Origin of the sequence: Flavitalea sp. (genome assembly GCF_035489435.1) — a bacterium.
Taxonomy (GTDB): Bacteria; Bacteroidota; Bacteroidia; order Chitinophagales; family Chitinophagaceae; genus DATHKG01.
Genome location: NZ_DATHKG010000024.1, coordinates 1 through 57671 on the forward strand (window position 1 = coordinate 1; position 57671 = coordinate 57671).

The 57671-nt window shown below is 42.0% G+C and carries 49 protein-coding genes; 29 read left to right on the top strand and 20 right to left on the bottom strand.

What is annotated here, in order from left to right; genetic code table 11:
* A partial coding sequence (locus tag VK664_RS04025) for an amidohydrolase family protein (RefSeq protein ID WP_461397325.1) occupies nt 1-2346 on the bottom strand: 2346 nt, incomplete at its 3' end.
* Between the two features lie 228 nt (nt 2347-2574).
* Nucleotides 2575-3672, bottom strand: a complete 1098-nt coding sequence (locus tag VK664_RS04030) for an anhydro-N-acetylmuramic acid kinase (protein WP_461397326.1) — start codon at nt 3670-3672, stop codon at nt 2575-2577.
* A gap of 87 nt (nt 3673-3759) precedes the next feature.
* Here VK664_RS04030 and upp point away from each other — a divergent pair, with 87 nt between their 5' ends.
* Both upp and VK664_RS04040 read left to right on the top strand, forming a co-directional pair.
* The gene (gene upp / locus VK664_RS04035) at nt 3760-4410 is read left to right on the top strand and encodes a uracil phosphoribosyltransferase (protein ID WP_461397327.1); all 651 of its coding nucleotides are present in this window, start codon (nt 3760-3762) and stop codon (nt 4408-4410) included.
* 96 nt (nt 4411-4506) lie between these two features.
* Entirely contained in the window at nt 4507-5538 is a 1032-nt protein-coding gene (locus tag VK664_RS04040; protein WP_461397328.1) for a PorP/SprF family type IX secretion system membrane protein, read from the top strand.
* Here VK664_RS04040 and VK664_RS04045 read toward each other — a convergent pair.
* Nucleotides 5535-6143, bottom strand: coding sequence for a DNA-3-methyladenine glycosylase (locus tag VK664_RS04045; RefSeq protein WP_461397329.1), 609 nt, complete (start codon nt 6141-6143; stop codon nt 5535-5537). The genes VK664_RS04040 and VK664_RS04045 overlap by 4 nt on opposite strands.
* A gap of 42 nt (nt 6144-6185) precedes the next feature.
* Here VK664_RS04045 and VK664_RS04050 point away from each other — a divergent pair, with 42 nt between their 5' ends.
* Nucleotides 6186-6968: an EI24 domain-containing protein gene (locus VK664_RS04050; protein WP_461397330.1), complete on the top strand. Its 783-nt coding sequence runs from the start codon at nt 6186-6188 to the stop codon at nt 6966-6968.
* A 54-nt stretch (nt 6969-7022) separates the two neighbouring features.
* Nucleotides 7023-7742: an SAM-dependent methyltransferase gene (locus VK664_RS04055; protein ID WP_461397331.1), complete on the top strand. Its 720-nt coding sequence runs from the start codon at nt 7023-7025 to the stop codon at nt 7740-7742.
* A gap of 13 nt (nt 7743-7755) precedes the next feature.
* Here the strand turns inward: VK664_RS04055 and VK664_RS04060 are convergent, their stop codons facing one another.
* Nucleotides 7756-8133: a hypothetical protein gene (locus tag VK664_RS04060; RefSeq protein WP_461397332.1), complete on the bottom strand. Its 378-nt coding sequence runs from the start codon at nt 8131-8133 to the stop codon at nt 7756-7758.
* A 188-nt stretch (nt 8134-8321) separates the two neighbouring features.
* Between VK664_RS04060 and bshA the strand changes: the two genes are divergently transcribed.
* Nucleotides 8322-9455, top strand: coding sequence for an N-acetyl-alpha-D-glucosaminyl L-malate synthase BshA (gene bshA / locus VK664_RS04065; protein ID WP_461397333.1), 1134 nt, complete (start codon nt 8322-8324; stop codon nt 9453-9455).
* Nucleotides 9456-9481: 26 nt separating this feature from the next.
* Here bshA and VK664_RS04070 read toward each other — a convergent pair whose 3' ends face one another.
* The 6 genes from VK664_RS04070 to porU all read right to left on the bottom strand — a co-directional run bounded on the left by VK664_RS04070 (nt 9482) and on the right by porU (nt 17645).
* Nucleotides 9482-10798 (bottom strand): murein hydrolase activator EnvC family protein, encoded by a 1317-nt coding sequence (locus VK664_RS04070; protein ID WP_461397334.1) that lies wholly within the window; start codon nt 10796-10798, stop codon nt 9482-9484.
* 96 nt (nt 10799-10894) lie between these two features.
* Nucleotides 10895-11722, bottom strand: coding sequence for a DUF4292 domain-containing protein (locus VK664_RS04075; RefSeq protein ID WP_461397335.1), 828 nt, complete (start codon nt 11720-11722; stop codon nt 10895-10897).
* Nucleotides 11723-11732: 10 nt separating this feature from the next.
* Nucleotides 11733-12173: a dUTP diphosphatase gene (dut, locus tag VK664_RS04080; RefSeq protein WP_461397336.1), complete on the bottom strand. Its 441-nt coding sequence runs from the start codon at nt 12171-12173 to the stop codon at nt 11733-11735.
* Nucleotides 12174-12204: 31 nt separating this feature from the next.
* Nucleotides 12205-12684, bottom strand: coding sequence for a 2-C-methyl-D-erythritol 2,4-cyclodiphosphate synthase (ispF, locus tag VK664_RS04085; protein WP_461397337.1), 480 nt, complete (start codon nt 12682-12684; stop codon nt 12205-12207).
* A 66-nt stretch (nt 12685-12750) separates the two neighbouring features.
* On the bottom strand, nt 12751-13938 hold the full coding sequence (gene porV, locus VK664_RS04090; RefSeq protein WP_461397338.1) for a type IX secretion system outer membrane channel protein PorV: 1188 nt from the start codon (nt 13936-13938) through the stop codon (nt 12751-12753).
* Nucleotides 13939-14210: 272 nt separating this feature from the next.
* Nucleotides 14211-17645 carry a type IX secretion system sortase PorU gene (porU, locus tag VK664_RS04095; RefSeq protein ID WP_461397407.1) on the bottom strand — a complete coding sequence of 1145 codons (3435 nt, stop codon included), beginning with the start codon at nt 17643-17645 and terminating at the stop codon, nt 14211-14213.
* Nucleotides 17646-17822: 177 nt separating this feature from the next.
* On the opposite strand from porU, the gene VK664_RS04100 reads away from it, so the two are divergent.
* From VK664_RS04100 to VK664_RS04110, 3 genes are all read left to right on the top strand, one after another.
* A complete protein-coding gene (locus VK664_RS04100) occupies nt 17823-19403 on the top strand; it encodes an SUMF1/EgtB/PvdO family nonheme iron enzyme (protein ID WP_461397339.1) in 1581 nt (526 codons plus the stop codon).
* A 194-nt stretch (nt 19404-19597) separates the two neighbouring features.
* Nucleotides 19598-20875 (top strand): UDP-N-acetylmuramoyl-tripeptide--D-alanyl-D-alanine ligase, encoded by a 1278-nt coding sequence (locus VK664_RS04105; RefSeq protein ID WP_461397340.1) that lies wholly within the window; start codon nt 19598-19600, stop codon nt 20873-20875.
* A 206-nt stretch (nt 20876-21081) separates the two neighbouring features.
* On the top strand, nt 21082-21855 hold the full coding sequence (locus VK664_RS04110; RefSeq protein WP_461397341.1) for an acyl-CoA desaturase: 774 nt from the start codon (nt 21082-21084) through the stop codon (nt 21853-21855).
* 10 nt (nt 21856-21865) lie between these two features.
* Here VK664_RS04110 and VK664_RS04115 read toward each other — a convergent pair whose 3' ends face one another.
* Nucleotides 21866-22276, bottom strand: a complete 411-nt coding sequence (locus tag VK664_RS04115; RefSeq protein ID WP_461397342.1) for a DUF6157 family protein — start codon at nt 22274-22276, stop codon at nt 21866-21868.
* Nucleotides 22277-22334: 58 nt separating this feature from the next.
* On the opposite strand from VK664_RS04115, the gene VK664_RS04120 reads away from it, so the two are divergent.
* From VK664_RS04120 to VK664_RS04140, 5 genes are all read left to right on the top strand, one after another.
* Nucleotides 22335-23537, top strand: coding sequence for a DmpA family aminopeptidase (locus tag VK664_RS04120; RefSeq protein WP_461397343.1), 1203 nt, complete (start codon nt 22335-22337; stop codon nt 23535-23537).
* A 1-nt stretch (nt 23538) separates the two neighbouring features.
* Entirely contained in the window at nt 23539-24372 is an 834-nt protein-coding gene (locus tag VK664_RS04125) for an aminotransferase class IV (protein WP_461397344.1), read from the top strand.
* Nucleotides 24373-24468: 96 nt separating this feature from the next.
* Entirely contained in the window at nt 24469-25950 is a 1482-nt protein-coding gene (locus VK664_RS04130; protein ID WP_461397345.1) for a serine hydrolase, read from the top strand.
* 228 nt (nt 25951-26178) lie between these two features.
* A complete protein-coding gene (locus VK664_RS04135) occupies nt 26179-26928 on the top strand; it encodes an acyl-CoA desaturase (RefSeq protein WP_461397346.1) in 750 nt (249 codons plus the stop codon).
* Nucleotides 26929-26992: 64 nt separating this feature from the next.
* Complete coding sequence (locus VK664_RS04140) at nt 26993-27994, top strand: 4-hydroxyproline epimerase (protein WP_461397347.1); 1002 nt, start codon at nt 26993-26995, stop codon at nt 27992-27994.
* A gap of 232 nt (nt 27995-28226) precedes the next feature.
* Here VK664_RS04140 and VK664_RS04145 read toward each other — a convergent pair whose 3' ends face one another.
* Nucleotides 28227-28430: a helix-hairpin-helix domain-containing protein gene (locus tag VK664_RS04145; RefSeq protein WP_461397348.1), complete on the bottom strand. Its 204-nt coding sequence runs from the start codon at nt 28428-28430 to the stop codon at nt 28227-28229.
* Between the two features lie 31 nt (nt 28431-28461).
* Here VK664_RS04145 and VK664_RS04150 point away from each other — a divergent pair, with 31 nt between their 5' ends.
* The 6 genes from VK664_RS04150 (at nt 28462) to VK664_RS04175 (ending at nt 35818) form a co-directional block, all read left to right on the top strand.
* A complete protein-coding gene (locus VK664_RS04150; RefSeq protein ID WP_461397349.1) occupies nt 28462-29376 on the top strand; it encodes a sugar phosphate isomerase/epimerase family protein in 915 nt (304 codons plus the stop codon).
* 110 nt (nt 29377-29486) lie between these two features.
* The gene (locus tag VK664_RS04155; RefSeq protein ID WP_461397350.1) at nt 29487-29912 is read left to right on the top strand and encodes an SRPBCC family protein; all 426 of its coding nucleotides are present in this window, start codon (nt 29487-29489) and stop codon (nt 29910-29912) included.
* Nucleotides 29913-29987: 75 nt separating this feature from the next.
* The gene (locus tag VK664_RS04160; protein WP_461397351.1) at nt 29988-30938 is read left to right on the top strand and encodes a nitrilase family protein; all 951 of its coding nucleotides are present in this window, start codon (nt 29988-29990) and stop codon (nt 30936-30938) included.
* 336 nt (nt 30939-31274) lie between these two features.
* Nucleotides 31275-33320, top strand: coding sequence for a transketolase (tkt, locus tag VK664_RS04165; protein ID WP_461397352.1), 2046 nt, complete (start codon nt 31275-31277; stop codon nt 33318-33320).
* Nucleotides 33321-33324: 4 nt separating this feature from the next.
* Nucleotides 33325-33954 (top strand): PAQR family membrane homeostasis protein TrhA, encoded by a 630-nt coding sequence (trhA, locus tag VK664_RS04170; protein WP_461397353.1) that lies wholly within the window; start codon nt 33325-33327, stop codon nt 33952-33954.
* A gap of 106 nt (nt 33955-34060) precedes the next feature.
* Entirely contained in the window at nt 34061-35818 is a 1758-nt protein-coding gene (locus VK664_RS04175; protein WP_461397354.1) for an ABC transporter ATP-binding protein, read from the top strand.
* 105 nt (nt 35819-35923) lie between these two features.
* On the opposite strand, the gene VK664_RS04180 is transcribed toward VK664_RS04175, so the two are convergent.
* Complete coding sequence (locus VK664_RS04180; protein WP_461397355.1) at nt 35924-36637, bottom strand: LytR/AlgR family response regulator transcription factor; 714 nt, start codon at nt 36635-36637, stop codon at nt 35924-35926.
* Nucleotides 36638-36639: 2 nt separating this feature from the next.
* A complete protein-coding gene (locus tag VK664_RS04185; RefSeq protein WP_461397356.1) occupies nt 36640-37662 on the bottom strand; it encodes a sensor histidine kinase in 1023 nt (340 codons plus the stop codon).
* Between the two features lie 210 nt (nt 37663-37872).
* Here VK664_RS04185 and VK664_RS04190 point away from each other — a divergent pair, with 210 nt between their 5' ends.
* Nucleotides 37873-38343, top strand: a complete 471-nt coding sequence (locus tag VK664_RS04190) for a hypothetical protein (protein WP_461397357.1) — start codon at nt 37873-37875, stop codon at nt 38341-38343.
* A gap of 176 nt (nt 38344-38519) precedes the next feature.
* Here the strand turns inward: VK664_RS04190 and VK664_RS04195 are convergent, their stop codons facing one another.
* Nucleotides 38520-39446, bottom strand: a complete 927-nt coding sequence (locus tag VK664_RS04195; RefSeq protein WP_461397358.1) for a sugar phosphate isomerase/epimerase family protein — start codon at nt 39444-39446, stop codon at nt 38520-38522.
* A 192-nt stretch (nt 39447-39638) separates the two neighbouring features.
* Between VK664_RS04195 and VK664_RS04200 the strand changes: the two genes are divergently transcribed.
* A complete protein-coding gene (locus VK664_RS04200) occupies nt 39639-42947 on the top strand; it encodes a S41 family peptidase (protein ID WP_461397359.1) in 3309 nt (1102 codons plus the stop codon).
* Between the two features lie 32 nt (nt 42948-42979).
* Here VK664_RS04200 and VK664_RS04205 read toward each other — a convergent pair whose 3' ends face one another.
* On the bottom strand, nt 42980-43711 hold the full coding sequence (locus tag VK664_RS04205) for a hypothetical protein (RefSeq protein ID WP_461397360.1): 732 nt from the start codon (nt 43709-43711) through the stop codon (nt 42980-42982).
* Between the two features lie 312 nt (nt 43712-44023).
* Between VK664_RS04205 and VK664_RS04210 the strand changes: the two genes are divergently transcribed.
* The 8 genes from VK664_RS04210 (at nt 44024) to VK664_RS04245 (ending at nt 55465) form a co-directional block, all read left to right on the top strand.
* Complete coding sequence (locus VK664_RS04210) at nt 44024-44398, top strand: winged helix-turn-helix domain-containing protein (RefSeq protein WP_461397361.1); 375 nt, start codon at nt 44024-44026, stop codon at nt 44396-44398.
* Between the two features lie 137 nt (nt 44399-44535).
* On the top strand, nt 44536-46548 hold the full coding sequence (locus tag VK664_RS04215; RefSeq protein WP_461397362.1) for a TonB-dependent receptor plug domain-containing protein: 2013 nt from the start codon (nt 44536-44538) through the stop codon (nt 46546-46548).
* A 6-nt stretch (nt 46549-46554) separates the two neighbouring features.
* The gene (locus VK664_RS04220; protein ID WP_461397363.1) at nt 46555-47634 is read left to right on the top strand and encodes a cytochrome-c peroxidase; all 1080 of its coding nucleotides are present in this window, start codon (nt 46555-46557) and stop codon (nt 47632-47634) included.
* 107 nt (nt 47635-47741) lie between these two features.
* Nucleotides 47742-48248 (top strand): molybdopterin-dependent oxidoreductase, encoded by a 507-nt coding sequence (locus VK664_RS04225; RefSeq protein WP_461397364.1) that lies wholly within the window; start codon nt 47742-47744, stop codon nt 48246-48248.
* A gap of 224 nt (nt 48249-48472) precedes the next feature.
* On the top strand, nt 48473-51256 hold the full coding sequence (locus VK664_RS04230; RefSeq protein WP_461397365.1) for a family 78 glycoside hydrolase catalytic domain: 2784 nt from the start codon (nt 48473-48475) through the stop codon (nt 51254-51256).
* Between the two features lie 183 nt (nt 51257-51439).
* A complete protein-coding gene (locus tag VK664_RS04235) occupies nt 51440-53755 on the top strand; it encodes a DUF7133 domain-containing protein (protein ID WP_461397366.1) in 2316 nt (771 codons plus the stop codon).
* A 130-nt stretch (nt 53756-53885) separates the two neighbouring features.
* Nucleotides 53886-54710 carry a formylglycine-generating enzyme family protein gene (locus tag VK664_RS04240; RefSeq protein ID WP_461397367.1) on the top strand — a complete coding sequence of 275 codons (825 nt, stop codon included), beginning with the start codon at nt 53886-53888 and terminating at the stop codon, nt 54708-54710.
* A 26-nt stretch (nt 54711-54736) separates the two neighbouring features.
* On the top strand, nt 54737-55465 hold the full coding sequence (locus VK664_RS04245) for a 3-keto-disaccharide hydrolase (protein WP_461397368.1): 729 nt from the start codon (nt 54737-54739) through the stop codon (nt 55463-55465).
* Between the two features lie 29 nt (nt 55466-55494).
* On the opposite strand, the gene VK664_RS04250 is transcribed toward VK664_RS04245, so the two are convergent.
* Genes VK664_RS04250 through VK664_RS04265 form a run of 4 tightly spaced genes read right to left on the bottom strand, consistent with a single transcriptional unit; the run spans nt 55495 to nt 57518 of the window.
* A complete protein-coding gene (locus tag VK664_RS04250; protein ID WP_461397369.1) occupies nt 55495-55800 on the bottom strand; it encodes a phosphoribosylpyrophosphate synthetase in 306 nt (101 codons plus the stop codon).
* Nucleotides 55801-55843: 43 nt separating this feature from the next.
* The gene (locus VK664_RS04255) at nt 55844-56236 is read right to left on the bottom strand and encodes a hypothetical protein (RefSeq protein WP_461397370.1); all 393 of its coding nucleotides are present in this window, start codon (nt 56234-56236) and stop codon (nt 55844-55846) included.
* Nucleotides 56197-57039, bottom strand: coding sequence for a hypothetical protein (locus VK664_RS04260; RefSeq protein WP_461397371.1), 843 nt, complete (start codon nt 57037-57039; stop codon nt 56197-56199). Before VK664_RS04260 ends, VK664_RS04255 begins: the two co-directional genes overlap by 40 nt.
* Before the next feature lie 11 nt (nt 57040-57050).
* On the bottom strand, nt 57051-57518 hold the full coding sequence (locus tag VK664_RS04265; RefSeq protein WP_461397372.1) for a hypothetical protein: 468 nt from the start codon (nt 57516-57518) through the stop codon (nt 57051-57053).
* Nucleotides 57519-57671: the final 153 nt, after the last annotated feature.

Here is a 57671-nt window from a genome sequence, read left to right on the forward strand (position 1 = left end):
GGCTTTTGTAGAACCATCGGCCCCATATAATACTGTGCCTGTCGAAAACACACGCGGACCAACCATATGACCCGCCCTGATCATTTCGCTTTGAGTAAACACCATCTCCGAATTCGCTGATGGATCATGCATCGTTGTTACCCCATAAGCAAGATTGGCAAAATAAGGCCAGTGTTTCTGAGGAGTGAGACCATCCCTGAAATGACTGCCATGGGCATGACCATCTACAAGACCGGGCATAATCGTTTTTCCTTTGCAATCGATAGCCAGTGCTCCTGCAGGAACCTTTAAATCTGCGGATGAACCGATGGCTTTTATGATGTTGTTTTCGATGATTACCGTTCCGTTTTCGATTACTTCATTGCCCTTCATAGTAATGATACGGGCATTGAGGAATGCAGTAACACCAGTAGGTTTATCGCTTTTCACTTCAAGACCGACGCTAAGTCCATTTTCAGGTATTTTGAATGTTGAATCGGCTTTACCAGCCACAAATTCAAAACGGTCCTCAACATTGATGGTATAATACTGATCGCCGAGTGTATAATGAAGTTGTTTGCCATCGCCGCTCCAGTGAAGATTTATTCCTGCGTCACGGGCGACCTGTTTCACCGGAAAATCGGTGGTAGTTGCACCCAGGTCTACAGTCTTACCTGCATGTACAAACGAAGCTATATATACTTTATGAAGGTCCACAAATGCGACCCATTTCTGATCAGGCGATGGTATGAACTGAGAACCATATGTACTTCTGAATATCGTGCGGTCATCAGAACCGTCTGTTTTATATGAACCATAACTGCGTACTGATTCGTAGGCTATGCGTTTATCATTATCAACAAAAACCGGATTTCGTCCTTTTGCATTGATAAATTCAGGAACTCCTCCTTGTGCCGGCATGATATAAACACCAGGTTGTACCGAAAACCCGTTACCAAGCGCATTGTTGCCACCTTCTTTTACAAAAACAATACGTTTGTCGTCGGATGAAAATGATGGGTTTCGATAAATTCCTTTTTCAGGTGTAAGCTTTACAGGTTTGGATTTAGCAGGGAAAGTCACTTTCAATATTGCCCCTGTTGCCGTATCATTCCAGGTAGTATAGATGATCGACTTCCCATCTTTCGAAAATGCAGGTTCAAATTCGAAATCAGTGCCGCTTGTTATTCTTTCAGGTTTACCATTGGGCAAAGCTTTTTTCCAAAGGTAGCCAACTGCATTAAACACCAGCCAATTTCCATCAGGAGAAGTCTTTGCATGACGAATTACATTCACGTTAAAATTATCCTGGTTGAAGTTTTGCTTGTATCTAACGGCATCGGTTACCCGCTGTTTGACGTTACAGGTGAAGGGTATTTCGGTAGAAGTGTTTGACCCATCTGCATTTATCTTATTTATTTTGCCATTTGCCCATACAACCAGTTGTTTGTTGCCGGGGAGCCATGCATAGCCGGTGTAAACACCAAAGATTGACCATGCTTCTTCCTGGTCCTTTGATAATTTATCATAAACCGGTCTTTCTTCTCCGGTTACCAGGTCGCGCAGGTAAAGCACCGTTTTTACCCGCACACGTTTTATAAAAGCCAGTGTTTTACCATCAGGCGAAACCTGTGGTCTGAAGGCACCGCCGGGACCACCTGTAATATTTTCAATGATGCCTTTTTCCCGGTCAAATCTCCGTATCACAAAAATCTCATTGTTGGGATCCTTGTTATATTGAAACATGCCACCAGGATACATGTCTTCGCTGAAATAAACATAACGACCATCGGGCGAAACGGCAGGTTCATTCACATCCTGCTGATCATTTTTGCGGGCTGTCAACTGGATACCATTCCCACCGGTGATATGATACATCCAGATTTCACCTGCTCCCAAAGAACGGGTTGCCGTAAAATGTTTGCGTGCAATTATATATTGACCATCAGGCGACCAGACTGCATTATTCAACAGGCGGAACGTTTCTTTGGTTACCTGCCTGGCTTTGGAACCATCTTTTTCCATGATCCAGATATTATCCCCACCACCTGCATCGGAAGTGAACAGGATTTGTTTGCCATCGGGACTGAACCTCGGCTGCACTTCCATGGCAAGCCCTTGTCTCAATACTTTTGCTTCCCCACCTGCAATTGGTAAAATATAAATATCACCCAGCAGGTCAAAAACAATTTCTTTTCCATCCGGCGAAACGTCAAGATTCATCCATGTCCCCTCATTCACTGTAAATGAAACCTCCTTATAAGGTGCAGCGGTATTATTTACATCCCACTTCTTATTTCCCTGCGAATAACAGGTATATGTAACCGAAATAAAAATCGCAAAAAAAAGCAGAACTTCTTTCATCATGTCAGTAAATAATTATTTTATTGAAATTGTTTATTTATCTTTTAGTGGTGAGTGGTAAGTGGTAAGTGGTAAGTGGTAAGTTAGTGATGAGTGTGTGAGTGGTAAGTTAGTGATGAGTGTGTGAGTTATGAGTTATAGGTGTTAAGTAAGTTATGAAATTATCAAATAAAGGCACTCATAACTCATTCACTCCTTTCATAATTCATAACTCATAATTCATAATTCTCTTCAGGCCTCCTGACCAATCCATACGTTTCCGCCTATACTATCGCGTTTTGCCCCGGTAATATATTTAAAGACGTTATTTTCTTCGCGCCAGCGCAATACACCAATTAAGGCCATGGCAAGTGGTTCCTTAAAATCTACCACCAGTTTATCCGGAACAATCAAACTGATTCCTGACTCGCCCACCAGTGTGCGAATTCTTTCAACAAGAAAGTTATTATTTGCACCTCCGCCTGTCATAAATAATTCGTTTTTAGCGGCCGGCTCATCAGACATGAAAAGTTTTACTCCGTTTGTAACCTGGATGGCGATATGTTCAACAGCAGTGCGCAGTGCATCCTTAACATTCAGCCGGAGCTCGTCGAAAAGCGGGTAAACCACGTCTGTGGCAAAATCAATAGAAAGAGATTTCGGAAGCGGCAACTCGTAATATTCCAGCTCATTCAGGATGTCAAGCAGCTTTTCATCCACCTTGCCTTCGGCTGCCATCATTCCACCTGGATCTAAATCCAGGTTGTCCCGGGCCGCCAGCTTATCAAGCAACCTGTTTGCGGGGCAAACATCGAAATTTTTGTATTGACCCGGTAAATGCCGGGAAAGATTAGCATTGGATCCGAGGTGTAAGAACAGTTGTTGCGCGGAAAACAACAGTTTTTCTGCGATAGGGTAAACCGGGGCGCCCTTACCATCCAAACCGAGATCCATGTTTCGCACATTTCCAACAACATTAATTCCGGTAATCGCAGCAACCTGGGAAAGATCACCTAATTGGGAGCAAATTTTAAGTTCCGGTTTGTAGAAGATTGTGTGCCCGTCGCAGGCTATAAGCTGAACCTTATAGTGGAGTTCGTTGCGATCAATGAAATCACGGATTAATTCAGCCAGGTATTGACCAAAGGTCACATGAAGTTCGTGGTACTCGGACAAGCCAAGTGAATCCAGGTTTTCCAGCTTTCTCCTGATTTCCGGTTCGTAAGGAATTCGTTCGCCCGCAAGGATCTGAGCCGTCCATTTACCGGTGGTTTCATGAAGCTCCGCAAACATAATATCAAGGCCATTTAAAGATTCACCGCTTACAACTCCGATAGCCCTGTATACCATTAAACAAATTTTAGATTGTAGATTGTAGAAATTAGATTTGCTCGTCAAAGGTGAAGATTCGCGTTTCAAAATCCAAAACTGTATTCTATGGTTATTAATCTGAGTGATCAATATTCCCTCCTGAGCAATTGGGTAAGTGAACTGAGAAGCGTTCAGGTTCAAACGGATCGCATGCGATTTCGCCGTAACCTGGAACGGATCGGAGAAGTTGCAGCCTTTGAAATCAGTAAGGTTTTGGAATTTGAAGAAAAGGAGATTCAGACTCCTCTTGGCATTTCAGTCTGTAAATTATTGAAGGAACAGCCTGTCCTGGCGACGATTTTGAGAGCAGGACTCCCCCTCCACCAGGGTCTCCTCAATTATTATGACCGGGCAGACAACGCTTTCATTTCCGCTTATCGAAAACATAACCGCGACGGGACCTTTGAAATCAGCCTTGATTATGTATCCTGCCCCGAACTTGAAAACCGGGTGGTTATCATTGCAGACCCGATGCTTGCGACCGGGTCATCCATGGTAAAAACCATCCAGTTTCTTCGTGAAGAGGGGCATCCCAGGGAAATTCATATTGTAGTAGCAATTGCCTGCACAGTCGGGATTGAATTTGTTCAGCGAACCGAGCCAAATGTAAAAATCTGGTGTGGCGCCATCGATGAAGAGCTTACCGCCAAAGGCTTTATTGTCCCGGGACTTGGGGATGCGGGGGATCTGGCTTACGGGACAAAGGTCCAGTTTTAAACGGGGTTCCGGGAACCTGTAATTCCTGTTACCAATCCTAAAATAATCACAAAAAATTTCAACGTTTTTTGTACTTTGGTTGTCAATACGGCGTTAATGTCTCCAATGAGGAAATATGTCCTGGTAATTTTTGTGCTGATGCAGGCTGGAATGGCTCTTGCGCAGGATCCGAACTTCTCACAGTTCTTCGTATCGCCGCTTACTTTGAACCCTGCATTGACGGGGAAATTTAATGGTGATTTCAGGGCCGCGGGAAACTACCGGGATCAGTGGCCTGCAATCAGCAAGGCTTTTATCACCTCTACCTTATCGTTGGATATGCCTATAATGCGTGGAAGGTTATCTGAACTTGATACCTGGGGTGTAGGTCTGCTCGCAATGACCGATAAAACGGCAAATGGAATTCTTTCTACAAATATGATCTCATTGTCTACTGCCTACCATAAAGGCATAGACGAAGACGGTCTTAATACTATCGGATTAGGTTTCCAGGGAACTTACAATACCAAAAGACTTGATGGCACTAAACTGAATTTCGAAGATGAACTTGATCAGTTCGGTGGCTGGAGTATTCCGAGTGGTGAGACTATTGACAACCAGCAGGTGAACCTGAGCTATTTTGATGTTAGCGTCGGAGCACTTTTCAATGGTTCAACCGATGGTTATAATAATTATTATGTCGGCGCTTCAGTTTACCATATCAACAAACCAAAGGAGTCATTCACAGGGGATATCTTTTACACGTTGAATCCGCGGATGACTCTGAATGCAGGCGGTGCAATACCAATTGGAGATCGCACACGTACTGTTTATCTTAGCTCCATTTATAGTCGCCAGGCAGGTGCAACGAATATTGTTGCTGGTGGTGCCGTCGGTTTTCTATTAAACGGAGATGAAGAAAAACCAAATAGCTTCTACGCAGGTCTCTGGACCAGGTTCAATAATGTTAATGATGCGTTGATACCTTATATAGGCCTTGAATTTGGTGATTTCCGTTTAGGTGCATCATACGATGTAAATATCTCCAGTCTTAAAACCGCCTCACAAAGCCGCGGCGGTCTTGAAATTTCCCTGATTTATATTAAGCGTCCGCCAGGCAGCAGGGGAGTTCCTTGTCCGAGGTTCTAAACCTTTTTGGATTTTGTAACGTAGGGATTGCCTTTGACGTGAAAGCGGTAAAGCAACAATGCATCTTCAGCTGCATAATCGACCCCGATCCTTGTTGAGCTTACGATGTCATTTGCCGATAGTTGATAACCATCTTCTACAACATAAATTTCATCACTTAAAAGATCGGCACCGGTATGATGACGATAAAGTCCGAGTGCTTTGGAAACATTACCGGGGCCTCGGGTCAGTGTATGATCGGCTTTGTATTTTTTTGTACGAATAAGCATTTGATCAATTCCATCTATCGGTTCGAGTGCCCGGATCAACACTGCGTGCGGAACATCTTTAGCATTGGTCACAATATTAAACAGGTGATGAATGCCATAGCATAAATATACATAAGCTTTACCGGCATCACCGAACATGATCTCGGTACGATTAGTTCTTCTGCCATTATATGCATGTGAAGCCTTGTCGGTAACTCCTGCATAAGCTTCCGTTTCAACGATCCTGCCGCTGGTTTTAACTCCATCGATAACAGATACCAGTATTTTGCCTAACAATTCTTTTGCGATCTTTACTACATCATGCCTGTTGTAAAAATCATATTCAAGCCTTTTCATCAATAAAATCGTTAAGTTTGAATGAGCCAAATATAGATAACATTGTTCAAGGAAATCATCATCGCGCTTCAGTCTTATTCGAAAGCACATGCATTTATCAAGTCGAATAATCTATGGCGCTGGATCATTATTCCCGGCACTATTTATTCCATACTTTTCCTGGTCGGCATGTATTTTTTCTGGACATCTACTGATGATGCTGTTTCTTTTCTTACAAAAAAGATAGGTCTCGACCAATGGCTCAGTGCTCAAAAAAGCGGATTGCTCAACTTTCTTTTCCTGATGGGTGGAATCATGCTTAAACTGATTCTTGGTTTCTTCTATTTTTCCCTGTTTAAATATATTTTCCTCATCCTGGGCTCACCTGTGTTCGCTTATCTCAGTGAAAAAACGGAGGCAATCATGGAAGGAAAAGACTTTCCGTTCAGTTTTTCACAACTGTTAAAAGACATCTTACGTGGTGTGAAACTTGCCATTAGAAATTCGCTTTGGCAAACCGTATATGCTGTCTCTTTATTGATTTTGTCTTTTTTCCCGGTTATCGGATGGATTACACCGGTAATTGCATTATCCATTGAATGTTATTATTATGGCTTTTCGATGCTTGACTACAGCTGTGAACGCAACAAACTGTCACCTTCAGAAAGTATTGCTTTTATAGGCCGTCATAAAGGACTTGCTGTTGGCAACGGGATGGTATTTTATCTTATGCATTTCGTACCCTTCATTGGTTGGGTTCTTGCCCCGGCCTATGCTGTAATCGCTGCAACGATCAGTATTTATCATCAAAAGGAGAATTTTCAGACCTTACAGGTCACGGATTAGCCAGCTTCCTGGTTTTGGTTGATCCCCTTCATCTAATTACACTAAATTTCACCTATGTCAGATCAGAGTACCGTTTATCTAATTCCCTGTTTTCTTGATGAAAATGCAATCCAGACAATACCTTCTTATGTTAAGGAAGCAGTTATGCAATGCCAGGTATTTTTTGTCGAGAATGAAAGAAGTGCCCGCCGATACCTCAAAATGTTATGGAAAGAAATAGTGATCGATGACTACGAATGGATAGTTATTCATAAGGCTGAAAAAGATGTAAGGGTTCGTTTGATGGTTGCAATGAAAGAAGGAAAGAATATTGGGATAATCTCTGAAGCAGGTTGTCCGGGTATTGCGGATCCCGGGCAATTACTTGTTGAAACTGCCCATAAGGGTGGCGCAGTTGTTAAACCATTGGTAGGACCCAGTTCGATACTCCTGGCATTGATGGCCAGCGGTATGAATGGTCAACAGTTTCGTTTTGCAGGTTATATCCCGATAGATTCCGGAGAAAGAGCAAAATTCGTTCGCGAACTGGAGAGTGAGTCGGTCAGAAGAAATTCCACGCAGGTTTTTATCGAGACGCCTTACCGGAATAACCATGTAACAGAAATGTTGATCAAAACCTGCAGGCCGGACACACGTCTATGTATAGCCGCAGACCTTACCGGTCCCGGCGAATTTATCAAAACGCTTAGTATTGCAGAATGGAAAACGCAGGTTCCTGACTTACACAAGAGACCCGTTATCTATTGCCTGATGGCTGCTGAATCTATTGCCTGATGGCTTCGGAAGGTTAACGCCTGATCTCCCGCATAGAAAGTATACTGTCTACCACATACACCGTGTTGCCACGCCACCAGATTTTACCGAGGTACTCTTTATAATGCAGGTCTACTTCTTTTCCGGAATTTTTCATCAGTTCCTCGGCGATCCGCTTGTTTTGCACCGAGAACTCAAATTCATATGACTGAATGGAACCCGGAGTCCGGGATCGTATGCCTGATTGGATCAGTTTCCCCTCATAGGTTTTGAATATATATCCTTTTTTTACGAGGTAGTTCAATTCGCCGGATTTCACCCCTTCACCAAAAACCCAAAAATATCTGATCGCGATAATCACGGCAAATACAACTATAACGATCCCAACTGCTATCAATAAAATTCTTTTCATGAAAATCTTTTTAAGACTTGCTCATAACTTGGATTCAGTAAGCCCGGGAATATTTTGAATGCATTCAACAATCCGGGAAGCTAAATGTTAATTCTTTCTAAAGTTAGGCCAAAGGCGGTTAGCTTAAGCACACGGTCTGTTGTATCACCAAAAAACATTTACCTTCGGGCGGTTTAATTATAAAGTTTATGAGGATTGGAATTGTTTGTTATCCTACTTTCGGAGGGAGCGGAGTACTTGCAACGGAATTAGGAAAAGCCCTGGCAAATAAAGGACATCAGGTTCATTTCATTACATATCAGCAGCCGGTCCGGCTAAGCGAATTCAACGCGAACATCTTTTACCATGAAGTTCGGGTTCCTACTTATCCATTGTTTGATTATCCTCCTTATGAAACGGCTCTTTCAAGTACGATGGTGGATGTGATCGTGAACAACCAGATTGACCTGCTTCATGTGCACTATGCAATCCCGCATGCTTCCGCCGCTTATATGGCAAAAAAGATACTTGAAAAACAAGGACTAAACATTCCCGTCATAACCACCTTGCACGGTACGGACATAACACTTGTCGGACGTGATAAAACATTTGCCCCGGTAGTTACATTTTCAATAAATGAGAGTGATGCAATCACAGCAGTTTCTCAGAATCTTCGTGATGAAACTTATAAGCACTTCAAAATAGAAAAAGATATCGAGGTCATATATAATTTTGTTGACTGCGAAAGGTTTGCAAAAAAGCCAATTGATGCTTTCCGTCGTGTGATTGCCCCACATGGCGAAAAAATATTGCTTCATGCTTCCAATTTCCGGAAACTGAAACGCGTAGGTGATGTGGTACAAATTTTTGCCGAGGTTATTAAAAAGGTTCCGGCAAAATTATTGTTCGTAGGTGATGGTCCGGAAAGACCCGCGGCAGAAAGGTTGAGCCGGGAACTTGGTATATTTGATGAGATCAGGTTTGTTGGAAAACAGGAACAGATTGAAGAGATACTTGCCATTTCAGATGCTTTCCTGCTGACTTCAGATTATGAAAGCTTTGGCCTTGCTGCTCTTGAAGCTATGGCAGCCGGTGTACCGGTAATCTCAACAAATGCAGGAGGATTACCGGAAATCAATATTCATGGTGTTACAGGTTTCATGAGTGAAGTTGGTGATGTAGCTGATATGAGCCGGAATACAATGTTGTTATTAACTGACGAAACCAAACTAAAACAGTTCCGCGAAAATGCGACTGCCCAGGCAAAGAAGTTTGATATCCATAATATCATTCCGCAATACGAAGATCTCTACAACAGGTTTCTTAATAATAAACATATTTAATCGTTACCAAACACGCCGAATTGTTATTAACGACGCTGAATCCAGGCTTCGGGATTGATGTTGTCTCTTTCAAGCATCAGCAAAAATTCAATCTCTCCAACTCCCTCATCGTTGACATTTGCTTTACCAAGTGCCTGTGAACGTTTGATCTGCTCACCTTTGCTGACACTCACAGAAGACAGGTTATAATAAGCAGTGAAATATTTACCATGGCTAACTACCACACCGGACATGCCTTCAATATTAAAAACTGAAACCACTTCACCATCAAACACTGCTTTAACCGTTGCTCCAACTTCTGTTTCAATAGTCAATCCTGGATTGTTACCATTGATCTTTGAGCCTGGCACCTGGAAAATTCCAAAATGAAGCTTGATAGATCCACGGTCAACAGGCCATGGCAATTTGCCTTTATTTCCCTCGAACTTATCTGAGATAATTTTGCCTTCAGGTGTAGATTCCAAAACACTTCTGGGTCTTTCAGCAGCTTTCTTAACAGGCTCTTTTGCTATTGTTGCAGCGTTACCTGATGGAGCATTATTCTTGGCTACATCATTTTTTGGAGCAGAAGCCGCGGCAGCTTTTATTCTTTTTTCTTCTTCAAGAGCTTTTTGCTGGGCCAAACGGATCTCACGGTTAATAGCAGCCTTTACAGCAGACCTGATCTTCGCATCAGCTTTCTTTTTGGTCGACAGTTCCTTATTCAACTCGTTTTCCCTGGCTTTTAATTTGGAAACAATCTCATCTTTTTCCTTCTTCTCAGATACAAGAACTAGTTTTTCCTTTTCCTGTTTCTGTAAGACCTCATCTTTTTGTTTACGGGTCATTTCCAGCCCGTTTATTTTTTGCAACAAAACTTTCTGTGTATTCAGAATATTCTCTGCCTGTTCTTCACGATAAGTACGGTATGATTTAAGGTATTGAACCCTTTTTAAAGCATCATTGAAATTGCTTGCAGAAAATATAAAATTGAGGAAGTCATAGTTGCTGCGGTTTTTATAAGCATAAACAACGCTTTTTTCATACTGGATCTTCAAGGTGTCCAGTTCCGCTTTCAACCGGGTGATCTCATTACGAGATTTACTGATATTTCCCTGGATCATATCTATCTGCTCACTGATATTACCAATCGCCTGTTCACGCAACCTGATCTTTTTCTGGATCATGGACAGTTGTCCAAGTCCGGCCTTTTTATTCTTTTTGGTCGCATCCAATGTTCGTCTGAGATCATCAATTTCTCTTTGTATCTCAGCCTGCTTTTTCTTTAGTTCATCACTACCCTGCCCCAGCAAGGTGCCTGTAAGAAGGATTGCAACAAAAAAAACAAAAAAGGATCTTAGCATGATGTACAGGTTTTATTAATAACAGGAAAACTTCAGGATGGTTCTGATGATGATCTGTAAATTCATTAGCCGATCAAAACCAGGTATTGATAACGCCTATTCCTTCTTATAATTTTTCGGGATCGAAAAAGGAATATTTAAATCTACGTTAAAATCGATTTGCTTGAACTGGAGTTCGATGTCGAGCTTAGAAGATTCAACTACGGTTATCTTCCTGAACGCAGAAAAATGCTTATTATTTTTCATCTGGTAATCTCCGTAACCAATATAACAGGTCCGGGTCCTGGTGGGGTTTATATCATCCAGTTTAGATTGGCTGGGCAGGTAACCATTCGTGCTAACCATTAAAAAATGTTTGAATACTTCACCAACACTTACCAGCGTAATGCCATTGGGATCACGGCGGTAAGAAACAATATTGCTATCGAGATAAATAGGATTGCCTATCAGGAGTTCCTGCAGGTCATGAAAAGTAAAAGGAATTTTGGCTACTTCTTTCAGGTAACTTACAGATCGCAACTGCACAACTTTATCCACCTTGTTCATCACTTTAACGCTGTCCGGTGTAATCAAAACCCGGAAGGCTTCTATACCGAGCAGGGCATTTATAGAGATCCACATCACGCTGTCTTTATAGAGCCTGATGTTTGCGTTAAAATCACTTTTCTTGCCATCCTTTCCTTCGAAATCAACTTTCACTTTAGCTGAAAATGTTTTGAAATCAATCCGGTTAGATTCAACTGTCCTGTAAATTTCCCTGATAAAACGAATGGAATCTGCTTTCCTGTCAACCGAAGCTTCAACTACCGGAACCTGCAGTGAGTCTCGCTTACTGATTGCAGTCTGTAATTTTTTCGTGGAACGGCAGCTGCTGAAAGCAACAATCAATAAGAAACTGCCAAGAATGCAAAAAAGATTTCTCATCCGTTCATTTTTATTTTCCCGTATGACCAAAGCCACCTTCGTTTCGTTTAGTAGATTCTATCTCCGCCACCAGTTTTAATTTGACTCTTTCAACTGAATTCACCACCATTTGTGCTATCCTGTCGCCGGAATGTATGACCTGGTCTTCCTGTGAAAGATTAATCAATATAACTTTTAATTCACCACGATAGTCAGCATCTACCGTTCCTGGTGAATTTAGACAGGTAAGCCCTTGTTTGATTGCAAGACCTGATCTTGGCCTGATCTGCGCTTCATGTCCTTCAGGCAACTGAATAAATAAACCTGTTGGTACTAAAAATCTTTCAAGAGGTTTCAGGGTAATTGGCGTTTCAAGATGTGCCCGGATATCCATCCCTGCTGAGCCCGCAGTAGCATATTCCGGGAGGGGATTGGGGGAACGGTTTATGATTTTTACTTTGACTTTCGACATGCGTCAAAGGTAGGCGGTAGCATTTTATTTATCAAATGCTTTCAAGCAGTACGGTTGCATATGCAACAAGTCCTTCTTCACGTCCGGCAAAGCCCATCTCTTCGGTTGTTGTTGCTTTAATCGAGATGTTGTCAATATCAGTTTTTAATATTCCCGCAATTAAAACCCGCATCTCGTTGCTGTGTTTTTTTATCTTGGGATTTTCGAGGCAAACCGTTGTATCAAGATTTACCAGGCGATAGTTTTTTTGTTTGATAAGATCATAGGTATGTGCCAGCAGTATCTTACTATCTATGTCTTTATAAGCCGGATCGTTGTTGGGGAAATGCATACCAATATCTCCAAGGGAAAGAGCTCCGAGTAAGGCATCACAGATTGCATGCAGCAAAACATCTGCATCACTATGACCAGTAGCACCTTTATAATGCGGAATTTTAACACCGCCTATCCATAGATCGCGGCCCTCTGCCAGCTGATGAAAGTCAATTCCTGATCCAATCCTGAAGCCCATCGCTTATGTATTAAATAAAAAATTCATCCCGTAAGTACGGGATGAATTTTTGCAATGAAGAAAATATTATTCCTGTCCGGCTCCTCCGGCAATATCCAGGATAAGTCCGAAACGTAATGTATTTGATAATGGGTTACGGTTAACACCTTGTCCTGAAGGAACCAGGTAAGAGAAGTTTAATCCGAACACATTGTATTTAAGACCAAGGCCTGCTGTCACATATTTGCGCGCTCCCTTGGTTTTATCTTCATAAAAATATCCAAGACGAACAAAAAACTGGTCGTTGTAAGAATATTCGGTTCCTATTGAAAACTGAAACTCCTTTAACTCCTCTGAAAAACCACCTGGCGCATCACTGAAAGAACTGAACCAGCTGTTCACAACAGTTTTGTTACGATACTCAGCAACATTTACGGAATCAATATCAGGGTTATCATTGGGGTCATTATTAAAACTCGGAGGTGTTGGAACAAGCAACTTGGAAATCTCAAGACCGAAACTCATTTTGTTGGCTTCATCAAACACTTTTGTATAATTTGTACCGAAAGCAAGGTTTGCAGGAATATAATCCTTTTGCGTTGCATCATTGGTATAACCTATTTTGGTACCGAGGTTAGTAACAGCAACACCAAAGTTCCAACCCTGGCCTGCTTCATCAGCGCCGGTATAAAAGAACGACACATCACCAGCTACTGCAGATCCGGGTTTGTAAGTAGTTAACCCGTTTGAGTAACCACCACCTGTAAGATTTGAACTGATATAACGGAGAGCAATACCCAGACTCATCTTATCAGATAACTTCCTTGAGTAACCGAGATCCACTCCAAATTCGCGGGGACGGAAAGTACCATTGTCGATCGCATTGTAATCTGTAAAAGTGATATTTCCAAGACTGAAATAACGTATTGAAGCCGAAAGTGCAGACAGATCATCCAGTTTATAATAACCAGCCAGCGCCATCAGGTATACGTCGTTAAGACCGAGATCTTTCAACCAGGGCGTGTAAGTAAGTCCCAACCCGTATGGACTTTTCGCAAAAGGTGTTTTCGCCAGGTTATAAAAAGAGGAATTTGCGTCTGCGGAAGTTGCCACACCAAGATCTCCCATACCACCCGCTCTCGCGTCAGGTGAAATTCTTAAAAAAGGCACCGCAGTGGTTACTACGTTTATCGGGTCAGTGTCCTGAGCCTGAAGGGTATTCAACCCTGTAAGTAACATTAATAAGCCAGCTAATTTGAAGGTCTTTCTTTGCATCCATTTAGATTTTTGAACAGTCGGATTTTATTTGACTATTTTTCAGTTGATTATGACAACCCGGAACAAACGTTTAATTGAACAAGAAAGTATACAGAATATTAAAACATCATCTACTTCCTGTGCCAGGCGCCAATAAAAAAATTGAGTAAAAATCTATTCGATAGAAGATAAGCTGATTAGCTGGTTAAAAATGGTGGGCGAAAATAAGCTATTTTAGTATTTATTTTGTTTGTAATTATGTTGAACCGGACAATCATCAGTTGGTGAACTTATAACAAATAAAGCTTTTCCATCTTATGAACCTGCTGACCGTCGCTGGTCCGCACGCTTAGCCTGTAAATATAGACGCCTCTCCCGATTTTGCTGCCATATTCATCCCGGCCGTTCCATTCAACTTCATTCGAACGGGTTCCTGAAGATATTATTGTATTTCTTAGCGTTTTTACAAGCTTTCCTGTTACGGTATAAATGCTAATATTTACCTGCAACTCCTCTCCCGGTCGGTTATGATCAAACCAGAAAGTGGTCCGGGTTGTGAATGGATTTGGATAATTAAGTACATGTTCCAGCACCAGGCTCTCCTGTTTCTGCACCCTGAACGCTAAAGTAGCTTCGTTACTATTATTAACTACATCCCAGGCTTTTACGGAAAGGGTATGGGGTCCATTTTCCAGTTTAGGGAGCTTGAACCTCACTTCCCCACGGCGATAGTTGTCTTTATCGCTGGTATAAAACTCATTAAGTATATGTTTTTTCTGTTGATCATTGTCAATAACAACAACCAAATCGTGACCCGTGCCAGTGCCCATCACATTTATGCCGGAAGAATCGGCAAGTTTTAGCAGAAGTACTGGTTCGGTGTTGGTAATACCTCCATCTATAAATTTTTCATCATTCAGATAAGGACTGATACCCGGCCCCTCTTTGTCATCTGAGCCCGATCCGGTGCCACCCACAATGATGTTTTCCAGGACACCGCTCCCATCGTTGTTCCCATTTTCAGTATAATAGCTAATCCGTCCATTTCCGAACTGGTAATTTATGTCCTTAGGCACTACGAAATTGAATGAAAATTTACCGGCGTCTACAGTAGCTTTTCCTTTAAAAATGATGTTTTTTTGTTGAGTAAATGTGGCTTTTATACTGCCGGCATCATTCGCAAGAGTCGACAAACTCTGGGCTTTATCAAAGATTATGGGGTAAACCGTTCCGTTGTAATCAGCCAACAAATTACCCTGTAGATTTCTTACTTCCCCGGTAATATTATATTGTGACAAGGCACGCAAAGTATCTGGAATGGTTCCGATCCCGATCCCGTTAATGGCAGTAGTTGTTACCCTTTGTACCGGGTACCCGATAGTAAGTGCGGGATCACCAATCAATGTAAACTTGCGATTATTGATTACATCTGTAAAAAAGGAATAGGTGTTGTTTTTTGCTGTTTTTACAGCTTCACCCAGGCTTGGGTACCGGCCATCCGGCCTACGCTGCAGGGCAGCCCGCAGGTAGTTTTCGTTCATAATTCTGTTGCTAAACGCAAAAACCAGCCTGGTAGTAGTCATCAGGGCTATTGCACCGGTTTTATCCCTCAACAGCAGGTCTTCCCCGATTGAGGCAACAAGGGGATTATCATGGGGGGCAAAATCACAGGTAGCAGTAATGAACAAGGGTAGTTTTTCGGGATTATTAAAGGAATTGATGATGTCCTGGTCCAGTATCACTTCATCGGCAAGTCGCCGCGAACCGCCATGGCCCGTATAATTCCAGACGAGGTTACCGCTATAAGTCTTATTTACGATTGCAAGGTTCACCTGCGGATACCTGCTGCCTCCGGATCCGCTTTCCTGGGGGAAAGCATCGAGATAAATTTTGTCGACATTGAAGTCTTGAGTTACACTGTTTACCGCCCCCGATATAGTCTCTGCATCCTCCAGGTGCAGATTGTTGTCTTCATCGTCGGCAATAAAACTAAGATCGTTGCGCCAAGGTCCATACGATTTCGGGCTGGTATATGCGAGAATCTTATCAACGATTGCCCTGGCCTGTGCTTCTGTTGAAGCAGGGATCCGCCCAATTCCAATGTCGAGCAGGTAAGTACCCGGGTTGATGAGATTATCACCGTCATCAAGAAATCCGAAAAAATCGTCTGAAGTGTAAGTTTCGAGCGGGGCAAGCGATTCTTCTGATTCAAATACCGGGACCAGGTTCGTATTGCCATTGATCCGCTTTTTATAATCAAATGAACCGTCACCGAAGAGTAACAAATATCTTGGCATTTTTGTAGAATCACCACCTGCGCGGTCATAAAACATCTTTACAAAATCGCGTAAGGCCACCGGATCGGGAATGCCTGAAGAAAATTCATTAAAGACCTGGCCGCTCGTGACTACTATATTCCTGAGCTGGTCGCGCTGTTGGTGGTACAAAGCAAGCCGGTTTGCCTGGGCAACTAAGGCTGGGCTGGTGATAATAATATAATCCGTCAGCTGACTTCCATGCAGATTCTGGTTTTCGACCCTGCTGGCCGTTTGCGGAACCAGGAAGACTGCATTGTTGAATGCGATATATTCCCTTAGAGTCGAGCAATCCCCTGTAAACTGCAATCCATCCGCTGTAGTGGCTGTTTGCACTGCAACCGGGTTAAGGGGATTTGATACGTCCCAAACCTTAGTTTGAGCGTTGCCATTTTTGAGCCTGAACCGGCCAGTATTCCCTGGCTGAACCGAACTCCAGTCACGGAATGAGAGTTGGTTTACTCCATTCATAGAAAGTTCACGGCGAACAAACAGCTCGAACCAGTCCAGCCATCCCTGCGAATTGACACTACCCGGAGCATAATCAAAACTGAGATTGATTACAGGGGTGGTGCCAGCCACCACAAAATCGAGATTGGTCTTCTGAAGCCTGGCAAATGCGTCATAAATACCGTTGCCCACAGCCGGGAGATCCACCTGGCGGAGACCCTGGTTATTAAGCCTTATGGAAAAACGGCTACCTGTATTGAATGACCGTGCAAGCAGGTTCGTAGACATCGATCCGGGGCCAGGTAAAATGTTTGGGAAATTAATGTTAAAAGTCTGGCTTAATGATTTGCCGGGTGTGCTCGAAAATTCTTCACCAAACCATTGTTTACCACTGCTGAGAAAGTTAACCGTATCAAGTTCGTGGAAATAGCGGTCATCAAAACCGGAAATTTCCACATTGGGATTAGCGGTATTATTCAATGTAGGGACTCGCTTGCCTGTGCCTCCGAAAGAAAAATAATAGTAAGATTCTTCACTGTAAAGGTTCTTGACATGAGAAAACCGCTTCGTTGCAGGATCGCCGATCCATTTATGAGGTCCGCTGGCATAAAAAAGGATGTAATCATTGCCGTTGATCGTTCCGTCTCCACCATCCTCAATAAAAACAGCGTTTTCAACCAGGTCGTCGGCCGGCAAACTGCCTGGAACTTCGGAAAGCATTCCGCCGCCATTACCAAATAACCGGAATGAAGCGGAGGAAAGGTTCACCGTATTTACGCCTGATTTATTAAGGAAAGGGAGGTCGATCCGATAAATGCCCGTTTCAGCGACGGCAATGCGAAACCAGTTACCGGAGGCGAGTACAGAAGAGTTTGAGTATGAGCGCTGGGAAAAAGAAGACAGGCTGGAAAAAACCAGTAAGCAGGTAATCAGCCATTGGATTCTCTTAAGCAGGGTCATTGCAGCCAAAAATAGTTCATTTTTAACGTTGGAAGCCCAACTCCTTAATCCCTAATTTACGTATTGTTACTATATTCGCGTAACCTTAACTCTATCTAAAAACTGCCGGGAATCTCTACAATATTTCTTTTACAAAGGCGTTTAACAACATTGAACCAAAGGCAAAAAAGTTATCAAATGAACCTGAAAAACCTATTTATTCTCCTGTCCTGCACCGCTGTTGCCACTTCTTCCTGTAAGAACGGCAAGCTGTTCGGAAAGAAAAAGGAGTCCTCCGACGTTACCGGTTGGAATTACAACGACAAAAATATGGGTGGCTACCAGGTTTCCCGCGAAAAAGAGCAAAGAACCGGGCCCGGCCTTGTGTTTGTTCAGGGTGGTACCTTCCAGATGGGTGCAACCGAAGAAGACGTAATGTCTGACTGGAATAATATTCCTACCCGTAAGACTGTAAACTCTTTCTATATAGATCGTTCTGAAGTTGCAAATATTCATTATCGTGAGTATCTGTACTGGATTAACAATGTATTTGAAGGAGATGAGTTCAGGGCTGTTCGCGAGGGCGCCTTACCAGATACCCTGGTTTGGAGAAGCGAACTTGCTTACAACGAGCCAATGGTAGAGTACTATTTCCGTCACCCATCTTACAATTACTACCCTGTAGTAGGTGTAACCTGGAGACAAGCCTCTGATTTCTGTCTTTGGAGAACTGATCGCGTGAACGAAAAAGCGCTGATCGACAAACAATTCATCAACAAAAACACACTTAAGAATATTCAGGGTCAGGGTGGAGAAAGCTTCAACACGAAATCTTACCTGTTGGGTTTAACTACTCCAACACCAGGACCTGGCGTTCGTTCTAAAAAGAATCCTTTAAAGAATCCAAACGGTACTCCACGTGCCCAGGTTACTTTCGAAGATGGTATCCTTTTACCAGGTTATCGCCTTCCAACCGAGGCTGAGTGGGAATATGCTGCATGGGCTCTTGTAGGGCAAAACCCTTCACCAAGCCGCAAAGAAGGCAAAAGAGGTGAAGAGTTGATCACCAACAAACAGGTTTACTCATGGAGCCAGAATGTAAATGGTTTACGTGATAGCCGCCGTGGCAGCTGGCAGGGTACTTTTCTCGCCAACTTTAAAAGAGGTAACGGTGATAACATGGGTGTTGCAGGTGGTCTGAATGACCGTGCTGTTTACACTGCACCAGTTGATGCTTTCTTCCCCAATGCATTTGGTTTATATAACATGTCTGGTAACGTGAATGAGTGGGTTGGTGACGTTTATCGTCCGCTTTCTCCGGTCGATCAGGATGATGTTTCTCCTTTCCGTGGTAACAAATTCGAGAAAGACCAGAAGAATGCTGATGGCGAGTTCGAAAAAGACAGCCTTGGCCGTGTAAAAAGAGAATTTGTTACTGACGAAGAAAGTAAGAATCGTCGTAACTATCAGAAAGGTAATGTTATCAACTACCTCGATGGTGATTCATTATTAGTCGGTGTTAGTTATGATTCAACTGCAGGTCGCGGTTATGGTCTGACTACTTTGATCAGCGATAAATCAAGGGTCATCAAAGGTGGTAGCTGGAACGATCGTCCTTATTACCTCTCTCCAGGTACCCGCCGCTTCCTTGAAGAAGATCAGGCTAGCAGCACCGTAGGATTCCGTTGCGCGATGGACCGCCTGGGTAGCCCTGAAGGTAATGGTCGCAAAACTGGTATCAACTACAAGGTTCGACGCCAGAACAATCGAAAAAAGTAACTCTTAATAATTTTTCAGAAAGCCATCCCGCACGTGCGGGATGGCTTTTTTTTTGAAAAAACCGAAAATGCTTTATTCAGACGCCGTTTAATTTAGCCAGGATAGCTTTAGTTTAGTCAGATTAGATTTAGCCAGTATAGAAACGTTGTTAAATTTATCAGCATTAACTTTGATTCTTATACACTTAGAAACTTATGAGTATAGCAGAATTATATGAGATCTATCTGAAATATCCATCGCCGCAGACCGATACCCGCAGCTTAAAAGAAGGTGACTTGTTTTTTGCCCTTAAAGGGCCCAATTTCAACGGTAACAAATTTGCCGAACAGGCACTGGCACTCGGAGCTGCTTATGTAGTGGCAGATGAACAATTGTTTGCAGACAATGACCGCATATTAATAGTTGATAATGTGCTTCTCACCCTTCAGGACCTGGCTAAACATCACCGGCAGCACTTCAATATACCTTTTATTGCTATAACCGGCAGTAATGGAAAAACAACTACCAAGGAACTTGTTCATGCCGTTTTATCTACCCGATTTCAATGTTATACAACCAAAGGAAATCTGAATAATCATATCGGCATTCCTCTTACAATCCTTGCTGTCAGGAATGATGCGGAAATAGCCGTAATAGAAATGGGAGCAAATCACTTGCTTGAAATAGCGGGCTATTGTCAGTATACCATGCCCACACATGGAATAATTACAAATTGCGGTAAAGCTCACCTTGAAGGCTTCGGTGGTATCGAAGGTGTCCGCAAAGGCAAGGGCGAATTGTACGATTTCCTGAGGGCCAATGAGGGTTCGGCATTCGTAATGTGGGATTATGATTATCTGCGCGAGATGAGCAAGGGCATTCATGAAGTTGTTACTTATGGCACCCACGATGCTTCTGTTACCGGCCATGCAGATACAAATCAAACCTTTCTTTCAGTAGCTTTCGATTCCGGGTTTGAAGCTAAACGCATCGATACCCAACTGGTCGGAGATTATAATCTTCCAAATGTGTTGGTAGCTGTTACTGTTGGTAAACATTTTGACGTGCCGGATCCTGAGATCCGCAAGGCTATAGAAAATTATACCCCGTCGAACAGCCGCTCCCAGCTGATTGAAAAAAACGGCGCCAGGATCGTATTAGACGCGTATAATGCAAATCCTTCCAGTATGAAGGTAGCCATTGAAAATTTTGCAGGTATGCCGGGAAATAACAAAGTGCTTATCCTCGGTGCCATGGCCGAGTTAGGTCCGGAAAGTATTGCTGAACATCAGGGTATAGTTGAACTGATAGGAAAATATGATTGGACAAATGTGGTCCTGGTAGGTGGTGACTTTACAAAGATAAAAACTCCTTATATGACTTATACATCTGCTGCCGAAGCAGGTGAATGGCTGAAAAGCCAGGAAACGCGGGGGATGTCGATGCTGGTGAAAGGCTCCAGGAGCATGAAGATGGAAGATGTTATAAAATAAACGCTATATCTGCAGCTGCGGCCCGGAAATTGCAATTAAAAAGCGCCTGCCTGTTATTCCCATATATTATATTAATCTTTCCTTAAGAAGAATTTTCTTTCCATAAGAAGGTTTAATTTCGCGGCCGGCAGTTTTTAAGCATAAACCGAACTATATATCGTTTAGGTTGTAATTACATAGGCAATTAGTTCCAATTAATATCATCAATGACAATTCTGATTTTTTTTATCGTTCTCTGGTATCTCTCTCTTTTCTCTCAAACCTTTTTCCTGCATCGTTACGCGGCTCACGGTTCCTTCAAGATGAATAAGTTCTGGGAGAAGTTTTTTTATGTGTTTACATGGATTACACAGGGTTCATCATATCTGAGCCCAAGAGCTTATGGTATCATGCACCGTATGCACCATGCGTTTACTGACACGGAAAAGGATCCTCATTCACCGATATATTCAAAGCATGTCGTTGATATGATGCTTAAAACCCACCGGGTTTATAGTGACATTTTCACAGGTAAAACGGTTATTGAAGACCGGTTTACAAAAAATGTCCCTACCTGGAGATGGTTTGACAAAATTGCCCATTCAAGCTTTTCAAGACTTATCTGGATTGCAGCCTATGTTGCTTTCTTTTATTTCTTTGCTACATCATGGTGGTGGTATCTTTTATTGCCGATCGTGTTTTCAATGGGTGTTGTTCATGGAGCTATTATCAACTGGTATGCTCATAAATTCGGTTATATCAATTATAAGGTGAAAAACACTTCCATGAATCTGCTTTCAGTTGATATACTGATGATGGGAGAATCATATCATAATAACCACCATAAATTTCCCGGTTCAGTGAATTTCGGAAAACGCTGGCATGAAGTAGATCCCACCTACCCTGTCATCTTAATGCTGAAATGGATTGGTGTCATAAAGTTCGCAAAACCAGCCCTTGTGAATGCAAGTGGTGGTCACGACCATGATCCGGATTTTTAATTCCAGTCTTTTATTTTTTATTTGATCGCATAGCCTTAATTTGATTAAGGCTTTTGTCGTTTAAAAATTTTTTATATTCTTTCGAATCAACGGCAAAGATTGCAACCTTGCCTTCTTCATTGCTATGTACACCCCAGCCATAACGTTTGGTAAGTGGCGATGCACGCAAACAGGGTTGGCCTTTCGAAAAGAACTTTTCTCTCTCATCTTTCAATTCTGATTTTGTCAAGTCATTTTTTGAAGCATAGACATGAAAAATTACAGAATCAGAATCGTACCTGTATGGATTTTTCTTAATCATTTCGAATTGCAAAGTCGCAGCGGTTGGCTTATCAACTTTCATGACAGGTATTTCGGCTGAGCTAACCGGGCAATCATCGGCAACAGCTATAAAAGTATTAGTATAATTGGTGGTGTGCATCAGGTAAATCTTTTCTGCTTCAAAATTACATTTCTTTGGTTCTTGATATATTTACACCATGCTAAAATTTAGGCCTTCCACTATTTTCTTCATGACAACAGGCAAAAGTGTAATGCCGATCTGCAGTAAACAGATTTTGGGATTGCTGGCCTGCATGTTTTGCGTCTTGCCAGTATCTTCACAAACAAAAAAAACAGCAAGGGAGCAGGGAATAACAATCGGTGTAATGAAACCAGGAAAATGGAATGCGATCACGGATGTTCCTGGTGTGCTTGTCGGGCATACCACAATCGTAAGAGGAGATTCGATAAGAACCGGTGCTACTGCAATCATTCCCTATGCCGGAAATATTTTTCAGCAAAAAGTACCTGCAGCCATTTATGTCGGAAATGGTTTTGGAAAACTAACCGGTATTAGCCAGGTGGCTGAATTGGGAACCCTGGAAGTACCGGTGGTGCTAACCAATACGCTTGGCGTGGCGGCAGCAATGGAAGCTGTTGTGGATCATACAATCAGGCAGGCGGGTAACAGCAATGTGCAGTCGGTAAATGCTGTTATCGGAGAAACGAATGACAGTTGGCTCAACGATATCAGGGGCAGACATGTGACGAAAGAAGATGTGCTCCGGGCAATATCAGGTGCTAAAACCGGTCCCGTGAACCAGGGTAATATTGGTGCAGGTACCGGTACTGTGTGTTTTGGTTTTAAAGGTGGCATCGGTACATCTTCAAGAAAGCTTCCTGCGAATCTTGGAGGATATACCATTGGTGTAATCGTACAAACAAACTTCGGTGGTGTGTTGGAAATTGCAGGTGTGCCTGTAGGTAAAGATCTTGGGAAGTTTAGTTTTAGTGACCAGTTGTTGAATAATGTCGACGGATCCTGCATGATAGTTGTGGCTACTGATGCGCCTATCACCGCGCGGAATTTGCAAAGGCTGGCAAAAAGGGCATTTATGGGGCTTGCAAAAACAGGTGGGATCGCTTCAAACGGAAGTGGGGATTATGTGATTGCTTTTTCAACCAATGACTCCCTGCGAATACCTCATAGCACCAATAACCCATTGCTCATACAACCTGAACTTCACAACGAATTCATTACGCCACTATTTATGGCCACTATAGAAGCAACAGAAGAAGCCATCATCAACTCATTATTCAGTGCTGAAAGAATGAAAGGCTTTAAGGGACACGAAGTAGAACCTTTACCTTTGGATCTTGTATTACCGATCATGAAAAAATACAACAGGATAAAAAATTAATATGACATACTGTACAGTCAACGGGAATCTGTTTGATGCAACTAAAGCTACCATCGGCATCTCTGACCTTGCACTTCAACGTGGCTACGGGATCTTCGACTATTTCAAGATCCTGAATGGCCGGCCGATATTTCTTGAAGAGCATCTCGACAGGTTTTACCGTTCAGCTGCGAACATGCGCTTAGCCGTTGGCTATTCGAAGGAAGCAGTCAGAGGTATGATTCAAGAATTGCTTGAAATTAATGATCTGCCTGACTCTGGTATAAAAATTCTGCTAACCGGCGGTTACTCAGCTGATGGTTTTAAAATGGGTAAATCAAACCTGATTATTACCCACGCACCGCTACCAACATATGGTGTATTTCAATCCAGCGGCATTAAGGTTATAACGCATAGGCATCAACGCCAGATGCCTGATATAAAAACAATTGACTATCTGATAGCAGTTTGGTTACAGCCTTTGATCGACGAAAGAAGGGTTCAGGACGTGGTTTATCACGACGGTCACCTGGTTACAGAATGTCCGCGTTCTAATATTTTTATAGTTACAAAAGATGAAAGAATTCTTACACCTGCAAAAAATGTGTTGAAAGGAATTATACGCTCACAACTTTTAAAACTGACCGACAATTTTCTTGTTGCCGAAGCTGATATTGCCCTCCCGGATATATTTGCAGCAAAGGAAATTTTCATTACAAGCACCACAAAAAATATTCTTCCGGTTATCCAGATCGATGATAAACTGATTAATAATGGCGACCCCGGACCCGTTACTATGCGGCTGTCAGCAAAGCTGGCTACAATAATTGATGAAATCCAACATGCAGTTCACTAAGTATTCCAACCTTTGGCCGCACTCTAACGACCAGTCTTCATTATCAGTAACAGGTTTTTCAAGATAACACCTATTTTAGAGCAACAATCAACAACTATGAACCCTTTTGCTTCCCGTAGAAAACAAGTGATTGCCCTGCTTATTATTATTATAGCCGGACTCTCAGGGAAACTCGTTGCCCAGGTGAACTATTCCACTGAAGTACTGGAGCGAATTACAAAGGTTGAAAATAATCTGGGCAGCTGGTACCGGATCGAGGGAGAAAAACCTTTCAACATACTGGAAAGGTTGAAATTTCACAACATACCCGCTGTGAGTATAGCAGTTGTCAATAACTATAAAATCGATTGGGTTAAAGCTTATGGAATAGCCGATGTCGCTTCGAAAACTCCTGCAAACATCCAAACACTTTTCCAGGCAGCATCTATCAGCAAATCATTAAATGGTGTTGGTGCTATGAAACTGGTCCAGGCAAAAAAAGTAGATCTCAATACAGACATCAACATTTATCTCAACAGCTGGAAATTCCCATACGACTCAGCTTCAGGGAATAAAAAAATAACGCTTGTCAATCTGCTTAGTCATTCTGCCGGCCTAACGGTACATGGATTCCCGGGTTATGAAGTGACTGATACAATACCTACTGTTTACCAGGTTCTTGACGGAAAATCACCGGCTAATACCAAACCAGTGCGATCCCAGTTTGCTCCCGCCACCCGCGTGCAGTACTCCGGCGGGGGAACCACCATTTCACAGGTTCTGATATCAGATGTCAGCAAGAAACCTTATCAGCAGTATATGTATGAAGAAGTGTTGGCTCCATTAGGTATGACTTCCAGTTTCTATGATCAACCTGCACCTGCGGGCAAAAGAGCAATGCTCGCTACCGGTTACAAGTTTAATGGAAGTGAAATAAAAGGCAAATACCATATCTATCCTGAACAGGCTGCGGCGGGGCTTTGGACAAACCCCACTGATCTGGCAAAATATATAATCGAAACTCAGTTGTCTTACCTAGGTAAATCATCCAAAGTGTTATCACCTGAAACAACAAGACTCAGACTTACCCCTGTGGTTAATAAAGAAGCCGCATTGGGTGCATTCATTATGACTAAAGGTAATGCCACTTATTTTCAGCATGGTGGTGCAAATGAAGGGTTTCGCTGCCAGTATTTTGGAGATATTGAAAATGGGAATGGTGTGGTTGTGATGGTCAACTCGGACAATGGTGCGATTTTAAATGAGATCATTAACAGTGTTGCTACGGTATATGGCTGGAAAGATTTCTACAATCCTGTGTTAAAAAAACTGACATCAGTAGGCAATGATGCACTTAAAACTTATATCGGCAAATATGAGATGAACCCCGGGTTCAATATTACTATAAGCCTTGAAAGCAATCAATTAAAGGCCGGTGCCACCAATCAGCCAACTTTCGATATATATCCGGAAGCAGAGAATACATTTTTCGTAAAACTATTTGATGCCAAACTTGAATTTTTAAAAACCGGCGACAAAGTCGACCGATTAGTTCTTCATCAAAATGGAACGCAATCAACTGCAAAAAGAATCGAATAGCACAAAGGACAGACCACAAAATATTGCATGAATCGTGTGTTAGAAACGGTTTGTTGTATGCGAAATCTTACCCTGATTTTACGCTCCTATTAACAATTAAAATCTTAACTTCGGTCGTATACTTAATCATCAGGTTCAGATTTTAATTCCTCCTGCTATTTCCTTCTGCACGATCTTGATAGCTTTTTCAATTATCATTTCCACTCTGATTCAATCGTTTAATTCAATATGCCTATCATTATTATTTTTATTGCCATTTGGTACTTATCGTTGTTTTCCCAAACTTTTTTTCATCACCGTTATGCTTCCCACGGAGCCTTTAAGATGAGCCGTTTTTGGGAGAAATTCTTCTTTATTTTTTCTTACATAACGCAGGGATCAAGTTATATGAGTCCAAGGGCTTATGCGATCATGCATCGAATGCATCATGCGTATACAGATACACCCAGGGATCCCCATTCACCCAACTATTCCTCGAATTTATTTTCGATGATGATGAGAACGAGAAATTTTTATCGTGACGTCTACAAGGGCAGGTTAACCGTTGAGGAAAGATTTACAAAAAATCTACCTGATTGGCCCGCATTTGAACGGATTGCAAATAGTACCGTATCAAGAATTATTTGGGTAGTTATTTATACAACCATTTTCATCCTGTTTGCTAATTCACTATTCCTCTACCTTTTATTACCAGTTGTAATTGCTATGGGTGCTTTCCATGGCGCAATTATTAATTGGTTTGCACATAAATTCGGTTATAAAAATTTCAAGCTTCATAATACTTCCGAAAATCTTTTCAGGGTAGACATATTTATGCTTGGAGAGTCATACCACAACAATCATCATAAAAGGCCGTCTTCAATAAACTTCGGTGTAAAATGGCACGAACTGGATCCGGTTTACCCTGTTATATTATTTCTTAACTGGCTTCATATTATCAGGGTTCCAAAAATCACACATCCCTTACAAATCAGCTGAGTCACATTATCCGGAGCGTTGCATCAATCAAAATCCGTAATTTACCGCCACCAAAATTGTTTTGATGGCTGTAAAGAAATTTTTCTGTGTTGATGCTCATACCTGTGGAAACCCTGTAAGGCTTGTAGCCGGTGGAGGTCCGTTACTCACAGGGAATTCGATGATGGAGAAAAGACTGCATTTTCTCAGGGAGTATGATTGGATAAGAAAGGGATTAATGTTTGAACCAAGGGGACATGACATGATGAGTGGAAGCATTTTGTACCCACCTTCTGATCCTCTGAATGATATTGGCGTTTTGTTTATTGAAACCAGTGGTTGTTTACCAATGTGTGGCCATGGCACAATAGGTACCATCACTATAGCCATCGAAGAGGGACTGGTGATTCCCCGGACACCTGGCGTACTGAGGATGGAAACACCTGCCGGACTAGTTCTGATAGAGTACAGGCAGGAAGGGAAAAAAGTCCGATCGGTAAAACTGACAAATGTAAAATCATTTCTTGCAGCTGAAGATATCAGTTTTGAATGTCCTGACCTTGGACCCTTAACAGCGGATGTAGCTTACGGTGGAAACTTTTATGCAATCATCGATCCCCAGGAAAATTTTAAAGGCATTGATCATTATAATGCCGACCAACTGATCTCATGGAGCCGGATCTGCCGGTCACGTATAAACGAAAATTATCAGTTTATCCATCCTGAGAACGAACATATCTCAGGTTGCAGCCATATTATGTGGACAGGATCTACCCTGGATCCGTCTTCCACTGCACGCAATGCTGTATTTTATGGTGATAAGGCAATAGATCGGTCACCCTGTGGAACAGGGACCTCTGCCAGGATGGCCCAATGGTTCGCAAAAGAAAAACTTCATAAAGGTGAATCATTTATTCATGAAAGTATTATTGGTTCGAAATTTACAGGTACCATCGAAGACGTGACCACCATAAATGGAAGACCAGCCATCATCCCCGCAATTGAAGGTTGGGCTATTGTTACCGGTTATAACACCATCATAATAGATGATGATGATCCTTATGCTCATGGATTCCAGGTTATTTAGCAACCTCTGTTGGATTTTAAAAACTAATTCAAAGATACTGAATACAGTTGTGAGTTGTGAGTGGTGAGTTGAGTGGTGAGTTGAGTGTTTGAAATGATGAGTTCTCTGGCAATTTACTTCATGAATTGTTTCATATGTAAATTATTTTAGAAACAATCCTGTGAGATAATTCCATTTGGTAATTACATGAGATAATCCAATGAAATAGTTCGGATAGATAATCCGATGAGACCTAAGTTCTGAATTTCAGACCGGCCTTTTCTAATGCCGTTCTTAATTTTGGTATGGTAGAAGGTCCCATGCCATGAAGCGCCAGCAAACCTTTTTCTGACCATTCTGCCAGTTTTTCCAGTGTAAATATTTGATTGTTTTGAAGCGCACGGACAACAGGGGCACTTAACAAACTAAACGCAGATAAAATGCTGGCAGAATTCACTACTTTGGGTGAGCTTAAATAATGATGTCATATGATTCAATCAACCCGACGTAAGTTTATTAAACAATCAGCGCTTGCAGTTGCTTCACTGCCATTTGCATCAACCTTCGCTGTGCCGCCTGCAGTAAATAAAAAGCTTTGTTTTTCCACGCTCGGCTGCCCCGACTGGACCTTTGAAAAAATCGTAAAGTTTGCGGTTGACTATAAATACGAGGGCATTGAAATTCGTACCATCCAACGTGAGATTGATATCACCAAAATCAAGGAATTTGCTGATTCGAATATTCAATCAACCAAAAAGTTACTTGCTGACAATAAAATAAAACTTGTCGACCTCGGATCATCGGCAGCGATGCATCATACTGATAAAGCTACCAGGCAAAAAAATCTCGATGATGCTAAAAGATATATAGACCTGGCCGAAAAACTTGAATGCCCTTATATCAGGGTATTTCCGAACAATTTACCGAAAGATGATTCAAAACAGGTTGTTCTTGACCTCATTGTTTCAGGACTTAATGAACTTGGCGCTTATGCAAAAACAAGCAAGGTGAAAGTGTTGATGGAATCACATGGTGATCTTGTCAGCAAAGCAGACCTCGTCTATGTAATGCAAAAGGTTGATACAAAAAAGATCGGGCTGATCTGGGATATCATGAATGCATGGTCCGTTACGAAAGAAGCTCCTGCAGATATTTATCCTGCTATCAGCAAATACATACATCATGTACATGTAAAAGACGGTATAATCAAGGATGGCAAGGTTCAATACCGGATTTTAGGAAAAGGTGAAGCCCCTATGCGGGAGTCTATCCAGCTTTTGCAGAAAGGCGGATACCAGGGATATTATAGTTTTGAATGGGAAAAACTCTGGCATCCTGAAATAGAAGAACCTGAAATTGCACTGGCACAATACCCGGCAGAGATCCTGAAATATTTTGTTTAGGTTGTCGTAAACTCACCCTTCAATTGTCAGAATCGGCCACCTGTTGGTTTTATAATGCATGTTATTTTTGCTATGCAAACTAAAATAATCATCAATTAAACTTTATCAAAATGAGCACAACAATGAATCAAACCATTACAGTAAAAGCAACAGTCAATGCTCCTGTCGAAAAAGTCTGGAATGCGTGGAGCAACCCTGAAGACATAATGAAATGGAACAGTGCGTCTGATGACTGGCATACACCAAAAGCCGAAAACGATTTAAGGACCGGTGGAAAATTCAGTTCAAGAATGGAAGCAAAAGATGGTAGCTGGGGATTTGATTTTGCAGGTGTCTATGACAATGTTGAGAAGTTTAAAGTTATTGAGTATACCATGGGTGATGGTCGAACAGTCAAGGTCACTTTTACAGGCAATGGAAACAATACAGATGTTGTTGAAACATTTGACCCGGAAAGTCAAAATAGTATTGAAATGCAGCAAGCCGGTTGGCAGTCAATACTTGATAACTTCAAAAAGTATACTGAATCGCTGTAAAGTTAATTATTGTTAAGTTTGTCCATCTTAAATTTTGCGATAAGATTTGCGATAAGATGGAAAATTTGCGATAAGATGGAAAAATTAAAGATTGCAACAGCTCAGTTCGAGCACAAGAGTGACGATAAAGCCTATAACCTTTCTGTAATCGATAAACTTGCAGGCAAGGCGGCAGCTGAGGGCACACAGGTGATTGCATTCCATGAGTGCAGTATTACCGGTTATACTTTTGCCAGGAAATTATCAAAGGATCAGATGCTGAAGCTGGCAGAATATGTTCCTTCCGGTGAAAGCATCGTAAAACTCAGGGAAATCGCGCGAAAGCATAATATCGTTGTGCTGGCCGGTTTGTTTGAGAAAGATGAGGATGATAACCTCTTCAAGGCTTATGTCTGTGTTGACAGAAACGGCCTCGTTGCTAAATTCAGGAAACTTCATCCTTTTATCAATCCGCACCTTATTCCGGGTGATTCATATTGTGTATTCGAATTGCATGGCTGGAAATGTGGGATATTGATTTGTTATGATAATAACATCATTGAAAACGTGAGGGCCACCAAGTTACTGGGTGCTGATATTATATTCATGCCACATGTGACTATGTGCACTCCTTCCACGAGGCCAGGTGCGGGTTTTGTGGACCCTAAACTTTGGGAAAACCGCGAAAATGATCCGACCTCATTGCGCCTCGAATTTGACGGTCTTAAAGGAAGGGGATGGCTGATGAAATGGCTGCCATCAAGAGCTTATGATAACGCTGTGTATGTAGTTTTTTCGAACCCGATTGGAATGGATGATGATCAGTTGAAAAATGGATGTTCTATGATAATAGATCCGTTTGGAGATATCGTTGCCGAATGCCGGAGCTTTGATGATGATATCACAACTTCTGTGTTGATTCCTGAGAAACTGACACAGGCAGGCGGCTATCGATATCTCAGGGCCAGGCGGCCCGACCTGTATCGGGACCTTATTGGCCAGGAACATTTGCCTGAGCAAAAGGTTGCCTGGTTAAAAGACACCTGACCGGAACTGCCAATTGATTCCCCGACGATTTCGCAGAAAGTGATTTCAGCCGCGACATTCCACGTTTCCCATACAAACCTTGCTTTTAACACAGCGAGGTTTTTTTGTCGGATTAAATCGATTTAATTCATCTGCGTCACCGCCGCAATTCCCATCCCCCGGCATAATTATTATATCCATTGTGCGCAACGTCAATTTAAAAACCAATCGTTGTTATCCAAATTAAATAATTTCCAACACTCAATTCATAACTCATAATTCATAACTCATAATTCATTACTACCTACTTTTGCCAGGTAACGGTCTACTTCACTTGTCCACAATAAATAATTCTTTATGAATAATCAAACCTCAACAGAAGTTAAGAGCAACCAATCCTCAACACAAGTCAACATAGAGCAACTAAGTATAAACACCATTCGTTTCTTATCGGCCGATGCGGTTCAAAAAGCAAATTCTGGTCACCCGGGCTTGCCACTGGGTGCTGCACCGATGGCTTATGTGCTTTGGACAAAATTTCTACGCTTCAACCCAAAAGATCCGAACTGGCAAAACAAAGATCGTTTCCTGTTATCTGCGGGACATGGTTCAGCATTATTATATAGCCTGCTGCATCTCACTGGCTACGACCTTCCTATGCAGGAACTGCAAAGGTTCAGGCAACTGGATTCGAAGACTCCGGGACATCCCGAATCAATGCTGACCCCCGGGGTAGAAGTGACTACCGGCCCGCTTGGCCAGGGTTTTGCAAACGGAGTTGGTATGGCCATGGCTGAAGCATTCCTGGCTTCAACCTATAATAAGCCGGACCATCAGCTCATTGATCATTATACTTACGCCATAGTCAGCGATGGTGATCTGATGGAAGGCATTTCGGCAGAAGCGGCTTCGCTTGCGGGCCACTTAAAACTTGGAAAGATCATATTTCTCTATGATGACAATGATATTTCACTTGATGGTCCAACCAGTCTCGCGTTCACAGAAGATGTACTAAAACGTTTTGATGCCTATGACTGGCACACACAAAGGGTTCATGATGGAAATGATTTAAAAGGCATTGAAGATGCCATAAAAAATGCACAAGCGGAGAAAAACAGGCCATCCATTATCTCGGTTAAAACCATCATTGGTTTCGGCAGCCCTTTACAAGGAACAAGCAAGGTGCACGGCAACCCATTAGGAGAAGAAAATCTAAAGAAAACCAAGCAAAACCTTGGCTGGGATCCTGAGAAATCATTTTATATACCCCAGGAGGCTAAGGATCACCTACTGATCCCTGGCAAAAATGGTGAAAAGCTCCAGGCTTTATGGCAGAACGCATTTGAAGCTTATAAGAAGGCATATCCGGCGGAAGGGAAACAATTGGAACAGGCTTTCAAAGGTGAGTTGCCTGAGGGCTGGGACAAGGACCTCCCGGTGTTTAAGGCTGGTGAAGGCCTTGCAACCCGGCAGGCATCTGGGAAAGCCCTTGAAGCTATAAAAAAACATGTGCCCTGGCTTCTCGGGGGATCAGCGGACCTGGCAAGCTCCAACGAGATGCCGGTAAAAGGGGAAGTCAGCTTCCAGCCAGGTAGCTATCAGAATACCAACATCTGGTTTGGAGTTCGTGAACATGGTATGGGAGGAATAATGAACGGAATGGCCAGTCATCATGGTGTAAGAGTTTATGGCGGAACCTTCCTGAACTTTTCTGATTATATGCGTGGCGCGATTCGTCTTGCGGCCCTCACTGAAGCCCCTGTTACTTATGTGTTTACCCATGATAGCATCGGCCTGGGGGAAGATGGACCAACCCATCAACCGATAGAACAGGTTACTTCTTTAAGGTCAACTCCTAATCTTACCGTAATAAGACCAGGTGATGCAAATGAAACAGTACAGGCATGGGCCGTTGCAATGACAAATATGACCGGACCTATTGCATTGATTCTCACGAGACAAAAACTGCCGACTATCGACCAGGACCGTTATCCACCAGCAACTAACCTGGCAAAAGGTGCTTATATCCTGATCGACTCAAATGATAAACAACCGGATCTGATTTTGATTGGCACCGGCTCAGAACTACAGCTTGCAGTGAGCGCTTCTGAAATACTGGTTAAAGAAGGAATAAAAACGAGGGTTGTCAGCATGCCCTCATGGGAATTATTTGAGCAACAGGATGAGGCTTATCGTAACACCGTGTTACCACCACAAATCAACAAAAGGCTGGCAATTGAAGCCGGTGTTACTTTCGGCTGGTACAAATGGGTCACTTCAGAAGGCGATGTCATAGGCATCGATCGGTTTGGTATGTCTGCCCCCGGTGACGAAGTGATGAAGTATTTTGGATTTACAGTGGAAAATGTTTGTGAACGGGCAAGATTGCTGGTCAAAAAATAGAAGCGTGCAGGAAATATATTCTCGCAAACAGGAAATTGTTAATGGCCTGATACATGGATTCGGTATCCTTTTCGGAATAAGCGGATTACCCGTTCTTACCGGTATTGCTACTTCGCATAACAATATACCCGGGATAATTGGCTCCGGCATTTATGGTTTATGTTTCCTGCTGTTGTTTACCTGTTCAACTATTTATCATATTGCCCAGGAACCAGCAATCAAAAAGAAATTTCTGGTTTTTGATCATATCAGTATTTACTTCCTGATTGCAGGAACTTATACTCCATTCCTGCTGGTTTATCTGAATAATAGTTTTGGCATCTCATTGCTTAGCGTACTATGGGGTCTCACCTTAGCTGGTATTTTTTTTAAAACGTATTTTACAGGAAGACTTGAGATACTATCAACTATAGTCTACGTACTAATGGGATTGATCATGATCGCAGGTGGCAGACGGTTTTTCGACGCGGTCCCCCATGAGGTGCTTGTATTTATAGTTATCGGGGGTGTATTATATTTACTTGGTGTCTTTTTTTATCTCTGGGATAAATTTGTTTACACTCATGCGGTGTGGCACTCGTTTGTGCTCGCAGCGGCCATTTGTCATTATGTGGCAGTATTACTTTCCATGTAATGACTTATTTCCTTGTAATGACTTAGAATCGTAAATGTAAAGTTTCACCAAGCTATCAGCTTCCATTTGGGCATTCTTTATGATGGCTGGCGTTAATAGATTTATAATGAAAATACTCTGGAAGTATCTGAAGCCGCACCGTACACTCGTTTTATTCTCTTTATTACTTGCCGCAGCGGCGCAACTATTAAGCCTGCTGGATCCGGTGATCTTCGGAAAGATAATCGACGACTATGCCACCAATAAAAACAATCTTCCACAGGATGAACTTATCAAAGGTGTAATATCCTGGCTACTGATCGCACTCGGTATCGCCATCTTGTCTAAATTATGCAAGGCCGCGCAGGAATATCTCACCAGGCGAACAGTTGCAAAGTTTGGCATGAATATCTTCAATGATGGTTTGAAGCAGACATTAAGATTATCGTTCCAGGAATTTGAAGAAAGTCGCAGCGGAACCACCTTATCAGTTTTACAAAAAGTAAAAACAGATGCCGAACGTTTCATCAATTCATTTATCAATGTTGTATTTTCTTCGCTGGTCGGTGTCGGGTTTTTAATTTGGTACAGCCTTAACAGGAATTGGTTGCTGGTGCCAGTGTTTTTTGTGGGTGTGGTGATGCTTGGATCGTTGACAGGACTAATTTCGAAAAGAATCAAAGGCATACAGCGATCAATAAATCGGGAAACAGATAAGCAGGCAGGTGTAATAACCGAGAGCCTGCGAAACATAGAATTGGTTAAAAGCCTTGGACTGACATTCCCGGAAATCAGGCGCCTGAACGAACAAACGCTGAAAATATATAACCTTGAAATGATCAAAGCAAAGAAAGTAAGTACGCTTTCTTTTCTACAGGGCAATATGCTGAACCTTCTTAAACAATCAATTTTGTTTATACTGTTATGGCTTATTTTCCGCCAGATATTAAGTACCGGTGAATTGATCGCCATGCAATTTATATCCACAGCGATATTTACGCCTTTGCAGGAATTGGGAAACATGATCATACTATATCGTGAGGCTGATGCATCGTTGAAAACCTTCGATCGTCTTATGAATAAGCCAGTAGAGAAAAGGCCCGAAAACAGTATTGAGATAGATAACTTGTCCAGCCTCCATTTTGATAATGTAGTCTTCCGGCATAAAACTGCGGGATACAATGCTATCGATGATATCTCTTTCAATATCCACCGCGGGCAAACAATCGCGTTTGTTGGTCCGTCGGGTTCGGGAAAATCTACCCTGGTCAAGTTGCTCGTTGGTTTATATACACCGGTGACTGGCGGTATTTATTTTAATGATGTGTTATCTAACCAGGTGCAGTATAATCCACTCAGAAGGCAGATAGGGTTTGTTACACAGGATACCCAACTTTACGCGGGTTCAATCAGGGACAATCTTCTTTTTGTAAAACCCACGGCTACAGACGAAGAAATTACAGACGCATTAAGAAGAGCATCCGCCACGAATCTGATAGCAAAAGCTTCACATGGGGTCAACACCCTGCTGGGGGAAAGCGGAATGAAACTATCTGGTGGAGAGAAACAAAGGATATCTATTGCAAGAGCATTGCTTCGCCAGCCAAGACTGCTCATTTTTGATGAAGCCACTTCAGCCCTTGATTCTATTACGGAAGAAGAAATTACAAGGACTATCCGCGATATTTCCGGCAGCAAGTCGCAAATGACAATACTGATAGCCCACCGGCTATCGACCATTATGCATGCTGACATTATCTATGTTCTTGAGAAAGGGAAGTTCGCTGAATCAGGTTCGCATGAAGAACTGCTAGCTGCGAAAGGCTTGTATTATTCCATGTGGCGCCAGCAGGTCGGGGAAAGAAAGGTCATCATTAAGTTATGAGTGATGAGTTATGAGTTAGTGGTGAGTGTTGAGTGGTTTACAACAACCCGATAGGGGTTGATTTCACATAGCCCGGGCGAAACTCCGGGGGTGAGTTATAAAAACTCAGCGTTTAAGAAGTTTTGTATCGACTACTTTTTGCATTAGCAGATCTTTCATATTCCTGCTTACAGGTATCTGGGCAGACTCTATAAGTATAGTGTTACCCTCAATTGCTTTTATTTTTTGAAGTGAAACGATATAAGACTTATGAACCTTCATAAAAATGGCTTCAGGAAGTTGTTTTTCAAGAATACTAAGCGTGACATAAGTAATCATTTTTTTGCCCGCGAGATGAATGGCAACATAGTTCTGCAAGGCTTCCGCATATAATACTTCATCATAATAAATTTTTACAAACACCCCGTTTTCTTTAATAAAAAAACTGCCTTTCTCTTCTGTTTGCGGAGCACTTACGGGGCGCATTGCCGAATGCAACTCTTTTACTTTATTAACTGCTTTCAGGAAGCGCGGAAATGATATTGGTTTCAGCAGATAATCCGCAACGCCCAGTTCAAAACCTTCAAGCGCATAACTGGTATAAGCAGTAGTAAATATTATTGCCGGCACTTTTTTAAGTGATTTTATAAAATCAATTCCAGATAAACGGGGCATTTCAATGTCCAGGAAAATCAGATCGATTTCACCACTATCCAGCACCTGGTAAGCCTGCAATGGATCGGCATAAACCCCGGCCAGTTCAAGGAAGTCTATCTGGGAAACATATTCCTTCATTCCCCTGCAGGCAATCGGCTCGTCGTCTATTATAAGACATTTCATTGTCATGATATCTGAATCTGTAATTCAACCAAAAAAATAGCGTCTTTTCTTTCAATGTTTAATTTATACTTGTCGTCATACAGAAGATCAAGTCTTCGTTTCACATTTTTTAGTCCGATTCCCGGTTTTTTCCTGACAGCTGGTGGCGGATCCACCGAGTTAACTACGCTGAACAGGAAAGATCCGTTTTGCCTGGCCAGGTTTACTTCCACCGTGTTTTTTACATCTACCGAACTGGAGAGATGTTTAAAAGCATTCTCAACAAAGGGTAATAAAAGCAAAGGTGCGATGCAAAAATCCCGGGCGCTTTCATCGCTGTTAAAAACGATGGAATGTTTATCACTTTTCCGGAGTCTCTGGAGATCAACATAACTTTCAAGGTAACTCACTTCTTTCTCAATCGGGATCTTGTCTTCATTGCATTCATATAGCTGGTATCTTAAAAGTTCAGAAAATTTTTGCAATGATTCTCTTGCTTCATGGTTCGATTTATCAATCTGAAAATAAATGGTGTTGATTGAGTTAAATAAAAAATGCGGGTTAAGCTGTGCTTTAAGATATTCGAGTTCTGCCTGTAATTTTTCTGTTTGCATTTGATGCAATAATAATTGTTGCCTGTACCAGCGTTTACTTAATTCAAGTGAAAGTGTAAATGCCAGGTAAAATATCCCGATTGAAGCGTTGTAATATGTATTAAAAAAGAAGCTCCTCCGGACGGTAAGATTATTTACATGTGCGCTCAGCCAGGTGTCAAAACCGTTTTGCAAACCCGTATACAATAAGAGTAAAACCAGGATCGAAATAACATAAAGCAGGTACCTGTCCTTTTTAAAATATCGTTCGAATAAATAATAGATATTCAGGTAACAAACTGCAGCCAGGAGCAGGTTGTGAACCAGAACATCAATTATATAATATCCGGTGCCGGCCTGTTGAATAATGTGCGCGCGGTTAAAAGCATAGAACACAACGGTAACCAACCAGAACGCCAGGTGATCGAGTTTATATTTCCAAACAAAATGCACATTTTAAGTTACGCTTTAACAGTCGATATTTTCAACGAATTATCCAAAAAGTGATTTTTTCTTGATGAGATGCAAATGTGGCGCAATATTTAACACAGCTTACAAGTCATCAATTGTTTGCAGCAGATAGTCAAAGAAATTACCTGATAAACAATGAGTTTGATTTCTTTGTGTTGAAAACAGAATTAATCATTTTAAAAGTTTAAGAATATGAAAAGACTAATCAGGCCATCAATCTTTATTAAAGCCATCTTACTAATTTTTCTTTCCCTGCCATTTGTGAGCGCATCTGCATTTGGTGGAATTGATAGTTATGCCATCTATCTGAATGACAAACTACTTGTTAAACAGTCGCTCGGCGATCCACTTGATCTGAAAACGCTGCCACTTACCGATAAAAATGTTTCGGATAAACTGGTGATCAGGTACATGCAATGTAATGCGCCTTCCAAGGTTGGCAAAAACAGGGTGATTACCTTAAAAAATGAAGCAGGGAAGGTAGTTAAGGAGTGGAAATTCAAAGATGTTGATGGGGAAGCTTCAGATATGGTAATACCAGTAAAAGAAATACTGGCTCTGCAAAAATCTGCAAGCGGAGCACTCAGCTTTTTTTATTCCGCCGACGGAAATAAGACTCAAAAGCTTGCTGCGCTGCATGGAGGGAGTAAAAGCAACACTTAAAAAATTTATCCTTTCAAAAGCCCAGTTACAATTCTATGTTGATCATTACTTAGCCAAATAGATAGCCTAAAAACAAAACCCTTCATTCCGGAAGGGTTTTGTTTTATTGAGTTATGAATTATGAGTTATTAGTTATGAGTGAGTGATGAATGAGTAAGTGAGGGAGGGATGAGTTATTACTCGCCGGTTATTTTTTTCATTTTTTGCATGGCGGTTTTTGCTACGGTGAGGGGGTCTTGTTTGTAATAGGCTGCGTTGAAGACTTCTTCGGAAATAATTAATGGTTTTTGCGGATCGTTGAGGATATCCAATATACGTTTAACCGGCGCTATGCCATCTCCCGGGTGAACACGATCCGAATCAACGATGGTATCTGTTGGTTTAGCAGGATAATCATTCACATGAATCACTTCCACCGCCTTTTTTGCTATTAAAGGTAAAGTTTCGATACTTGAACCACCCTTATACAAATGATAAACATCAAGTAAAATTCTTGCTGAAGGATGACCGCTTTGAAGTGCGACAAACATTACTTCCGAAGTTGTGCAGAGGTTTTTCGAAAAGCCCCACAATTCAAGATGTGGAACCACACCAGACTGATCACCCAATTCCAGGATTGTGCGATATCGCTCCCCGGCTTTCCTCAGGTCAAGTCCAGGTTTATCCGTTGCTCCAACAGGTGGTGCTGCCACACGTTTGCAGCCAATCTGTGCCAGTAGGTCCATCTCCTTTTTCATCTGTTCAACTCCCTGCTTCCTCACTTCATCATCATCAACTATCCATTTGGCAAAACCTATGGCATTCGCTGCGGTGATCCCAAATCCCTGCAAATGTTTGTTTGCTTCTGATACCTTGCCTCCCTTGGCAAGGAACTCCTGCAGGCTGTCTATCCATATCTCTACCAATGTGAAACCAGCCTTCGAAGCAACTTCCAGCTCTTTAACAAAACCGAGTTTGTGGCCCCTCAGGGTAGCCATATTAAGACAATAACCAAACTTTTCTACTGTAGGCTTTGGTGATGGTATAGCATTGCCTTTGAATGAAATGAGTGTAGATGCGGATGTAAGTCCCAGCAACTTCACAGCCTGCCTGCGGTTAAGCATAGATTAGCGTTTTTAACGGTTAATAATTTTACGAATGGCAATATCATTTATTTATCGGGAATATCATTAAAGAGTTTGTTCCCTGTCCTATATTAGCGGATTCCGGAAAATCACTATTTTCAGGATGGACAAACTAACTGAAAGTTCAAGCCAAAACATCTTTATTCAACACTGTCAACAGGAATAACGTTTATGAGAAAGTCAACTGCTATTATTTTCCTATATATTATCTGCGGATTACAAATACTGAAAGCTCAAAGCCCGGCTTCTGATCCGAAAAAAGAAGAAATAAAACCAATTTCGTATTTCTCTGACCCGGCTATTTCGCCCAACGGTTCTGAGATTGCTTTTGTATCGGCTGGTGACATCTGGACAGTTTCCTCAGAAGGTGGACAGGCAAGATTATTAATTGCCCGGGCAGGTTATGAATCCAGACCTCTATATTCGCCGGACGGACAATATCTTGCTTTCAATTCAACCATTACTGGCAATGGTGATATCTACACGTATCATTTTAAGAACGGCTCTTTGACACGTCTTACATATGATGATGGCAATGAAGAACTCAGTGCATGGTCCGGGGATGGAAAGTTCCTGTATTTTTCAAGTACTGCAAATGACATTTCATCCATGCGTGATGTGTACCGCGTAAAGGCCTCAGGAGGAACGCCTATGGCGGTTGCTGATAACCGTTATACCAATGAATTTTTCGCAACACCATCACCTGATGGCAGGATGCTTGCTTTTAATGCAAGGGGAGTGGCTTCTCACCAATGGTGGAGAAACGGTCACAGTCATCTTGACGAATCAGAAATATGGCTGCTCAATACAAACAAGGACCAATCAAAAGATGGATCATATGAGCAGTTAACTATGCGTGGTGCACGCGATCTTTGGCCAATGTGGAACAAGGACGGCACAGCTCTGTATTTTATCTCTGATCGAAGTGGGTCCCAGAACCTTTGGTTTCGGCCTGTCAAAGGGGAAGCTAAACAATTGACAAAATTCAGCAAGGGCCGCGTCGTTTGGCCAACTATATCAAGGAACGCAGAAACAGTGGTTTTTGAACGCGATTTCGGGATCTGGAAATACAAGACCAGCAACGGGAATGTAACAGAATTGAAAATTAATCTTGTTGGTTCATCAGCAGGCAATACAATTGAACACCTGAGATCATCCAACCAATTCAGGGATCTTTCACTTTCCCCTGATGGAAAAAAGATTGCATTTGTGTCGCATGGAGAGATCTTTGTATCCTCTTCAAAGGATGGCGGTGATGCCTTCAGGGTTACCAATACAACGCAGAGAGAATCCAAACCCATCTGGACTCCGAACAGCAACAGCCTTATTTATTCTTCTGAAAGGGATGGCACGGCGCATTTATATCAATACAATTTTATCGGCGGAAAAGAAACCAGGTTAACTAATAGCACCATGGATGATGTTTCACCTTTATTATCGCCGAACGGCAAATTGATAAGTTTCATCAGGAACGGACAGGAATTGCATGTGATGGATCTTAATACAAAAAAAGAAATCAAAGTAGCAAAAGGATACCTCGGCCGGCCACCATTTTCTGCCACTGGTACAGTGAGCTGGTCGCCCGATAACAAATGGCTTGCATATGCCGGGTTTGGAAATAAAACGTTCCGCAATATTTATATAGCAGCAGCTGATGGAGCAAGTGAACCAAGGCAGGTCACGTTCCTGGCTAACACTTCCGGTGGAGTGGTTAACTGGAGCGCTGATGGTAAATACATTCTATTTACTACCAATCAGCGAACCGAAAACAGTTTTGTTGCCAGGGTAGATCTTATACCTCAGACACCCTTTTTCCGGGAAGAGCAATTTCAAAAGATGTTTGTTGAACAAAATACTTCTCCTTCATCGCCTGTTAACCCTTCGTCGCCGGGAATCAAAGCTGACTCTGCAAAAAAACCGGGAGCCGACAGTACATTAAAAGCATTAGCTTCAAATCCAGGCTCATCAGCGTTCAAACCTGTGGCAATACAAATCGAAGGCATTCGTCAAAGACTGAATATATTATCATTAGGCCTTGATATAGGTTATGTACAAATAAGTAAAGATGGCAAGCAAATGCTGATCAGTGGTTCAGCGGGCCAGCAAACTAATCTTTACACCTATTCACTCGACGAAACCTCCCGCGAACCCGCAGTATTAAAACAACTCACTACAACACCTGGTAATAAATCAGATGCCCAGTTTTCTGCTGACGGCCGGGAAATTTATTATCTCGAGCAGGGAAGGATTCAATCAATGGTGGTTGATACCAAACAGCCAAAGTCAGTGGCAGTGATTGCTGAGATGGATGTAGATTTTACGAATGAAAAAGTTGAAATCTTTAACGAAGTATGGGAAGCACAAAACCAGGGGTTCTATGATCCTAAATTCCATGGGGTTGACTGGAAAAAAATACATGAACAGTATGAGCCACTCGCCTATGGAGCTACCAATCCTGATGAACTAAGAAGGATACTGAACCTTATGGTCGGCGAACTGAATGCATCCCATTCGGGTGTGTCTGGTCCTGCGACCGGCTTAGGTTTTGTTACCGGTAAGACCGGTCTTAAATTTAATAGCAGGGAATATGAAGAAAATGGAAAGTTTAAGATAGATGAAGTCATTTATCTCTCACCTGCTGCCCTGCCAGGCACTATAAAACCAGGCGACTATCTTATAGCAATTGACGACAAGACCCTGGCTGCCGGGAATAATATTGACGAGCTGCTTCAGAATAAGATTGGCAAACGTATATCGCTTACAATTTCATCATCTGCTGCTGGTACGTCTCCGGTGAAAGTTTTTGTAAGCCCTGTTAACCTTGCAACCGAAAAGGGAATGTTATATAAGCAATGGGTGATGGAACAAAGAGATTATGTTACAAAAGTCAGCAAAGGAAGGCTGGGTTATGTTCATATGCCTGATATGTCTGAGCAGTCCCTCAATCAGCTATACATGGATATGGATGCCGAAAATCACTCAAGGCAGGGCGTAGTTGTAGATGTGCGCAACAACAACGGCGGATTCGTAAATCCCTATGCTTTGGATGTGCTCTCACGTAAAAATTACCTGACCATGACTGGCCGGGGCATGCCATCAGCACCTGCCCGTGTGCAGCTTGGGCAGCGTGCCCTGGACGCACCAACCATATTGGTAACAAATCAACATTCCCTTTCAGATGCGGAAGATTTCACAGAGGGTTATCGCACTCTTGGCCTGGGAAAAGTTGTTGGTGAACCAACAGCAGGCTGGATCATTTTCACTTCGAGTGTTCAGCTGATCGATGGTTCTGCTGTGAGACTTCCATTTTCAAGGATCGATGATCATGAAGGGAAAAACATGGAACTGGTTCCAAGGAAAGTCGATATTCCCGTAACCAGGCAATTGGGCGAAGGCAATGCAAAAGATTCTCAGCTGGATGCTGCTGTAAAAGAATTGATCGGTCAGCTTGATAAATCAGGCGTTAAGACAAATCAATAAAACTTTACAAACATTAGCAAATGCAAAACAGTTTAGACCTCATCACTTTTGTAGATTGATAATCCAAGCAGAAACCATGCTATGGATGAATATGCACCTATTGTATAAAAGCTGGGATCATTTCTGACACCTGCAACCGCACCAAACATGATTGCGAAACCGAGCCAGAAACCCGCCACCAGGGGGGCCCACCTGGCGAAGCCGGTAAGTTTTTTCTGAACTGCGATAACAATACCGGTGATGAACAACAAGATGTTACTGGCGGGCCAGAAAAAATCAAGTACCCGGTACAAGGCTGAATTGTTGGTGGGATCAACAGCTGTCCATATGTTCCAGATACAAGCGACACCGAGAAAAACGAGGTTTAGCCTAAGCAATCTCCTGCCCCATTTTTTATTGCCGGTTGCCTCTTGTTTTATAAGGCCGAGAATGCTACAGATCCAGCCGGTCATATATATAAGATCAGCTACACCCGCAGCTGAAGTATTACGAAGTCCAAATTTGTGATCAGAAAGCATTTCCATGAAAAGAAAAGGAGAACAGATCATGGCAATTATTCCAAGTGTCTTGTTTGAAGGAACCCATTTGCTCCACCGTCCCAGGTTGATCTTGCCTGAGCCGGGATTGGACTTATTTTGACCAGGGTTGATACCCAAATTGTGATCGCGGGAACCTTCGAAATTCCCATTGGAACCTATCCCGACCATTTGTGAAAAAGAACCGGTATTGCGGAGTTGTGTTGTTTTGTTGTTTGAAGGTGTCATTTCATTAATTTTCATGCAAGTAAAGAATGATAATGTCCGGAAAGACAGGCAACAACATGACTTCAGGAAATTTACGACTGAAGCGTAGAAATCAGTGTATGAAATGATTTGAAGTTCTCCATGTTCTTTGCTTTGTAGGCCTGGAGTTAACTGATTCCAGGCGGATTAATACTGATCAAGTTTACTGGAAAAGCCAACGATACCTCCCGCCAGCTAATAGATTTTTACCAGTCTGCGCTGGTTAGGAGCCATAAATTCCCTGGTATATTTTGGTTTCAATAATTGGTACCTTGCCATTGAAAATGTATTGCCATGACATCAACACAAACACAAAGGATTTTTAAAAAAAACAACCAATATTCAATAAATGGAAGTTTGTGGATCGAATGCAATGGGAGCCGGTACTTTGGCCCCGGTCCGGTAGAATTATTAACCCTGATAGACGAAACAGGATCGATCCGGCAGGCAGCATTACAAATGGGAATGTCTTACAAAAAGGCCAGTGAATTGGTAAGCACAATCAATGACAATTCGATTTCACCCATGGTCATTCCCCATACAGGTGGGAACAATGGTGGCGGCTCGGTCATCACACCTGAAGCGAAGAAAATGATCGCATTCTATGTTAAGCTTCGGGCCAAATTTCTTCGTTTTTTAGAAACAGAATCAAAAAATCTGAATCTTTGATCCAATCTCTGATATAATTTATTATTTAAAGATTTTGTCCTGACACGAAAGTTTGTCTAAAATAAAAACGAAATTTATTACGTGGATATCGTTATATTCTTAAATAGCTAACGACTTTAACTTAATACAAACCAGGTATGAAACTTTTTTTATTTTGTTTTTGTTGTTTGTTGGTAACAATCGTGACAGGCCAGGATAGCACTATGCAATATTCAGAAGATTCAATGGCGACAAACGCTTTTAGATTGGGAGAGGTTGTGGTAACGGGGAAAAAGCGCCATCCTGCCTCATCTTTTGTCAGTGCCCATCAAATGGAAGTCTTTAGTAAACCGGATGTTTCAAAAGCATTGAATATGTTGCCTGGTATTACCTTATCATCGGTTGGGCCACGTAATGAAGCTATGATTTACCTGAGAGGTTTTGACCTGAGGCAGGTGCCACTGCTGATAGATGGCATACCTGTTTATGTACCATATGATGGCTATGTTGACCTGGCAAGATTTACTACATTTGATATTGCCGAAATCAATGTGTCAAAAGGTTATACCTCTGTTTTGTACGGCCCTAACGCGTTGGGCGGAGCCATTAATCTCATCAGCAGAAAGCCAGTGCGTAAATTCGAATTTAATGGCGCCACAGGATGGTTATCTGGCGGTTATCGCTCAAACATCAACATAGGAAGCAACCTGGGTAAGTTTTACCTCCAGGCAGGTGCCTCCAGGTTAAAGCGGGATTCTTTTCCTTTATCCGATAATTTTCAGCCTTCTAAAACTGAAGAAGGAGGCTGGCGCAATAACTCATGGAATACTGATGATAAATACAATCTGAAAGTGGCTTATACCCCGAATAGCAGATCCGAATACGCGCTTAGTTACATTTACCAGCATGGGAAAAAAGGCACTCCCGTTTATTCAGGGCAGGATACGCTTAACAGCCAATTCAAGAATCCCCGATTCTGGCAATGGCCGTATTGGGACAAACAAAGTCTCTATTTCATTTCAAATACTGTAATAGACACCACACAATATATTAAAACGAGATTCTATTATGACCGGTTTAAAAATCAATTGAACTCATATGATGACGCAACCTATTCGAAAATTTCGCGGCCTTATGCATTCAAAAGTTTTTACAATGATTATAGCTTTGGGGCTATCCTTGAATATGGAAAGACTATCTCAACAATTGATAATATAAAAGGTACTTTACAATACAAAAACGATGTACATCGCGAAAACAACGAGGGCGAACCAGTTAGAACAATGTCTGACAGAACCATTACAGCTGGCATTGAGAATGAGCTCGCACCAGTTCAACATCTGATTATTCGGACAGGAATAAGTTATAATCAAAGGGCGAGCCTCAAAGCTCAAAACTATAACACTACAACAAAAAAGGTTACAGATTATCCTTCAAACACAAACGACGCGTTCAATATACAGGGAAGTATTGAATACAGTTTCAAAGGCATGAATGTTATAAATCTTTCCGTAGCGCGTAAAACAAGATTTGCGACTTCGAAGGATCGTTATTCTTATCGACTGGGGACAGCAGTTCCTAATCCAGACCTGGAAGCTGAGTATTCAATGAACTATGAGCTGGGTTACAAAGGTTATATCATTCCCAGGTTAAATTTCGAAGCGGCACTGTTTTATAGCAGGATACAAAATACGATCAGCATGGTTTCTAATGTCGAATTGGATCCTGTGAGAAATGTATGGCAAAGCCAATTGCAAAATGTTGGAGAAGCTAAATTCAGTGGGGTCGAAGCCACAGTTTCTTACCAGTTCCTCAAAACATTAAGCGCGGGTGTTAACTATACATTTATTGAAAGGCGTAACATGGTTGATGAATCAATTCATTTTACTGATGTACCAAAAAATAAGGTATTTGGCTTTGTTCATTACGAATTACCGGGCAAAGTTTCCATACAATTTAATTCCGAATACAACTCAAAACGGTATTCCACTACTTATGGTGCGGTTGCTGGCTCGTTCTTCCTTTTGAATGGAAGCGCATCAGTGCATGTCTGGAAATGGTTTTCGGTTGAAGCAGGGATAAACAATATAGCGGATAAAAATTATTCTTTGGTAGAAGGTTATGTTGAGCCTGGCAGCAACTATTTCGTTAATCTTTTATACCGTTTATAATTACAGATGAGCCGGATCTTTACCATATTATTCCTGGTAATTGTGGCAGTTTTCCTCACTGCGGGCAGCTTATATAGGTATAAAGAGCCAACACCTTTAACTATTAATTATCCGGCGTATTTTGGTAACCGGATTACGATACCGGCTGATAACCCAACAACAGAGGAAGGAGTCAAACTGGGAAGAATGTTATTCTATGATCCGCTGCTCTCTTCCACTAACAGGATATCATGTGCTACTTGTCACCAACAGAAATTTGCTTTCACAGATGGAAAAGTTTTTAGTGAAGGTGTTGATGGAAAACAACAGCCCCGGAATACCATGTCACTTAGCAACCTCTTATGGGTGAGGCAATTTTTTTGGGATGGAAGGGTGAAAGGGCTGGAAAAACAGGCGGAGACCCCGTTAACGGGTGAACATGAAATGGGTCAGTCTCTGGAAGTATCCGCATTGAAACTTTCAGACAAGGGCGATTATGCAACTTATTTCGAGAAGGCATTTGGCTCCCGCGAAATAACAGGATTAAGAATCACCTATGCCTTGTCACAGTTTGAACGGACACTGATCTCTTCAAATGCCCCTTACGATAAATACCTGGGGGGCAACCATAAACTATCTGCTTCGGAGGAGAATGGGATGCATCTGTTTTATACTAATCCGGATCCTTCAAAATATATCAGGGGTGCAGGTTGCGGCAATTGTCACGGTGGTACAAAAACCTATAGCGAACTTTTTCAGAATAATGGTTTGGAACCTGGTACTGCAGACGAGGATAGACAAACGATCACAGGCCAGCCGGCTGATGAGAGCAGGTTCAGGGTTGTAACGTTAAGAAACATAGCACTTACCCAACCCTATATGCATGACGGCCGCTTCAAAACGCTTGAAGAAGTTCTTGATCATTATAATGAACATATTAAACAATCTCCCACATTAAGTCCTTTCCTTAAAAATAATTCAAATATTCCCGGGGGGCAGTCGCTTGCACTCACTAAAAAAGAAAAAGAAGATCTCATTTCATTTTTGAACGCGTTAACCGATTCTGCCTTTATCTCTGACCCTTCATTCTCGGATCCTTTTAAATAATTGAACAGACCCTTTGAACCGATATTCAAATGCAGCCAAATCAATATCAGAACCTGTAAATAAGATAGATTCATAAATTATAAAAGAAAATGTTTAAACTCCTCTATATGCGCAAATTCATTTTTCATTGCTTCTTCACTTTTTTAGTTACTCTGCCTTTAACATTTTACGCGCAGGTTGCAACAACCAAAACAGCAGTAAAAGTATCTGGCGAGGTAACAAAGCAATTACTGCTAACAAAAGAGGATCTGTCAAAAATGGCACGAACAACTGCGATATTCAAAGATCGTGATGGCAAAGATGTTCCTTATAGTGGCGTGGCAGTTCAACATATACTGGAGCTTGCCGGGGTCACTATGGGTAAACAACTCCGGGGCGAGAACCTGGCTAAGTATCTGCTGATAAAATGTTCAGACGGCTATGAAGTAGTTTTTTCACTGGCTGAACTGGATAAAGGATTTAATGACAAATTGGTTATCCTGGCTGACAAATCGAATGGCGCCGATCTTCCCATCGATAAAGGTCCTTTCCGAATAATTGTGCAGGGTGATAAGGTACCCGCGCGTAGCAGCTTCCAGGTCACCGAGATGATTATAAAGTTTGCGAAGGACTGATTAATAACTGGTACTGACCAGGTTTGAATCAAGTTTGAAACAGGTTTGATCCGGCTTTGATTCAGCTTTGTATCAGTGTCCAGTTTTCAGTTAAAGAATATTTCAATGACTACGATTGTAACCTCATATTTCCAAAAGTTTCAATTCCCGGACTTTTAAATAAGTTAACTGGATAATTTAAATAAGTTTATCTGTACATTGTTCAGTATACTTAAGCTTTTAAGATGTCCAGATTAATGCTTGTCATGACTTTTGCCTTTTATGCCAGTCCTGTTTTTTGTCAGCCTGCCAGTATAGTTAATCTTCTTTGCAATAACGGAAAAAGCCCCGGGAATATTGATAACAAACCTCCGCGGTTTAGCTGGCAGTTCAAAACATCTGAAAATGGTTTTTCGCAATCGGCATTCCGGTTGATGCTCAGTGATACATACTTGTCGCTGAAAAAAGGCACAGCTAATGTCTGGAACAGCGGTAAGATAAACACTGATCAATCAATCAATTTTCCATATGGCGGGAAAAATCTACTATCAGCCAAAACTTATTACTGGTCGGTAAAGGCCTGGGACAATCATGGCAAAGTTTATAAAAGCTATATAGATAGTTTTACCACTACTTTATTTGACAAAAATGACTGGAGCCAGGCTCAATGGATCGGGTATGAAGAACTACCGGATTCAATGCTGGTGATTCCCGGGGTTCATGCACCGGATGCAAAAAAACTTGGTAACAAGGCGATGAAAAGAGCGGTTGTACCCTTGTTCAGGAAAGAATTCAGCATATCAAAAAAGATAAAAAAAGCTACCGCATATATTACAGGACTTGGCCAATATAAGTTTATGATCAATGGGGAAAAAGTTGGCAACAGCTTTTTAGCCCCTGCCTGGACCTACTATGATAAACGGGTTCAGTACAACGTCTACGATATTACAAGGCAAATAAAAAATGGAAACAATGCCATCGGTGTTATTGTTGGCAATGGCTTTTACTATATCAACCGTGAAAGATATTTCAAAATTATCTCGGCATTTGGTTTTCCCAAATTGATTTGTAAACTCAACATCGAATATACAGATGGAACAAAGCTGGTCGTTGTTTCAGATTCCAGCTGGAAAACCTCCCCCTCTCCCATTACATATAGCAGCATTTTTGGTGGCGAAGATTATGATGCGAGGCTCGAACAGCCCGGCTGGCACCGGGAAGGATTCAATGATACAGATTGGAAAAGCGCATTAACAGTAAAAGCTCCCAAAGGTATACTTGAAGCTGAGTTTATTTACCCGGTTATTATCAAAGACAGTTTTGAAGTAAAAAGAATCCTGCAACCAGTCAAAGATGTTTTTGTTTATGATTTCGGTCAGAATGCTTCAGGAATCATTGAACTGAAAGTTAAAGGTAAAAAAGGACAGACCATTAAACTTACACCTGCCGAGCTGCTTGATAAAGATCTGAGACCGAATCAAAAAGCGTCAGGCGCGCCTTATTACTTCATCTATACATTAAAAGGTGATGGTCTTGAAACCTGGAGACCGGCTTTTACTTATTATGGTTTCAGGTATGTGCAGGTTGAAGGTGCAGTGCCAGATACTATGTCTATTGATCGCGGTGAAGTTGCACGCCTCATTAGTCTGAAAGAACTGCACAACAGCAGTTCCGCCCCGGAATCAGGGAACTTTCAATCATCGAACCTGTTATTTAACCGGATCGACACGCTGATCAGATGGGCAATTCAATCCAATGTTCAATCAGTGGTTACAGATTGTCCTCACCGGGAAAAGCTCAGTTGGCTCGAACAGGATTATCTCATGGGTAAATCAATTCACTACAATCTTGATATCTATCATCTGTACAAAAATCTTGTATATAATATGATTGATGCACAAACTACAGATGGGCTTGTACCTGATATTGCTCCGGAGTTTGTACCCTTTGAAGGTGGATTCAGGGATTCTCCTGAATGGGGCAGCGCATCAGTAATTTTGCCCTGGCAGATCTACAAGTGGTATGGCGACACTAATATTATCAGTGAGGCATATCCAATGATGAAAAAATATATCGCTTACCTGGAAAACAAATCCGACAATCATATACTTTCACATGGACTCGGCGACTGGTTCGATTATGGGCCAAAATCTCCCGGTGAAGCTCAACTGACACCAAAGGAATTAACAGCTACTGCAATTTATTTCTATGATGTTTCTCTACTGGCTAAAATGGCAGCATTAATCGGCAACAGTGAGGAAGTAAAACGGCTTAACCAGAAAGCCAATGCAATCAAAATCGCTTTCAACAAAAAAATTTTCAACCAGGAAACAAAAATATATTCTACGGGTAGCCAGACAGCGATGGCAATGCCGATATCTGTAGGCCTGGTTCAGGAAGAATATAAATCAGCGGTATTTAAAAATATGGTGGATTCTATAAACATAACCGGCAAAAAGTTAACCGCCGGTGATGTTGGATATCACTTCCTGGTTGAAGCATTGCATGAAGCAGGTGCTTCACAGTTATTGTACGATATGAATGCCCGTGACGATGTGCCCGGTTACGGTTTTCAATTAAGAAAAGGAGCTACCGCATTAACAGAATCATGGCCGGCGCTGGAAGAAGTCTCCAATAATCACCTGATGCTTGGTCATATCATGGAATGGTTCTATTATGGGCTTGCCGGAATCAGCCAGTCTGATAGTTCGGTTGCATATAAAGACATCATTATAAAGCCGGAAGTAGTAGGAGATCTCAGTTATGTGAAAGGATGTTTTAACTCACCATACGGTCTTATCACAAGCGAATGGAAAAACACTGAAAAGCAATTTGAACTGATCGTGAATATACCGGCCAATTCCAGGGCTACCGTTTTTGTGCCTGCTGAAAAAGAATCTGTAATTAGTGTTGATGGCAAAATTGTTAAAAATAAGAAGGATGTAGACTCAACCTTGTTGGAAAATAAAAAATTTCAAATCAGGTTGAAATCCGGAAAATATGCTATTATAGTAAATAATGTACACTGAATCGCCACGCCACTTTTATTCTGAAACACCACAGGTATTGTGAACCAGCAATCTCCCCTGCAAATTTTGTATATTTAATTAAACACAGACCTACTGGTTAATAAGCCGTATCCTGTATAATAATCAGCGTCGATATTGTGAGTTTATTGATTTTGCCATAACGAATCCAACGCTTCCGTCAATATGAACTTTACAGCCTTTCCACTAAGAAACATCTTGATAGCATCTGCAACATTTGTTACACTTCTGTACAGTTGTGCAGGCGATAACACCGATAAGCCTGCATCACAATTTTCTGAAAGAAAAGTAGTTGATACAAACCCGCCGGTTAAACCATTATCACCCGAAGAAAGCATCAGGAAAACCCAACTGCCACCAGGATTTCATATGGAGCTAGTTGCGAGTGAACCTATGGTGCAGGAACCAGTCGCATTATGCTGGGATGGAAATGGCAGAATGTATGTTGCCGAAATGAACACTTATATGAAGGATGCAAATGCGACGGGTGAATTTGAACCGACAAGCAGGATCAAACTGCTGGAGGATATGGATGGGGATGGTAAGATGGATAAATCAACAGTGTTCATTGATAGCCTGGTATTGCCGCGCACCATACTTGCAGTCGGTGATCAATTACTGGTTACAGTAACCAACATACAGCATATCTGGAGTTATAGAGATACCAACGATGATGGTAAAGCAGACGAAAAAAAAATCGTTTTCAAGAATGACGTGATTGACTCGAGGAACCTTGAGCACCAGAACGGTGGTTTCTACTGGAACCTTGATAACTGGATCTATCCTTCACGTGACAATTTCCGCTATAAATATAAAGATGGTATGCTTATAGCCGATACCATGGTTGACAACATGATTGGCCAGTGGGGACTTACCAGTGATAACTTCGGACGTCTGTTTTATTCTGAAGCGGGTCCGGGACTGCCCGCAGTACAAATACAACAGATGCCTGCCTATGGCGCACTAAACTTTGCGGACCAGTATACCAGGGAATTTACAAAACCCTGGCCCATCATCGGAACCGTAGACGCCCAGGGCGGAAGATCAGCACTTCGGCCTGAGGACAATACTTTAAAAGAATTTACTTCTGGTTGTGGCCAATCCATATTTCGCGGAGACCGGATGCCGGCTGATATGCAGGGTGATTATTTTATTCCCGAACCTGTTGGCAGGATCATCAAGAGGGGTAAGGTGATAAACAGGGATGGTAAGATTTATATTGAAGATGCTTACAAGCAGAAAGACTGGCTTGCTTCCGCAGACATGAATTTCAGACCCTTAAATACCTATACGGGTCCTGATGGCTGTTTTTATATTGTTGATATGTATCATGGTATCATACAAGAAAGTGAATGGACAAAACCTGATTCTTATCTCGGTAAAATGATTGCCGAAAAAGAATTATTCAAGAACAAAGGAATGGGCCGTATTTACCGTGTGGTGCATGATGATTATGTACCTGACAAAGTTCGTCCAAAGATGTTGAACGAACCGGTAAGCCAATTGGTAAGCTATCTCGGCCATCCAAATGGTTGGTGGCGCGACAATGCGCAACAGTTGATTATATTCCATAACGATCTCTCCGTTGTACCTGCTCTCAAAGAAATAGCAACCGGGAAACAAGCGGGCCTTCAACATAAACCCGGTGAACTTGCAAGGATACATGCTTTATGGACGCTTGAAGGATTGGAAGCTATTGACAAGCCAACTCTAATAAAAGCCTTTGGTGATACTTCGGCACAGGTAAGGAAAACTGCTGTATGGATAAGTGAGCTGTATATAAACCAAAATGATCCGGCAATACTCGAAGAGCTTGACAAACTGAAAGATGATCCCAGTGCTGATGTGCGGATCCAATTGTCTTTATCACTGCGTGGACATAACTCCCAAAAAGCCAGAAGCATTATGGATAAGTTGCTGGCGGCAAATAAAAACAACGAGATGATGCAGTTTTCATTTGCAACTTTTGTGCAGGCAGAAAAAACAAAAAATGAAGAAGCAAAAAGAACAAAAAATCTTAGCCGCGGGGACAGAGAGCTGGTATTGAATGGAGAAAAGATTTTTAAACAGCTTTGCGCGAGTTGTCATGGGGCCGATGGCAAAGGCATCACTATTGGTGGGAAAGATATGCCTGCGCCGCCACTTGCAGGGTCACCAAGGGTACGGGGGGATAAGATCATGAATATACAGTTGTTACTCTTAGGGTTGCAGGGACCAATCGATGGTAAGACTTATCCAAATACAATGCCTTCCATGGCAGGTAATGACGACAAATGGATCGCTTCTGTACTAAGTTATATTCGCAATAGCAGCGAGCTTGGCAACAAGTCTTCAATTGTTACAGAGGAAGAAGTGAAAACCGTTCGTGCAACTACGCCAAAAAAATTATTGCCACCTTTGGAAGCCGGGGCCACTTTGCAGATGCTGGAAATTTTTAAACTGGGCCGCGCCGAAAATACAAACTGGGATAAGAAGCGCTGATGGGAAGTATTCATTGAAAAAGTAAAATCAAATACCGTTACGCGGTAGAACGTTCCGTCAAATATCGTTCTGTCGAAGATCATTCAGTTAAAAAACGTTTTCTAATATACTTCTAATACGATTGGTGATAATGAAAAACATTTTAGTGATAATGAAAAGAATGGTGTCACTTTTATTTCTGTTTATGACCTGTAGTCTCATCACCTGCAATTTATTTTCACAGGAGCCTGCTTACACAAATGATATTGGAATGAAATTCGTGTTGATCAAACCTGGAAAAATGATTGTTGGTAAATTTCAACCAACTGTTGGCAAAAAAGATTTTAAAGGCAACCCTCTTCCTGAACAACTGAACAGGACATCAGAAGAAATGGCCGGCAAAGATGCGATGCCTGGTTTTACTGTAATGATTGATAATGGTTATTATATCGGCAGCTATGAAATAACCCAGGGACAATGGCAAAAAGTTATGGGCAACAATCCCTCCGTTTTTCAAAATGACAGCACAGCAAAACATCCTGTAGATAATGTTACCTGGAACGATACACAGGCCTTCATAAAAAAACTGAATGCACTGGATAAAAAGCATAAATATCGATTGCCAACAGAATTTGAATGGGAATATGCGGCCAGGGCAGGAGCATTGGATGATATATCATGGAAAGAAATACAGGTCAGCGCAGTGCTGGGTGGAACAATGACCGCCATAATCGGAACAAAAAAACCCAATGCCTGGGGATTATATGATATGCTTGGTAATGTATGGGAATGGGTGCAGGACTTTTACAATGAAAAAATATTTGCAGATCGTGTATCTCCGAAATCAGGTAAAGAACATGTGCTAAAAGGATCTTCATTTACAGGCGATGTAAAAAATGCCACTTATATGACTCATGCTGCAGGGCCGGGCAATGGATTTGATATTGGTTTTCGACTGGTAATGGAAGCGAACTAAACTACCTTCATCATTTGATATTAAAAATGACAAAACAAAATGCTCTAATACCAATACTAAAAATCTTTGCTGTCGCATTTTGCGCTCTTGCTGCGCGAACGTCCCAGGCACAGATACCGGTGGGTTTTAAATCTATTTTCAATGGCAGAGATTTAAAAGGATGGCATATAAGTAGAACAACACACCAGGGCACCACTCCTGATTTTCGGGTGGAAAATGGAATAATGGTAGTAAGGCAAAAGCCATATGGACAGGGAGGCGTTTTATTAACGGACAAAAAGTATAAAAATTTCGAAGTTTATCTTGAAGCCAGGATTGATTCCTTAACAAATGGAGGAATATTTATTCGTTCATCAGAAAGTGGCATTGCTTACCAGGTTGAACTGGATGAAACAGCTAATACCACGGGCAATTTATTGGGCGAAAGATTACAGATCAGCAAGGCAGCAACATGTAAGGGCCGTGCTGAAATATGGAAAAAGAATAACTGGAATTCGTATAGGATAAGAATGGTGGGAGAGGTACCTCATATAACACTTTGGATAAATGGAGTACAGATGTGGGATGTCAAGCAACCGAAAAATGATTTTATCGCAGGTGCAACACAGGGTATGATCGGACTACAATCACATTGGACTACTTTGTTTTCGCCGGCTGCCGGCGAATGGAATGGCCTCACCCTATGGGCTCCGGGTGCAACACACCGGTATCGAAATATTGCCATAAAAGAACTGGATAGCAATCTTAGAGATTGATCCGTTCCTCTTAGAGATTGATCTGCTCCTTACCGTTTTATTCTCAGTTTTTCCATTATCTGGTCTGTTGCTGATTCGCTATAAATTCCGAAAGCCGCAACAAGCACACCTTTCAAACCATATTTAGGAGCGGAAATAGCATAAACAATAGATTCATCTGCGGGATCTGATTCACCTTCAAAGCGATAAAAATCATCGACGACAAACTCTTCAGGAGTTACCCGGTATTGTCCATCGCGACATTCTAAACATTCCTCCATGAGATTGAAATCTTCCGTATAGCCTTGCTTTTTTAACTCAGTGAGCGCCTGGGAAACAGTATCAAATGCTTGCATAAAATTTCTTTTTATTGTATGGGTGCGGTACAAAAGTAACACTTCACTCGCTACAACAAATTTCAGGCACCGGCACAAGCGTACTGGTTCTTAAGATGCGTTGGCTACCTAGCTCTGCTGTCAACGGCCGGACCGATTCTTCCCCTTCAGCCTGGTTGATAAACCCCTCTTCCATACGCAACTGACGTTGGGTTTCCAGTTTTTGTTGTCTTTCTGTGGCTCCCCTGTCTACCTCTCCAACCGCATTTCTAAAATACTGAATACTCATCCCTTGTTTTAAATTCAATAAACCAAGTCCAGGAATTACGCGGCTAAAGGTTGGGTTTTCGTTGCCTGTCAATGGGCTCCTGCTCCAGAATTTTTCATAGGTCGGCAACATTTCAACAGCCAATACACTCAGATTACTGTCATTCGGTAAGCCGAGGTCAAGCAGCATTTTTTCCACGTCTTTATTCTTCCAGCCGGTGATGCCATATTGTATGCCATCAGTATTTGAATTGAACTTACGCGCACCTGTACACTACTTTTTTCCTCGAGGGCTGCGTCTTTCAAGCCTGCCCAACTTATATCTAATCCCTGTAACAAACCGATGGCCATTGCACCGGTTCCATCAGCCTGTACCGGTGCGGCTATATCAATAGCAGCTGCTGATATAGCCCAGGCTGCGTCTGCGATCCGGGCTTTGCCACTGATTGCACAGACAGGGCTCTTGCATTGCCTTATTTCAAATTCTGTTGCATCAGTTTTATAAGAGATTGTTACGCGGTTAAGTTCAGGGTTCCATTGCGGCGGCTTTGATGCATCATAAGTGAAAGCAATAGGTTGGCCATATAAATTCCATGCTGCAGCAGCTGCTTCAATGGTACGCCCTGTATGGCTGATTGAGAACTTCAGGGTTTTAGGCAGTTCTATAACTGCTTCTGTTATATCTATGCCATTGTTATCCGGTGAGGTTTCAGTTATAACTTTCTGTTCGAGATTTAACAGAACAGACGCCGTCATTCCTACGAGTACGATTAATTTATTATCGGTAGTAACATTTAATACACCACTGAGATTTATTTCACCTTCGGCAATGGTTAATCCGCAATAAAGATTATCCGGTGATGAATCAGTAAATAAGTCAGCACTGATCCACACGCTGCCTTTTGGAATTTTGTATTCGCGTGGGCCAGTAATTACCGGAATGCTTCGCACTTGCAAAGGAAGTAACATAAATGGCCTTAGTCCTCCCTGCATCCATACCTGTACTACAGGGATGATGCGGAAAATATCAAACCAGACACGGCGCCCTCGTTGTTTAAGAAAGGCCCAAGGGTTTCGATTATTTCTCCACCTCTACCCCAATCGGGCACACTGCCTTTTTGTTGACTGCTGATAAAAGGCAATTCCCGTCGAAAAACCCGGATGGTCGTATCAATTGCCTGTGGTGTTTCTTTGACCCTCTGCAGTACACTGCTCAATTGCTGCAGCTCTGTAGCAGGCAACTGCTGCGTTGAAATACTAAATGATTCTCCAAAATTGATTGCTCCAATCCGGGTTTCTCCGACCTGGAATTCTCCAACCTGGGAACTGCTTACTGGCAAAGATGGATCGTTGATAATAGCAGTAGCTAAGATTTGCTGCAGTCGGAGAATTTCGTCACTGTTTGAATTATTGGTCAGCGTAATATCGCCGCAAAGTTTTGCCAGCTTCGCCAGCAATGGGTTTTCGTCCATGGAAAAAGATTAAATCGTGAGTCAATCTTTTCATCAGGCAGATGTCTGGGGGGAATGAGCTTGCAAAGGGGACGAACAGAAATGAATTTGTATTCCAGCGAGTATTTTTCTAAAAAAGAAAATGAAAGTACAGTATTTTTTATATCATCCCCT

Coding starts and splice junctions, on each gene's coding strand:
- VK664_RS04030 (WP_461397326.1), bottom strand. CDS start 3,672: ATGGTATACAGGGCTATCGGAGTTGTAAGCGGTGAATCTTTAAATGGC.
- upp (WP_461397327.1), top strand. CDS start 3,760: ATGGTTATTAATCTGAGTGATCAATATTCCCTCCTGAGCAATTGGGTA.
- VK664_RS04040 (WP_461397328.1), top strand. CDS start 4,507: ATGTCTCCAATGAGGAAATATGTCCTGGTAATTTTTGTGCTGATGCAG.
- VK664_RS04045 (WP_461397329.1), bottom strand. CDS start 6,143: ATGAAAAGGCTTGAATATGATTTTTACAACAGGCATGATGTAGTAAAG.
- VK664_RS04055 (WP_461397331.1), top strand. CDS start 7,023: ATGTCAGATCAGAGTACCGTTTATCTAATTCCCTGTTTTCTTGATGAA.
- VK664_RS04060 (WP_461397332.1), bottom strand. CDS start 8,133: ATGAAAAGAATTTTATTGATAGCAGTTGGGATCGTTATAGTTGTATTT.
- bshA (WP_461397333.1), top strand. CDS start 8,322: ATGAGGATTGGAATTGTTTGTTATCCTACTTTCGGAGGGAGCGGAGTA.
- VK664_RS04070 (WP_461397334.1), bottom strand. CDS start 10,798: ATGCTAAGATCCTTTTTTGTTTTTTTTGTTGCAATCCTTCTTACAGGC.
- VK664_RS04075 (WP_461397335.1), bottom strand. CDS start 11,722: ATGAGAAATCTTTTTTGCATTCTTGGCAGTTTCTTATTGATTGTTGCT.
- dut (WP_461397336.1), bottom strand. CDS start 12,173: ATGTCGAAAGTCAAAGTAAAAATCATAAACCGTTCCCCCAATCCCCTC.
- ispF (WP_461397337.1), bottom strand. CDS start 12,684: ATGGGCTTCAGGATTGGATCAGGAATTGACTTTCATCAGCTGGCAGAG.
- porV (WP_461397338.1), bottom strand. CDS start 13,938: ATGCAAAGAAAGACCTTCAAATTAGCTGGCTTATTAATGTTACTTACA.
- porU (WP_461397407.1), bottom strand. CDS start 17,645: ATGACCCTGCTTAAGAGAATCCAATGGCTGATTACCTGCTTACTGGTT.
- VK664_RS04100 (WP_461397339.1), top strand. CDS start 17,823: ATGAACCTGAAAAACCTATTTATTCTCCTGTCCTGCACCGCTGTTGCC.
- VK664_RS04105 (WP_461397340.1), top strand. CDS start 19,598: ATGAGTATAGCAGAATTATATGAGATCTATCTGAAATATCCATCGCCG.
- VK664_RS04110 (WP_461397341.1), top strand. CDS start 21,082: ATGACAATTCTGATTTTTTTTATCGTTCTCTGGTATCTCTCTCTTTTC.
- VK664_RS04115 (WP_461397342.1), bottom strand. CDS start 22,276: ATGCACACCACCAATTATACTAATACTTTTATAGCTGTTGCCGATGAT.
- VK664_RS04120 (WP_461397343.1), top strand. CDS start 22,335: ATGCTAAAATTTAGGCCTTCCACTATTTTCTTCATGACAACAGGCAAA.
- VK664_RS04125 (WP_461397344.1), top strand. CDS start 23,539: ATGACATACTGTACAGTCAACGGGAATCTGTTTGATGCAACTAAAGCT.
- VK664_RS04130 (WP_461397345.1), top strand. CDS start 24,469: ATGAACCCTTTTGCTTCCCGTAGAAAACAAGTGATTGCCCTGCTTATT.
- VK664_RS04135 (WP_461397346.1), top strand. CDS start 26,179: ATGCCTATCATTATTATTTTTATTGCCATTTGGTACTTATCGTTGTTT.
- VK664_RS04140 (WP_461397347.1), top strand. CDS start 26,993: ATGGCTGTAAAGAAATTTTTCTGTGTTGATGCTCATACCTGTGGAAAC.
- VK664_RS04150 (WP_461397349.1), top strand. CDS start 28,462: ATGATTCAATCAACCCGACGTAAGTTTATTAAACAATCAGCGCTTGCA.
- VK664_RS04155 (WP_461397350.1), top strand. CDS start 29,487: ATGAGCACAACAATGAATCAAACCATTACAGTAAAAGCAACAGTCAAT.
- VK664_RS04160 (WP_461397351.1), top strand. CDS start 29,988: ATGGAAAAATTAAAGATTGCAACAGCTCAGTTCGAGCACAAGAGTGAC.
- tkt (WP_461397352.1), top strand. CDS start 31,275: ATGAATAATCAAACCTCAACAGAAGTTAAGAGCAACCAATCCTCAACA.
- VK664_RS04175 (WP_461397354.1), top strand. CDS start 34,061: ATGAAAATACTCTGGAAGTATCTGAAGCCGCACCGTACACTCGTTTTA.
- VK664_RS04180 (WP_461397355.1), bottom strand. CDS start 36,637: ATGAAATGTCTTATAATAGACGACGAGCCGATTGCCTGCAGGGGAATG.
- VK664_RS04190 (WP_461397357.1), top strand. CDS start 37,873: ATGAAAAGACTAATCAGGCCATCAATCTTTATTAAAGCCATCTTACTA.
- VK664_RS04195 (WP_461397358.1), bottom strand. CDS start 39,446: ATGCTTAACCGCAGGCAGGCTGTGAAGTTGCTGGGACTTACATCCGCA.
- VK664_RS04200 (WP_461397359.1), top strand. CDS start 39,639: ATGAGAAAGTCAACTGCTATTATTTTCCTATATATTATCTGCGGATTA.
- VK664_RS04205 (WP_461397360.1), bottom strand. CDS start 43,711: ATGACACCTTCAAACAACAAAACAACACAACTCCGCAATACCGGTTCT.
- VK664_RS04210 (WP_461397361.1), top strand. CDS start 44,024: ATGACATCAACACAAACACAAAGGATTTTTAAAAAAAACAACCAATAT.
- VK664_RS04215 (WP_461397362.1), top strand. CDS start 44,536: ATGAAACTTTTTTTATTTTGTTTTTGTTGTTTGTTGGTAACAATCGTG.
- VK664_RS04220 (WP_461397363.1), top strand. CDS start 46,555: ATGAGCCGGATCTTTACCATATTATTCCTGGTAATTGTGGCAGTTTTC.
- VK664_RS04225 (WP_461397364.1), top strand. CDS start 47,742: ATGCGCAAATTCATTTTTCATTGCTTCTTCACTTTTTTAGTTACTCTG.
- VK664_RS04230 (WP_461397365.1), top strand. CDS start 48,473: ATGTCCAGATTAATGCTTGTCATGACTTTTGCCTTTTATGCCAGTCCT.
- VK664_RS04235 (WP_461397366.1), top strand. CDS start 51,440: ATGAACTTTACAGCCTTTCCACTAAGAAACATCTTGATAGCATCTGCA.
- VK664_RS04240 (WP_461397367.1), top strand. CDS start 53,886: ATGAAAAACATTTTAGTGATAATGAAAAGAATGGTGTCACTTTTATTT.
- VK664_RS04245 (WP_461397368.1), top strand. CDS start 54,737: ATGACAAAACAAAATGCTCTAATACCAATACTAAAAATCTTTGCTGTC.
- VK664_RS04250 (WP_461397369.1), bottom strand. CDS start 55,800: ATGCAAGCATTTGATACTGTTTCCCAGGCGCTCACTGAGTTAAAAAAG.
- VK664_RS04255 (WP_461397370.1), bottom strand. CDS start 56,236: ATGCTGCTTGACCTCGGCTTACCGAATGACAGTAATCTGAGTGTATTG.
- VK664_RS04260 (WP_461397371.1), bottom strand. CDS start 57,039: ATGCAGGGAGGACTAAGGCCATTTATGTTACTTCCTTTGCAAGTGCGA.
- VK664_RS04265 (WP_461397372.1), bottom strand. CDS start 57,518: ATGGACGAAAACCCATTGCTGGCGAAGCTGGCAAAACTTTGCGGCGAT.